At 41.4% G+C, this 57,671-nt stretch carries 53 protein-coding genes, 8 tRNA genes, 1 rRNA gene and 1 other RNA gene (2 of these 63 only partly in view); 15 read left to right on the top strand and 48 right to left on the bottom strand.

What is annotated here, in order from left to right:
• On the bottom strand, positions 1-196 hold the 5' end (the start) of the coding sequence (locus BrL25_RS18165) for a deoxyribonuclease IV (RefSeq protein WP_018673092.1). Its footprint begins 650 nt before the window's first position; 196 of the gene's 846 nt are visible here — the first part of the coding sequence; the start codon lies at positions 194-196; its stop codon lies beyond the left edge, outside the window.
• A 51-nt stretch (positions 197-247) separates the two neighbouring features.
• Positions 248-2,443 (bottom strand): PAS domain-containing sensor histidine kinase, encoded by a 2,196-nt coding sequence (locus BrL25_RS18160; RefSeq protein WP_018673091.1) that lies wholly within the window; start codon positions 2,441-2,443, stop codon positions 248-250.
• Positions 2,444-2,657: 214 nt separating this feature from the next.
• Here BrL25_RS18160 and asnB point away from each other — a divergent pair, with 214 nt between their 5' ends.
• On the top strand, positions 2,658-4,502 hold the full coding sequence (gene asnB / locus BrL25_RS18155; protein WP_018673090.1) for an asparagine synthase (glutamine-hydrolyzing): 1,845 nt from the start codon (positions 2,658-2,660) through the stop codon (positions 4,500-4,502).
• Between the two features lie 121 nt (positions 4,503-4,623).
• Here the strand turns inward: asnB and rnpB are convergent.
• An RNA gene (rnpB, locus tag BrL25_RS18150) (RNase P RNA component class B) lies at positions 4,624-5,013 on the bottom strand.
• A gap of 120 nt (positions 5,014-5,133) precedes the next feature.
• Here rnpB and BrL25_RS18145 point away from each other — a divergent pair.
• Together BrL25_RS18145 and BrL25_RS18140 are read left to right on the top strand one after the other, a co-directional pair.
• Complete coding sequence (locus BrL25_RS18145) at positions 5,134-5,709, top strand: GNAT family N-acetyltransferase (RefSeq protein ID WP_018673089.1); 576 nt, start codon at positions 5,134-5,136, stop codon at positions 5,707-5,709.
• Between the two features lie 138 nt (positions 5,710-5,847).
• Positions 5,848-6,378: a gamma carbonic anhydrase gene (locus BrL25_RS18140; protein WP_018673088.1), complete on the top strand. Its 531-nt coding sequence runs from the start codon at positions 5,848-5,850 to the stop codon at positions 6,376-6,378.
• 50 nt (positions 6,379-6,428) lie between these two features.
• On the opposite strand, the gene BrL25_RS18135 is transcribed toward BrL25_RS18140, so the two are convergent.
• Both BrL25_RS18135 and BrL25_RS18130 read right to left on the bottom strand, forming a co-directional pair.
• Positions 6,429-7,583, bottom strand: coding sequence for an S-layer homology domain-containing protein (locus tag BrL25_RS18135; protein ID WP_018673087.1), 1,155 nt, complete (start codon positions 7,581-7,583; stop codon positions 6,429-6,431).
• Positions 7,584-7,728: 145 nt separating this feature from the next.
• Positions 7,729-8,394, bottom strand: a complete 666-nt coding sequence (locus BrL25_RS18130; protein WP_018673086.1) for a DUF1385 domain-containing protein — start codon at positions 8,392-8,394, stop codon at positions 7,729-7,731.
• A gap of 111 nt (positions 8,395-8,505) precedes the next feature.
• Here BrL25_RS18130 and yfkAB point away from each other — a divergent pair, with 111 nt between their 5' ends.
• Positions 8,506-9,621: a radical SAM/CxCxxxxC motif protein YfkAB gene (yfkAB, locus tag BrL25_RS18125; RefSeq protein ID WP_018673085.1), complete on the top strand. Its 1,116-nt coding sequence runs from the start codon at positions 8,506-8,508 to the stop codon at positions 9,619-9,621.
• A gap of 139 nt (positions 9,622-9,760) precedes the next feature.
• Here yfkAB and BrL25_RS18120 read toward each other — a convergent pair whose 3' ends face one another.
• The 4 genes from BrL25_RS18120 to BrL25_RS18105 form a co-directional block, all read right to left on the bottom strand.
• The gene (locus BrL25_RS18120; RefSeq protein ID WP_018673084.1) at positions 9,761-9,958 is read right to left on the bottom strand and encodes a hypothetical protein; all 198 of its coding nucleotides are present in this window, start codon (positions 9,956-9,958) and stop codon (positions 9,761-9,763) included.
• 115 nt (positions 9,959-10,073) lie between these two features.
• Complete coding sequence (locus BrL25_RS18115) at positions 10,074-10,871, bottom strand: carbon-nitrogen family hydrolase (protein ID WP_018673083.1); 798 nt, start codon at positions 10,869-10,871, stop codon at positions 10,074-10,076.
• 114 nt (positions 10,872-10,985) lie between these two features.
• Entirely contained in the window at positions 10,986-11,270 is a 285-nt protein-coding gene (locus BrL25_RS18110; RefSeq protein WP_018673082.1) for a LysM peptidoglycan-binding domain-containing protein, read from the bottom strand.
• 369 nt (positions 11,271-11,639) lie between these two features.
• The gene (locus BrL25_RS18105) at positions 11,640-13,166 is read right to left on the bottom strand and encodes a fumarate hydratase (protein WP_018673081.1); all 1,527 of its coding nucleotides are present in this window, start codon (positions 13,164-13,166) and stop codon (positions 11,640-11,642) included.
• A 209-nt stretch (positions 13,167-13,375) separates the two neighbouring features.
• On the opposite strand from BrL25_RS18105, the gene BrL25_RS18100 reads away from it, so the two are divergent.
• Positions 13,376-14,065 carry a tetratricopeptide repeat protein gene (locus BrL25_RS18100; protein WP_018673080.1) on the top strand — a complete coding sequence of 230 codons (690 nt, stop codon included), beginning with the start codon at positions 13,376-13,378 and terminating at the stop codon, positions 14,063-14,065.
• A 347-nt stretch (positions 14,066-14,412) separates the two neighbouring features.
• On the opposite strand, the gene BrL25_RS18095 is transcribed toward BrL25_RS18100, so the two are convergent.
• Both BrL25_RS18095 and BrL25_RS18090 read right to left on the bottom strand, forming a co-directional pair.
• A complete protein-coding gene (locus BrL25_RS18095) occupies positions 14,413-15,129 on the bottom strand; it encodes an MBL fold metallo-hydrolase (RefSeq protein ID WP_018673079.1) in 717 nt (238 codons plus the stop codon).
• A 723-nt stretch (positions 15,130-15,852) separates the two neighbouring features.
• Positions 15,853-16,197 carry a carboxymuconolactone decarboxylase family protein gene (locus BrL25_RS18090; protein WP_018673078.1) on the bottom strand — a complete coding sequence of 115 codons (345 nt, stop codon included), beginning with the start codon at positions 16,195-16,197 and terminating at the stop codon, positions 15,853-15,855.
• Between the two features lie 130 nt (positions 16,198-16,327).
• On the opposite strand from BrL25_RS18090, the gene uvsE reads away from it, so the two are divergent.
• Positions 16,328-17,254, top strand: a complete 927-nt coding sequence (gene uvsE, locus BrL25_RS18085; protein WP_018673077.1) for a UV DNA damage repair endonuclease UvsE — start codon at positions 16,328-16,330, stop codon at positions 17,252-17,254.
• Here the strand turns inward: uvsE and BrL25_RS25350 are convergent.
• A complete protein-coding gene (locus tag BrL25_RS25350; RefSeq protein ID WP_018673076.1) occupies positions 17,245-17,532 on the bottom strand; it encodes a hypothetical protein in 288 nt (95 codons plus the stop codon). The two genes, uvsE and BrL25_RS25350, sit on opposite strands and share 10 nt — an antisense overlap.
• Positions 17,533-18,215: 683 nt before the next feature.
• Here BrL25_RS25350 and hutH point away from each other — a divergent pair.
• Complete coding sequence (hutH, locus tag BrL25_RS18075) at positions 18,216-19,721, top strand: histidine ammonia-lyase (RefSeq protein ID WP_018673075.1); 1,506 nt, start codon at positions 18,216-18,218, stop codon at positions 19,719-19,721.
• Between the two features lie 181 nt (positions 19,722-19,902).
• Here hutH and BrL25_RS25260 read toward each other — a convergent pair whose 3' ends face one another.
• The 9 genes from BrL25_RS25260 to BrL25_RS18035 form a co-directional block, all read right to left on the bottom strand.
• Positions 19,903-20,067: a hypothetical protein gene (locus tag BrL25_RS25260; protein WP_018673074.1), complete on the bottom strand. Its 165-nt coding sequence runs from the start codon at positions 20,065-20,067 to the stop codon at positions 19,903-19,905.
• Between the two features lie 83 nt (positions 20,068-20,150).
• Positions 20,151-20,351 carry a hypothetical protein gene (locus tag BrL25_RS18070; protein WP_018673073.1) on the bottom strand — a complete coding sequence of 67 codons (201 nt, stop codon included), beginning with the start codon at positions 20,349-20,351 and terminating at the stop codon, positions 20,151-20,153.
• Positions 20,329-21,546: a hypothetical protein gene (locus BrL25_RS18065; protein ID WP_018673072.1), complete on the bottom strand. Its 1,218-nt coding sequence runs from the start codon at positions 21,544-21,546 to the stop codon at positions 20,329-20,331. The genes BrL25_RS18070 and BrL25_RS18065 overlap by 23 nt, the downstream gene beginning before the upstream one ends.
• Before the next feature lie 219 nt (positions 21,547-21,765).
• Positions 21,766-22,287 carry an acyl-CoA thioesterase gene (locus tag BrL25_RS18060; protein ID WP_018673071.1) on the bottom strand — a complete coding sequence of 174 codons (522 nt, stop codon included), beginning with the start codon at positions 22,285-22,287 and terminating at the stop codon, positions 21,766-21,768.
• Between the two features lie 16 nt (positions 22,288-22,303).
• The gene (locus tag BrL25_RS18055; protein WP_018673070.1) at positions 22,304-23,059 is read right to left on the bottom strand and encodes a DUF3109 family protein; all 756 of its coding nucleotides are present in this window, start codon (positions 23,057-23,059) and stop codon (positions 22,304-22,306) included.
• A complete protein-coding gene (locus BrL25_RS18050) occupies positions 23,056-23,376 on the bottom strand; it encodes a hypothetical protein (protein WP_018673069.1) in 321 nt (106 codons plus the stop codon). The genes BrL25_RS18055 and BrL25_RS18050 overlap by 4 nt, the downstream gene beginning before the upstream one ends.
• Before the next feature lie 108 nt (positions 23,377-23,484).
• Positions 23,485-24,222, bottom strand: coding sequence for a class I SAM-dependent methyltransferase (locus BrL25_RS18045; RefSeq protein WP_018673068.1), 738 nt, complete (start codon positions 24,220-24,222; stop codon positions 23,485-23,487).
• A gap of 238 nt (positions 24,223-24,460) precedes the next feature.
• Positions 24,461-25,147 (bottom strand): deoxynucleoside kinase, encoded by a 687-nt coding sequence (locus tag BrL25_RS18040; protein WP_018673067.1) that lies wholly within the window; start codon positions 25,145-25,147, stop codon positions 24,461-24,463.
• Between the two features lie 10 nt (positions 25,148-25,157).
• On the bottom strand, positions 25,158-25,796 hold the full coding sequence (locus BrL25_RS18035) for a deoxynucleoside kinase (protein ID WP_018673066.1): 639 nt from the start codon (positions 25,794-25,796) through the stop codon (positions 25,158-25,160).
• Positions 25,797-25,974: 178 nt separating this feature from the next.
• Here BrL25_RS18035 and cysK point away from each other — a divergent pair, with 178 nt between their 5' ends.
• Complete coding sequence (gene cysK, locus BrL25_RS18030) at positions 25,975-26,901, top strand: cysteine synthase A (RefSeq protein WP_018673065.1); 927 nt, start codon at positions 25,975-25,977, stop codon at positions 26,899-26,901.
• A gap of 118 nt (positions 26,902-27,019) precedes the next feature.
• On the opposite strand, the gene splB is transcribed toward cysK, so the two are convergent.
• The 5 genes from splB to acsA all read right to left on the bottom strand — a co-directional run bounded on the left by splB (position 27,020) and on the right by acsA (position 32,123).
• The gene (gene splB / locus BrL25_RS18025) at positions 27,020-28,087 is read right to left on the bottom strand and encodes a spore photoproduct lyase (protein ID WP_051088609.1); all 1,068 of its coding nucleotides are present in this window, start codon (positions 28,085-28,087) and stop codon (positions 27,020-27,022) included.
• A 109-nt stretch (positions 28,088-28,196) separates the two neighbouring features.
• Positions 28,197-28,409, bottom strand: coding sequence for an SPOR domain-containing protein (locus BrL25_RS18020; RefSeq protein ID WP_003338143.1), 213 nt, complete (start codon positions 28,407-28,409; stop codon positions 28,197-28,199).
• A gap of 200 nt (positions 28,410-28,609) precedes the next feature.
• Positions 28,610-29,407 (bottom strand): bifunctional hydroxymethylpyrimidine kinase/phosphomethylpyrimidine kinase, encoded by a 798-nt coding sequence (thiD, locus tag BrL25_RS18015; RefSeq protein ID WP_018673063.1) that lies wholly within the window; start codon positions 29,405-29,407, stop codon positions 28,610-28,612.
• 86 nt (positions 29,408-29,493) lie between these two features.
• The gene (locus tag BrL25_RS18010) at positions 29,494-30,249 is read right to left on the bottom strand and encodes a hypothetical protein (protein WP_018673062.1); all 756 of its coding nucleotides are present in this window, start codon (positions 30,247-30,249) and stop codon (positions 29,494-29,496) included.
• A 158-nt stretch (positions 30,250-30,407) separates the two neighbouring features.
• Entirely contained in the window at positions 30,408-32,123 is a 1,716-nt protein-coding gene (gene acsA, locus BrL25_RS18005) for an acetate--CoA ligase (RefSeq protein ID WP_018673061.1), read from the bottom strand.
• Between the two features lie 487 nt (positions 32,124-32,610).
• Between acsA and BrL25_RS18000 the strand changes: the two genes are divergently transcribed.
• On the top strand, positions 32,611-33,738 hold the full coding sequence (locus BrL25_RS18000; protein WP_018673060.1) for an ABC transporter ATP-binding protein: 1,128 nt from the start codon (positions 32,611-32,613) through the stop codon (positions 33,736-33,738).
• 51 nt (positions 33,739-33,789) lie between these two features.
• On the opposite strand, the gene BrL25_RS17995 is transcribed toward BrL25_RS18000, so the two are convergent.
• Positions 33,790-34,005, bottom strand: a complete 216-nt coding sequence (locus tag BrL25_RS17995; RefSeq protein WP_018673059.1) for a YozQ family protein — start codon at positions 34,003-34,005, stop codon at positions 33,790-33,792.
• Between the two features lie 152 nt (positions 34,006-34,157).
• On the opposite strand from BrL25_RS17995, the gene BrL25_RS17990 reads away from it, so the two are divergent.
• Positions 34,158-35,648, top strand: coding sequence for a S8 family peptidase (locus tag BrL25_RS17990; protein ID WP_018673058.1), 1,491 nt, complete (start codon positions 34,158-34,160; stop codon positions 35,646-35,648).
• Positions 35,649-35,674: 26 nt separating this feature from the next.
• Positions 35,675-36,277 (top strand): NAD(P)H-dependent oxidoreductase, encoded by a 603-nt coding sequence (locus BrL25_RS17985; RefSeq protein WP_236848052.1) that lies wholly within the window; start codon positions 35,675-35,677, stop codon positions 36,275-36,277.
• Positions 36,278-36,602: 325 nt separating this feature from the next.
• Here the strand turns inward: BrL25_RS17985 and BrL25_RS17980 are convergent, their stop codons facing one another.
• The 5 genes from BrL25_RS17980 to BrL25_RS17960 form a co-directional block, all read right to left on the bottom strand.
• Entirely contained in the window at positions 36,603-37,106 is a 504-nt protein-coding gene (locus BrL25_RS17980; RefSeq protein ID WP_018673056.1) for a DUF3907 family protein, read from the bottom strand.
• Between the two features lie 102 nt (positions 37,107-37,208).
• Positions 37,209-38,372 (bottom strand): ABC transporter permease, encoded by a 1,164-nt coding sequence (locus tag BrL25_RS17975; protein WP_018673055.1) that lies wholly within the window; start codon positions 38,370-38,372, stop codon positions 37,209-37,211.
• The gene (locus BrL25_RS17970; RefSeq protein WP_018673054.1) at positions 38,365-39,561 is read right to left on the bottom strand and encodes an HlyD family secretion protein; all 1,197 of its coding nucleotides are present in this window, start codon (positions 39,559-39,561) and stop codon (positions 38,365-38,367) included. The genes BrL25_RS17975 and BrL25_RS17970 overlap by 8 nt, the downstream gene beginning before the upstream one ends.
• A gap of 25 nt (positions 39,562-39,586) precedes the next feature.
• Entirely contained in the window at positions 39,587-40,162 is a 576-nt protein-coding gene (locus tag BrL25_RS17965) for a TetR/AcrR family transcriptional regulator (RefSeq protein ID WP_018673053.1), read from the bottom strand.
• Between the two features lie 296 nt (positions 40,163-40,458).
• A tRNA-Ser gene (locus BrL25_RS17960) sits at positions 40,459-40,547 on the bottom strand.
• 241 nt (positions 40,548-40,788) lie between these two features.
• Here BrL25_RS17960 and BrL25_RS17955 point away from each other — a divergent pair.
• A complete protein-coding gene (locus BrL25_RS17955; RefSeq protein WP_018673052.1) occupies positions 40,789-41,238 on the top strand; it encodes a hypothetical protein in 450 nt (149 codons plus the stop codon).
• Between the two features lie 265 nt (positions 41,239-41,503).
• Here the strand turns inward: BrL25_RS17955 and BrL25_RS17950 are convergent.
• From BrL25_RS17950 to BrL25_RS17930, 5 genes are all read right to left on the bottom strand, one after another.
• Positions 41,504-41,592, bottom strand: a tRNA-Ser gene (locus BrL25_RS17950).
• A gap of 96 nt (positions 41,593-41,688) precedes the next feature.
• Positions 41,689-42,981, bottom strand: a complete 1,293-nt coding sequence (locus BrL25_RS17945; RefSeq protein WP_018673051.1) for a peptidase — start codon at positions 42,979-42,981, stop codon at positions 41,689-41,691.
• A gap of 14 nt (positions 42,982-42,995) precedes the next feature.
• Positions 42,996-43,682 carry a 3-oxoacid CoA-transferase subunit B gene (locus BrL25_RS17940; RefSeq protein WP_018673050.1) on the bottom strand — a complete coding sequence of 229 codons (687 nt, stop codon included), beginning with the start codon at positions 43,680-43,682 and terminating at the stop codon, positions 42,996-42,998.
• Entirely contained in the window at positions 43,664-44,362 is a 699-nt protein-coding gene (locus BrL25_RS17935; RefSeq protein WP_018673049.1) for a 3-oxoacid CoA-transferase subunit A, read from the bottom strand. The genes BrL25_RS17940 and BrL25_RS17935 overlap by 19 nt, the downstream gene beginning before the upstream one ends.
• A 15-nt stretch (positions 44,363-44,377) precedes the next feature.
• Positions 44,378-45,742: an aspartate aminotransferase family protein gene (locus BrL25_RS17930; RefSeq protein WP_018673048.1), complete on the bottom strand. Its 1,365-nt coding sequence runs from the start codon at positions 45,740-45,742 to the stop codon at positions 44,378-44,380.
• 187 nt (positions 45,743-45,929) lie between these two features.
• Between BrL25_RS17930 and BrL25_RS17925 the strand changes: the two genes are divergently transcribed.
• Complete coding sequence (locus BrL25_RS17925) at positions 45,930-47,567, top strand: PucR family transcriptional regulator (protein ID WP_018673047.1); 1,638 nt, start codon at positions 45,930-45,932, stop codon at positions 47,565-47,567.
• A gap of 17 nt (positions 47,568-47,584) precedes the next feature.
• Here the strand turns inward: BrL25_RS17925 and ablB are convergent, their stop codons facing one another.
• A complete protein-coding gene (gene ablB, locus BrL25_RS17920) occupies positions 47,585-48,430 on the bottom strand; it encodes a putative beta-lysine N-acetyltransferase (RefSeq protein ID WP_018673046.1) in 846 nt (281 codons plus the stop codon).
• 169 nt (positions 48,431-48,599) lie between these two features.
• On the opposite strand from ablB, the gene BrL25_RS17915 reads away from it, so the two are divergent.
• Positions 48,600-49,328 carry a glycerophosphodiester phosphodiesterase gene (locus tag BrL25_RS17915; protein ID WP_018673045.1) on the top strand — a complete coding sequence of 243 codons (729 nt, stop codon included), beginning with the start codon at positions 48,600-48,602 and terminating at the stop codon, positions 49,326-49,328.
• Positions 49,329-49,398: 70 nt separating this feature from the next.
• Entirely contained in the window at positions 49,399-50,037 is a 639-nt protein-coding gene (locus BrL25_RS17910; protein WP_018673044.1) for a CBS domain-containing protein, read from the top strand.
• A 90-nt stretch (positions 50,038-50,127) separates the two neighbouring features.
• Here the strand turns inward: BrL25_RS17910 and mnmL are convergent, their stop codons facing one another.
• From mnmL to BrL25_RS17860, 10 genes are all read right to left on the bottom strand, one after another.
• Entirely contained in the window at positions 50,128-51,117 is a 990-nt protein-coding gene (gene mnmL, locus BrL25_RS17905) for a tRNA modification radical SAM protein MnmL/YtqA (protein WP_018673043.1), read from the bottom strand.
• Positions 51,118-51,345: 228 nt separating this feature from the next.
• Entirely contained in the window at positions 51,346-52,590 is a 1,245-nt protein-coding gene (locus BrL25_RS17900; protein ID WP_018673042.1) for a glycosyltransferase family 2 protein, read from the bottom strand.
• A gap of 346 nt (positions 52,591-52,936) precedes the next feature.
• Positions 52,937-54,099 (bottom strand): IS3 family transposase gene (locus tag BrL25_RS17895; protein ID WP_099327220.1). Its coding sequence is split into 2 segments (ribosomal slippage): positions 52,937-53,820 and positions 53,820-54,099, totalling 1,164 coding nucleotides; the frame shifts between segments, so codons are not numbered across the junction.
• A 468-nt stretch (positions 54,100-54,567) separates the two neighbouring features.
• Positions 54,568-54,644, bottom strand: a tRNA-Arg gene (locus tag BrL25_RS17890).
• Between the two features lie 6 nt (positions 54,645-54,650).
• Positions 54,651-54,725: transfer RNA gene (locus tag BrL25_RS17885), tRNA-Cys, on the bottom strand.
• Positions 54,726-54,742: 17 nt separating this feature from the next.
• A tRNA-His gene (locus BrL25_RS17880) sits at positions 54,743-54,815 on the bottom strand.
• Between the two features lie 19 nt (positions 54,816-54,834).
• Positions 54,835-54,908: transfer RNA gene (locus tag BrL25_RS17875), tRNA-Trp, on the bottom strand.
• A gap of 1 nt (position 54,909) precedes the next feature.
• A tRNA-Met gene (locus BrL25_RS17870) sits at positions 54,910-54,986 on the bottom strand.
• Between the two features lie 21 nt (positions 54,987-55,007).
• Positions 55,008-55,098: transfer RNA gene (locus BrL25_RS17865), tRNA-Ser, on the bottom strand.
• Between the two features lie 135 nt (positions 55,099-55,233).
• Positions 55,234-57,671, bottom strand: a 23S ribosomal RNA gene (locus BrL25_RS17860); it runs 491 nt beyond the window's last position.

The following is a 57,671-nucleotide window of genomic DNA, read 5'->3' as shown; positions in this document are numbered from 1 at the left end:
TATGAGCAATGGAAATCATTCCGTTTTCTTCACAAAAATCACGACATTTATGCGCATCCTGTATCGAAAACGATTTGACCTGTAAACTGCGCGGGTTTTTAGGAAAATACTGATAGCAAGACCCTCCCAAGCGTTTCGCTATCCGCGAGGCCTCTGTATACCCCTGGCGTACACTTACATGACAACCGATGTGCAATTTGTCACCTCCTATGACTGTTTCTCGTTGCTACTTTGTTATTTTTATTTATTATTGTTTCAGACTAGAGAGAGGTACATTCACATGCACAGTTGTTCCTTGATTTATCACACTATCAATGAGTATGGAACCCTGATGATCTCGGATGATTTTTTTACTAACCATGAGGCCCAGCCCTGTTCCTTTATCTTTTGTAGTATAAAAAGGCTCTCCAAGTTTACTAACACGATCTTCCGGTATACCGCATCCTTCATCACGAAAACAAATATCAACCATCAGCCCTTCTTGTTTTACAGTTATATGGATCATTCCACCATTAGGCATTGCTTCCATGGCATTCTTCATGATATTGATAAAGACTTGTTTCATCTGATTTTCTTCACAAGTAATCAATATGGGCTGCTCTTCAACATCGAGTTGAAAAAGCACATTATGCATCAATGCTTGGCTCTCTAATAACGTCATCACATTACGGACGAGATCTACTACATTTTTTTGCTTCACATGTTGAACCTGTGGCTTCGCTAGTACTAATAATTCACTTACAATAAAATTGATTCGATCTAATTCAGATATCATGACCTCAAAATAAAAATTATGCTCATTTGTTTGATCTTGTAACAATTGAATAAAGCCTCGCAATGCGGTTAGCGGATTACGAATTTCATGGGCAACCCCTGCTGCCATCTCCCCAATGAGCGATAGCTTATCCGAATTACGTAATAAGACCTCCGCTTGTTTACGATCGGTAATATTTCGAGCTACAAAAACAAAGTGCTCTAAATTTTGTTTTCCATTGAATACTGGAGTTCCATTAGCCTCCAAATACATCCACTCACCTGAAGCACACTGATAGCGAAGCTCCACTTGCGTAACGGTACCTTCAGCGATTAATCTCTTACGCCCCTGCTTCAAAAACTCTCTGTCATCTGTATGTACCCACTTACGATAATCCATTCCCAATAAGCTTTCTGGCGTATAGCCTAAAATTGTCTGAAACGAAGGAGACACATAAATATAGCGTCCACTCCGATCCAAAATGGCAATAAGATCAGTCATATTTTCAGAAATCAGTCGATATTTAGCCTCACTGTCACCTAGTGCTTGCGCAATTCTCCTTTGTTCCGTCACATCTCTCGTAATCAAAGCTACTGCCAAAATCTTTCCTTCATGATTTCTAATCGGAATATAAGATGATAGGGTGTGAACAATATGTCCATTCCGATGAGTGAATTGATTTTCCTCCTCCAAAACCATCTTTCCGTCCATAGCCTTTTGTGTGTTACCAATAATCCCTTTCAAAATGACTGGCTTTAGTAGATTTTCTTGATGCATAATCAATTCTTCATAACTGTACCCATACATTTGTTCACAAGCAGGATTTACCATTAAAATATTCCACTCTAAATCAATAAGCACGATGCAATCAGAAGCACTGTTAACAAAAGATTCCAACAGTTCTTTGGCATCTCGTAATTCAGTCTCAACCTGAACACGCTCGGTAATATTACGCATCACCGCTACTACACCTATAACACAAGCATCTTTATTACAAACAGGTTTATAAGTCATGCAAATCTCAAGAAGATTGCCCTTCTTGTGACGTCGTTTCGTATAAAATAATACGGGCTTCCCCGTTTTCATGACATAATCGAAATGTTGCTGTTGTTCTTGTAATGCAACATCGTCAGGAAGTAGGATTCTGGGGTTGTCATAAAGTTCCTGAGGAGAATATCCAGTCATGATCTGAAATGAATTGCTCATACGTAATACTTTAAAATCCGGAGAAATAAAAAATATGGCATCGCGTGTGTACTTGATGAAGGTATCAAGGCTCTGTTCCACTTCCTCAAGCTTCCTCTGTCTTTGCTTCTGCTCTGTCACATCTCGTACAAGGGCCCCTACAGCGGCTTTTCCTTTATACCAATTAATTGGAAAAAGTGTAAATGAAATGTCCATCATCCATCCTTTTTTATGAGGAATTTGAACAATGTAGGGCTCATGACTGGTACTCAATGGTTGTATGACACTTGGCTCTATTTTTACTAACCCTTGCCTGAATCGGAGTAGATAAGCATCAATATCTACTTCAAATTCGTCAGTAAAACAATTGCCTGCTAGGTGATACCAGGACTGGTTGGCATACAATATATTCCCTTCTGCAGAAAAGATTAAGACTCCATCTGGACAATTTTGAACAAAAGAGACAAATCCGTCTGTTTCTGACCACGAGATGACCTCTCGCACAAACCGCACCTCCAAAATAAGGATAAAATGTATGTATATTTCATATTCGCATCAAAGCTCAGGCATTGTAAAGGAAAAAGAACTTTTTTATCGTTTGTTTTAAAAAAGGGACAGGGTACCATGTTAGCCTATATTGCATACGATGAGCCTAGATGACCCGTTTTGCTTAGTATCGTTTGAATAGAAAAGTACAGAAGAGAAAGGGTGAGAAATGATGTGTGGAATTGCAGGCTGGGCTAGTTTTATGCGGAATGTAAAAGATGAACAAGAGATCATAGAAGCAATGACTGAGACACTTCAATACAGAGGTCCAGATAGTACGGGGTATTACTTCCATGATCGGGTTGTGTTTGGACATCGTCGTCTTATTGTTGTAGATCCTGAGGGCGGAACTCAGCCAATGACCAAACGCTATGGAGACCTAAGCTATACACTGGTATATAACGGTGAATTGTACAATACGGAAGATTTACGCAAAGAATTGCTAAACCGTGGTCACCGATTCTCTTCCCACTCAGATACGGAAGTACTACTCACGGCATACGTAGAATGGGGAGAAAAATGCCTTGAGCGACTAAACGGAATTTTTGCATTTGCTATTTGGAATGAAAAAGAGCAGCTCTTATTCGTTGCGCGTGATCGAATGGGCGTGAAACCGTTCTTTTATCTTGAAAAAGATGGGCAGTTCCTATTCGGTTCAGAAATGAAAGCAATTCTTGCACACCCGGAGGTTGAGCCTATTGTTGATCGGGAAGGTTTAGCGGAAGTACTGCTTATTTCACCCGCTCGCACACCTGGACACGGTGTATTCCAGGGAATGCATGAATTACGTCCCGGCTATTTCGGGGTATACTCTCGGAGTGGTTTTACTACAGAATCATACTGGAGCTTGAAAAGTCATGAACATCCCGACAATTTTGAGACAACCGTCGATACGATACGGGATTTAGTCGTAAATGCAATCGAACGTCAACTCGTTGCTGACGTTCCTGTCTCGATGTTGCTATCAGGAGGGCTTGACTCCAGTGCCATTACCGCTATTGCGGCAAGATATTATCATCATCAAGGAAAAGGAATGGTTCATACCTACTCCATTGATTACAAAGATAATGACCACTTTTTCACTGCTCATGCCTATCAGCCTGATTCAGATTCTCAATGGATTAAACGGGTGAGTGATTATATAGGAACCCAGCACCACTATATCGAATTTGACACCCCCGAGTTGGTGCAAGCCCTCCAAACTGCTGTATATGCCCGTGACTTACCAGGCATGGCAGATATTGACGCTTCGCTGTATCTCTTTTGTGCGGAAATGAAAAAGGAAACTACAGTCGTGCTTTCTGGTGAATGTGCTGACGAAATATTTGGAGGCTATCCTTGGTTTCATCAAGAAGAAGCCCTGTTTGCAGATACTTTTCCGTGGGCGAGAAGAAGTGATCAACGGTACAAATGGCTTTCAGATGAAATGAAGGCTTGGTTACAACCTGATTCATATGTAAAAGGGCGTTATCGGAATTCACTAGCTGAAGTTCCTCGCTTGGATGGGGAAGATCGGCTAGAAGAGAAACGACGGGAGATGTTTTATTTAAACCATACTTGGTTTATGAATACTTTACTTGATCGAAAGGATCGCATGAGTATGATGGCTAGTTTAGAAGCACGTGTTCCATTTTGCGATCACAGACTTGTAGAATACATGTGGAATGTACCTTGGGAGATGAAAATGCACGATGGCAGGGAAAAAGGCATTTTACGCAAAGCACTAGAAGGGTTTTTGCCCGCTGATGTGTTATATCGTAAAAAAAGTCCTTATCCTAAAACTCATAATCCTGCATACGCCCAAGCAACTAGACAATGGCTTATCGATGTATTAGATGATAGCAGTTCTTCTCTTCATACGCTATTGGATGTTCCTTATTTACGTACTCTCCTGCAAACAGATGCTTCGGCAATTGAAATGCCTTTTTTTGGTCAATTAATGAGTACTCCCCAAATGTTTGCCTTTTTGGCGCAAGTAGACTTCTGGATGAAAAAATATAAAGTACGTATCATGTAAGAAAACAAAAAAACCGGCGCTCCGATGCACCGGTTTTTTCTTGTTGTAAACTATCATATTTGTTTGTTGCCTTATTGTTGCATTTACATTTATACTGAAAAAATATTGAATAAGCAAGGAATGCTATAAGCCAGGTTCTGTATCTCTCGTGCTGCAAACGGACCTTCCCCTCGCACGAAGAGTTGTAGTCATCTATCTATGGCAAAATTCCTTTTGCCATCCGTCCTTTTCGTTCAATTCCGTCCAGACGGTTCCCCTACCTAATTTGGGTTTCTCGCTCGCAGGGTTTACCGCGTTCCATCTTCTCTGTCGCCAGAGAAGCTACGTTTCTGTGGCACTTTCAGCGTACTTGGGTCTCAGGGAGAACCCTTTCTGCGCCGTCAGTGAGGCAACCCTCACTGCCCTAGTTTGCACTAGGTACGAACACTCCGGGCATCTCAGCCCGGGCGAGCCTGGACTTTCCTCTATCGTCTCCCAGACAAGCTGGTGACAACAGCGACTACCCACAATCCTTGCCTTTACTAAGGATTAATCTATCATATATAGGGGTACAATTCAACCTTGACATTCTGGAAAGGTTACTAAAAGATGTAAAATATCACTTTTTTCTTACTCTTTAGGAGGATTGGAAATGAATTTATTTAACCTGCGAATAAAAGGTAAACTTATTTTTTTACAATTACTAACACCTGCACATGCAGAATCTTTTCTAGCTTATTTACTTACGAATCAACAATTTCATGCTCCATATTCACCTTTGCGTGATGAGAATTATTTCACACTCGAAAATGCCATAAATCAAACTACTCAATGGGAGGAGGTTAAAGGGGATCAACGATATTCTTTCGGAATCTTTGAACAAACTAGCGAACGACTTGTTGGTAAAGTAACACTATCACAAGTATTTCGTGGCCCTTTTCAAAATGCTTTTATCGGTTATGATATAGATCATTCTTGTCAAAGCCAAGGTTATATGACCGAAGCTCTCCATCTCATTATTTCATTTTCGTTCGACAGACTACTTTTGCATCGTATACAAGCCAATATCATGCCACATAATAGAGCATCCCAACGCGTTTTAGAAAAGGTAGGTTTCGTCAAAGAAGGATTCGGTGCCAATTATCTCAAAATCAACGGTAACTGGGAAGATCATCTATTCTATGCTCTAACAAAAGAAAAGTTTGACGAGCAATATAATAACGAATAAGACAAAGCGATCCAAGCTTAGAATCGCCTAAGTAAAGCTTGTTAGATGGTTGTGTGTTAGAATTGTGGAAAGAGTATTGCAACTCTACATAGTACCCACGAATGAAATACTCATCATCGAACAGGAGGCTTATTTTCCATGCTATTACTTCCTTTTGAAGGCAAAGAGCCACAGATTCATCCTAGCGTGTTTATTGCTAAAGGTGCTGTCGTCACAGGAGACGTTAAGATCGGTGAGGAGACATCGATCTGGTACAATTCGGTCATACGAGGCGATGTCTCTCCTACTATCATTGGTAAGCGAGTCAGTGTTCAAGATAATAGTACGCTTCACCAAAGTCCACTTTGTGCCCTCATAATTGAGGACGATGTAACGATTGGCCATAACGCCGTATTACATAGTTGTACCGTACGTCAAGGCGCTCTGATTGGTATGGGTTCTATCGTGCTAGATGGAGCTGAAATCGGTGAAGAGGCTATGGTTGCTGCCGGTGCTTTGGTGCCACCTGGTATGAAAGTACCACCTCGTACACTAGTCGTAGGCTCTCCTGCGAAGGTAAAGCGCGAATTAAACGAAGACGATTTTAAGGATTTACGCCGTGTTCGTCAATCTTATGTGGAAAAAGGTAAAATGTATCGAAAGCTGGAGGAGAATCCACTTTCAAGGTAAACCGAATAAAAAACGATCGTACCCTCACTTCAAAGGGTCACGATCGTTTCTTATTTTTGGATATGAGTAATTTTAGTAATAACCCAGCCATACGGATTACTACTCTGCTCGCTTTTAATCATCTCATACTCCACTTTATAGTTACCCGTCATACTTGAAAAATAAGCTCCCTGCGCCTTTATTGTGTTGTCATTACTGTCAATGACTTGATAGCTACCCATGATATCATGCAAAGGTAGCGGTCGTAGCTTTTCTATCGTATGTAATGCATCTTTACTGAAGTAGGAAGTCATCAATTGCTCGTTCTTACTTAGATAAGCATAGGTGGCCGCTGTTAGCATCAGATTGCTAATGCGTGTTTTCTCTTGAACAGGGCCGCTCCATTGTTTTTGTTTTTGCTGTTCATTTGCAATCAGTAAACGCTGTAAAATGACAGCGAATTGGGCCCTCGTCATGGTCTGGGTTGGTTGAAAAAGACCTGAATGATCTTCCAGCAATTTATACCCTTTAATTCCGGTAGCATACAACGATTGCGTATCCTGATAGGCATTCGAAACCGTCGCCTGATAATAGCCGTTCAAACCTTCCTGAAGTTTAGCCGGCTCAATATGTAAATCATATCGAATATTCGGCAGAATCGTATGAAATAGCAGCATACTAGCTTCTTCTCGATTTAACGGTGCTTGTAAATGTTCGGAAGATAGCCACCAATCACTTTCCAAGATTCTCCCGATTTTCAACGGTTTTTTAACAGCGCTAAGGTGAAGTAAATATAACGCATTATCCCCTGGATTAAAACGCGTATATGCCTTCTGATCCGCATACAACATAGCATTCATAGTGCCTACCGCTTGCTTGATTTCTTGAACAAGCGGGTATCGTTTATCTACTTTAGCTGCTTCAGAAGGAGAGGCTACGACTCCATAGGAATACTGAGTCACCCGATTCAATAAAGCAATTGCCTCTCCTCGAGAAATCGGAGCATTGGGACGAAATGGGATATATTTTCCTTTTACGATGCCACGCTCTGCAAGAAATTGAATGTAAGATCTCGCCCAATGTTCATCTATATCAGTGAAGGTACTCGCTTGTACAATACTAGAGGTATTTGGATTCGCCGCTTGTGTCTGAAGAGGCATACAAAAAGCCGCAATCAATACAAACATTGTTGTTATACCTGCTACGATGCCTTTACTAAACTTCATATGTCTGTTCCCACTCTCTTTCTTTTATCTCGATCTTTCATATTCCTTTCACAAGTAATGTGTATGAAAGAAATAGTACCAGACAAAAAAATGGGAATCCATCGAACTTTATTCATAGGACAGATACCAACTAAAGACCTATAACCTAATCCCTCTCCTCCTCCATACTCCGAAAGTAAATAAACAAAGCATAAGACCGAATGGCCGTATCCATATGTAGTCGCTCCGGTTCCTTTGTTGTAACATAATACTGCAAGCAACCAGATACACGATACAATGGTTCCATTAGCCTTGGTGTATATTTGGACAATAGATTACATACTCCTATTCCAGCAAATCCTATCAGAACAGCTATCCACAGTGAAAAAAAACAAATTGTTGGGAGAAAAAAGACAAAGAAAAAAGTAACCATATTCGTAGAACAGCCTCGATTGATAATAGAAGCCTGCTGTATATTCTCCCAATTCTCAGGCTTAATTTCCCCATAATAACTAAATACTTTATGCTCAGCTCCGTGAAACTGTTTTAATCGTTTTGGAAAAATAAAGTGGAAGCCCGCTCCATAAACCACCAACCACAATGGATCAACTTCTCCAAAAACCGGGAAATAAACATACAAAATCAACAACAAATGTAGGATATGATAGTACCAAGGCAGAGAGCTAACAATACGCCACCACATTTTACATAGCGTTCCTATCCCCATTTTCTCGGCCCATGTATGGATGACACCGTTCTTTACCTCAGCACATGCAATGACATTTTTGTTGTGATAAAAGACTCCATTGCCAAATGAAATGCCTGCAATCATGGTGTTGGTATTCTCACCCTCTCCATTTATGGTTATAATGGTGTTTGTTCATATAGCCTCATTATAAAACTACTGAGGCAACGTTATGTTTCTATTAAGGAGGTTTCACCATTGAAACGCTTTGTTCCAACTACACCCATTACACCTCAAAAGGACCCATGGGAGCCTTTATATAATGCTACACCACCTGCCTACAAATTGACCAGTATTGAGTTTACTGTGACCAATCTATGCAACCTGCGCTGTGAACATTGCGCTGTTGGTGAAACATTACGGATAAAAGATGATCCACACTTGCCAATAGAACTTATCCTACAGCGTCTAGATGAAGCCAAGGATTTGTTAACCCTTAGCATTACGGGTGGAGAACCAATGTACAGTCAGCGAACAGTAAATAACGTAATTGCGCCTATTTTGCAGTATGCTACTGAACGGGGTTTACGCACACAGATCAACTCCAATTTATCTCTGCCATTTTCCCGTTACGAAGCTGTTTTGCCATACATTGATGTGATGCATATGTCGTGGAACTATAGTCAGCCTGAAGATTTTCATGAAGTGGTATACGTAAATAGTCCGCAAAAGGTTTCACTCACCCAAGCAGAGAAACTGTACCAATTAACAATGGACAATGCAAAAAAATTAGCAAATGCAGGCGTAATCGTCTCTGCCGAAAGCATGCTGAATACTCGGACGTGGCAAAAGCTCCCGAAGATTCACCAATTAATTAAAGAAATGGGTTGTGTTCGCCACGAGGTACATCCTATGTACCAAAGCGATTTTGCTAAAAATCTACCTGTGCTGACCTTGCCTCAGCTACGTGAATCTATTCACACCCTTTTAGACGTACGCGATGAAGAGATGTGGATGCTGTTCGGTACCCTGCCGTTTTTTGCATGCAGTCAAGACCCTGATGATCAAGAGCTTATTCTGCGTCTGCGTCAATCTAAGAATGTTACTGTACGCAACGACCCTGATGGGCGCTGTCGTTTAAATATCAACATATTTACCGGAGATGTAACTGTAACTGACTTTGGGGATGTAGGCATTCTAGGAAATATTCATACAGATACCCTAGAGAGTATGTTTGCTCGTTGGCAAAGTCATTCGCTAAATCAATCCATTAATTGTTTTTGTCCAAATGCCGAATGTGCTGGTCCAAATCTTCTCGTATATCATAGCTATTACTTGGACACTGATTTCAAAAAGCGGAAGGCACTTATATAAACTCGTCTTGAATAGCACATGTAAACTTTAAAAAGTATCTTCCTTCGAACAGTAAATAAAATCATCCTGCAAAAATCGTCCTGCTACACGTTGAAAGGTTGCCTAAAAAAGGGCAACCTTTCAACTTTAATTCTCCATATTATTCCATATCGTGCGGAATGTTTTCCCTTCTTTTTTTAGGCTTAAAAGGGTTAACCGATTTTCCTAGTTCACCCATTCGGTCGAATGAAGTAAATACGGTGTCAACCGTCTCCACTAACTCTCGGATTTGAACAACTTTTGTACGAATCCCTGAGAAATGGTGCATCATCCCTTTGCTATTAAATAGACCAGCCATTGTTCTCCACCTCCTCACATTCCTTACTAATAGGCTATGTAAAAAAGGGATAAACGCTGTAGGCAGAAGCATAGATGCGGCCCATTTTCTCTATGCTACAATCAACTTTATCTTCTTAGCTGTAAATATTAGGACGACGATCGGCAAACACAGGAATCTTAGAACGAACCTGATCGACAATATCCAAATCGATCTCAGCAGTTAGAATCATTTCTTCTTCACCAGCTTCAGCAATCACTTCTCCCCATGGATCAATTACCATGGAATGGCCGAAGAAGCTACTCGCAGAATCAGTTCCTACCCGATTGCAAGCAACTACATACATTTGATTTTCGATCGCTCGCGCAATTAATAGAGCGCGCCAATGAGCCAATCGAGGGTTTGGCCACTGAGCACATACGAACAAGACCTTAGCTCCCTTTACTGCATGCAGACGAATCCATTCTGGAAAACGAATATCATAGCAAATAACCGCTCCCACCTGCTGATCGTCCATTTGGTACAAGCCCAATTGATCACCCGATTGAAGGAACTGGTGTTCATTCATTAGCTTAAATAAATGGGCTTTGGAATATGAGCCGATTAAGTTCCCCTGCTTATCAAATACATAGGAAGTATTGTAAACACCATTCTCCTTACGTTCGGCAATAGAACCACCGTATACATGGCTATGTAGTGAGCGAGCTAGATCCTTTAAAAAAACCTGGGCATTCTCACCTTGTTCATCTGCAATATCATCTAAGCGTTCCAAATCATAAGCAGTATCCCACAATTCGGGCAACAGTATAACATCAATCGGTTCGCCTGATTCGTGTAAATTTTCGGTCATTTTCTTTATCTTTTGTCTGTTTGCCTTTGGATTTCCCAGCACCACATCCATTTGGATTAGAGCAATTCTCCACTTGTTACTCATCCCGTATTCCTCCTATGGCCCGCATATTTATCACCATTATAGTAGTGGAATTTTGTCAAAAAAGAAAGAGGAGCGGATGCAGCTCCCCCCTTCCATGCATAGCATACTAGTAAATTAAGTACGACGACGTTGTTCTAAAGCTCTAACGCGACGATTTAAATCTCTGTATCTTTCATTTAGCCTCCTCACTTCACGCTCTAATCGTGCGATTCTACGTTCTTCGTCTGCATCGTTGGGTGATGGATTAGGTAGCCCCTGATCAGGAATGAACAGAGATTGACCGACGTACAGCTCATATGGTGGATATAACCGATTCACACGAATAATTACGTCGATAGGCACCCCAAAGCGTTGAGCAATAGAATATAGTGTATCGCCACGTTGAACAATATAATTCATTCGTATCAGCCCCCTATAGAAAGTGATCTTCTATGTTAGTAACCTATGCCCGTTTTGGTTGAGAGGAGATAAACGAACACCTATTTTCCAAAAGGTAGGCATCGATCTATAACCTGACAAGTATTGGCAGGTAAAAGCCCTCCCTTACTTCATCATTTGTATCGCAACCCTCATTCTCTTCTGTACCTCTCTCAGAACGGGCATCCTCTCCTTTTCTTCTGAAGCCACTAATGGCTGACCTACCGTACTTGTCCTCATAGATCGATGCACAAAAAGGCCTTGCATCCGCTACGATTAGCGCTGCAAGGCCTTTTTCTTTTCCATGCTTTTAGATTCTACGTATGTTTGTTTTACTTGCTCTTTTTCTTCTTATTTAAAAACGGGATCTGCAAACATAGCGAGCTTCTCAGCAGAATCCCTATCTACCTCAGCATGCAAGCTGTTTCCGTGTGAATCCATTGTGACTATTGCTGCAAAGCCTTTCACACGTAAATGCCACATTGCTTCTGGGATACCAAATTCCATGAAATCTACACCTTCTACCTGCTCAATACAATCCGCGTAGTACTGTGCAGCTCCACCAATAGCATTTAAGTAAACCCCTCCATGCTCTTGCAAGGCTTTCAAGGTTTTTGGACCCATGCCACCTTTTCCCATAACTGCTCGGATCCCAAATTTTTTCATGATGTCACCTTGATACGGCTCCTCACGAATACTAGTAGTAGGACCTGCAGCTTTTACATGATAGTTACCTTCTTCATCTTTTAGCATAACAGGACCACAGTGATAGATAATGCCACCGTTTAGGTCGATTGGGCAATCGTGATCCATCAAGTATTTATGCAAGGCATCGCGTCCGGTGTGCATCATACCATTAATAATGACCACATCACCCACTTTAAGACTGCGAATCTGTTCTTCCGTTATAGGTGCCTCTAATACAACCTCACGGCGTTCAGCTTGTTCCTCGCTTGAGGACATGTCCATATCCACATGATTTTCTTCTGTATATAAATAACGAATGATTTCTCCTGTTTCTGGGTTAATATGCACCCCTTGACGTCGGAATGCCCAGCAATTATAAGCTACTGAGACGAAAAAGCTAGCTGGCAAGCGATTTTCTACACCAATTTTACAGCCAAGCAAGGTGGTATTACCCCCGAATCCCATGGTTCCAATTCCCAGTTCATTCGCTGTTTGCATAATATAATCTTCCAATTCAGCTAACTCGGGGATTGGATTAGAATCATCTGCGCTACGGAACAATTGATGCTTAGCCAGTGAGTAGCCACTCGTACGGTCTCCGCCAATGCCTACTCCGATAAAACCAGCGCTACAGCCTTGACCCTGCGCCTGATAGACAGCATGCAAGATACACTTACGGATTCCATCCAAGTCACGACCAGCTTTTCCTAGATGGGGAAGCTCACAGGGGAGAGAGTATTGTACGTTTTTATTTTCACAGCCGCCACCTTTAAGAATTAGCTTCACTTCGGCATAATCTTCTTCCCATTGTTCAAAATGAAGAACAGGTGTACCTGGTCCAATATTATCTCCAGAGTTGGCACCCGTTAACGAGTCTACAGAGTTAGTACGTAATTTACCAGTTCTCGTCGCTTCTGCAATCGCTTCCAGAATTGCTTTCTTCATCACGATCTGGTTAACCCCTACCGGTGTCTTAATTTCAAATGTAGGCATTCCTGTATCCTGACAGATTGGTGAAACATTTTCTTCAGCCATCTTAATGTTTTGAGCAATGGTAGTGAGCGATAAAGCAGCACGCGTGCCAGCATCCTCTCTTTTTTTCGCAGCGTTAATGGCATGCCGAACGTCTGGCGGCAGATTAGTGGAGGTCTCCACGATCAACTGCAACATGCTATCTTTGAACTTATCCATGATGGAAGTCGCCTCTCTTTTCAAAAAAGAATAAATACTCTACACAACGATCATAATTATAGCATAGCAAAAAAATAGGTGCGACCCTTCCGATTGTGCGTTTTTTCTCAGCCAACTGAGATACAACCTCTCCCTATACCAGTCATCCTCGCTGTGATATCATGAAGATACTTTTTGAACGGAAAAAATGGAAGAGGAGTAGGGCCCACATGCATTATTTTCAAATGACTTTGCCTGCTACACTGACCGGATTGGCAGTAGTTTTACTCATTGGCTTACTCCGCTTGCAGTGGCCTTTTCGCTACCATTACAGAACGCTGTTATGCAAGCGGAACCCTGAGCGTATGCAAATAATCCTGGAGTCTTCTTACCTAAAAAACAAAACGCGCTCAGTAGCACTACTCGACAAATCGAGTCAACAGTTACTACAAGGAAAGTACGATGCTGCTGAATCATATGTTACGCAAGCCATTATACTGTGCAAAGAATCTCCCACACTGTTTCATCGTGCTCTCTTACAACATCTCTTTTACAATTTGGCCGTTGCCTGCTATTATCGGGGACGATATCGTGATGCACTGCAAATTGGCATACATCTATATAAAAGGGACCCACATATGCATAGTGCTCTGGGCATCATTATTTGCTGTCAAGTTCGAATGGGAGACCTTCCGGCTGCTAAGCACGCATTATCGTTGTTACAGCGAAGACGAATTCGCCCTGTCCTGCTTTATTTTTGTTTAGCAGAAATGGAAGCGGCAGAAGGCCATTATACTCTTGCAGTAGAACATATTGAAAAAATCAGGCATTATGCATATTCTCAAACGCTGTTTCTCCGTAAAGAAGAACTTGATTTGCGTCTAAATGAATGGGCAAAAGCGGCTTCTCATGCTGGATGATACGGTGCTGTATTTAACTTGTGGGCTGTAGTCATTTTTCCTTCAGCTCACAAGTTTTTTGTGTAAAATTCCGCCCAAAAATTGATCCAATCTTTTGCAACCTCATTTTTTCATATATTCATCGTCTGATTCCTATCGTAATACTGGTATGTTAACATTCTTCGTTCTCATTATTCCAAAAATACAAGGAAATAAGTTCTCTGTGCAGATTTCATTTAGGCAAATAGAAAAACCCTTGATGTACAAGGGTTTCGGAGCTTCATGAAAATCTAATGGAATGAAATACGCGTCTTTTAGGCCTCCTACCTTGGTGAGGCTTTTTTTATCTAACTAGTCACTCGGAGTAGCTAGGCCAAGCGTTGCTCCGTGTATTGAGACAATATCCCCACAATTTCTTGGAGAAATTGCTGAATATTACCTTGTAGAATGGGACCATGTCCTGTTGCCAATATCTCAATGGGCCATTGTAGTAATAATTTGGTTGCTTCTAAAAATCCAATAACTTGATCTACATCTGGACAACGTTGTAACCATGCTCCGAAATAAAAAATAAGTTCTTTTCGACAATTCTCCTGATAACCGATCACCTGCTCAATATCCATACCAAAAAAATGAAGATGATCGCCAATAAAACAAATATTTGTTTCGGAATCAAAAAAAGCTACTGAGCCCTCTGTATAAGTTGGTAAGTTCACAAATGAAAACAGCCCAATCTGACCTTTTTCTCCCGTAAAGGAATGACCGAATAACGTTTGTGAAAAATCATCTAGTTCAAAAAAATCATGCAGGTGAATCCAGTTTTGGCTTGTAGCAAACAACTCCACATTACCAATATGATCAGGCAAACGATGGGTACATAGTACATCTTCCACTTTATCTGAAGTGGCACCAATATCCACAAGTGCTTGCTGAAAATACGAACGATGCTTTTTAAGATTTGTATCAATTAAATAAAACCGTCCATTTCGTTCCACTACATAATTATTGATGTAACTTTTCCATGAGTCTTCATAAGTGATAATCGTCCAAACACCGGGAGCAATTTGGCAGGTGACATTGGTCAAATTCCCATCTCTCCTCTCCGTGAACCGTTATGTAACATCCATCGTAAATACGATATCCTCCGTTATTTCCCTCTTATATTCCTATTATACAACATTTTTCACGAAAAGATTGCGAAAAAGCATGATTACCCTCGTTTTTCTTCCAAATTCCGGTCATCTGTAAAAATGTTGTCAGAAATAGGTACGTTTCATTTTAATATATATAAAAAATAGTTTACCAAAAAAATATTGTAAATATTCAGAATATACTTTATACTGAGCATGTCTTACAAAAACGAACGATAAAGGAGGTGCTTACTTATGAAAATCCAAGCTAAAAAAATGGAGAAAGTTGCTCCTACTCTTGTTGGCTCTTCCGTTTAATTTGGAACTAGGTCGTCTTTTCAGGAAAGTTACAAACTAATAAATTTACAACACAAAGGGGGTACCATTATGAAAATTCAAGCTAAAAAAATGGAGAAAGTTGCTCCTACTCTTGCTAACACTTGCGTTTAATTTGGAACTAGGTTGTCTTTTCAGGAAAATTACAAACTAATAAACTTACAACACAAAGGAGGTACTCACTATGAAAATCCAAGCTAAAAAAATGGAGAAGGTTGCTCCTACTCTTGCTAACACTTGCGTTTAATTTAGTTCGAAATGAGGCACTACATATTAACCCAAGCTAGTAGTAAAAAAGATGGTTGGGCCATTTCTGGCTACCATCTTTTTTACCGTATGAACTTATTGGATTTGATTTTTCTCTTCCATAACCTCGGTAACTAAAATAACACCATGCGAGAAAGTTGTCCCGCCTCCGTAAGCACCTGCGACCCCCACCGTTTCTGCAATTTCTTGCTGGCTAGCTCCTTCTGCCAAAGCAGCCTCCATATGATAAACAATACAGTGCTCATTACCTGTATATAAAGAAATTCCAAGGGCCATTAAATGCTTCTGTTTGCTATCAATTACACCTGGAGCAAAGCATGCGCTGGTAAATTGATTGTAGGCTTGTAATACATTGGGCATCATTCGTCCAAACGACTGTAAGCCATCGCGATATTGTTCCGCTAATAAATGTTCTGCCATGTTACTTCCTCCTCTAGTATCCAATTCCCCCTTATGTTTCCACCTTCTTCTTACATTCATGTATTCTTTTTTTCGTGCCATCGGGTAATACTACTTTCATCGAACCATTTGGAGAAAGGAATGAGCATGATTGATCCGCCTAGGCTATGCCTGCATCAGTATGGCAACCAAGAACAATCCAAATAAAAAGACAACTTTAGGACAACTAGCAAAGCTTTCTCCTCCTGATCAGTTAAAAAAATTACGGAAAGTCATGCAAACCAATTTTTTTAACCTATTAGATCTGCTGCAATACAATGTGGAGCATGGAATATTTTTGTACCGATTACCTTCTGAATTTGTGCCTTTTGCCACCCATCCTGTTGCCGAGCATTGGGATTGGGCAAAGGAATTTACTTGGGATTTTAATAAGGTAGGAGAATATATCCGTAAACACGGCATACGAATGACAGCCCATCCAGGTCATTACAGTATTTTAAATACTCCGTCAAACAAAGTTCTGGAAAGTACCAGAAAGGATTTTTATTATCATGCCTCTGTCTTTGATTTAATGGGCTTGGATGAAAATTCAGTGTTAGTTACTCATGTAGGAGGCGTTTATGGCGATAAAGAATCCTCACTCACTCGATTTGAGGAGAATTTTTCAAAGCTACCAGAGATAATAAAAAAGCGCTTGGTAGTAGAAAACGATGACACTTCTTTTACTATGCAAGAAGTCTTACACTTATGTGAGCGTATTAAGATCCCTATGGTTCTTGATATCCATCATCATCGCTGCCTCCATAATGGAGAGAATTTGGCTGAATACTTACCTCGTATCATCAATACTTGGGGAACTCGGATAGTTAAAATGCACTTTTCTACACCTAAATCAGAAAAAGAGTATCGCAGTCACGCAGATGATATCTTGTACGAAGACTTTATGTCATATCTCCCTCTATTAAAGGATTACAATGTTGATATCATGTTGGAATGTAAAAACAAGGATGAAGCCCTGTTGAAATTGCGTAATGAGATGCTGGCAAATGGCCAAACTCACGAATCGATTTATATGTAAGCCGTTAAACAAAAAATAAGCCCACAATCACCGGGATAGTGGGTTTTAACTGATATGAAAGAATTCAAGCTTCCAAGCGGACTATTTTCTCCAACGACCACATTTACCGCTGCACGTACCGCTGCATGTACCTCCACATTCACCTCCACACTTACATCCACCTTCTTTTCCATAATGGGAGGAACTAGGAGCTGCAGATGAGCAGCTGGATGAGGAGTGTGAATGGGAAGTGGAGTGCGCGCTACATGAATCAACTGAATGATAGTCGTCGTAATCATAACATTTTTGGTAGTAGTAATTCATTTTTTCCTTGTGATGCCTATACATTTGATAATATTTGTGATAATGCCTTGGAGACCTTCTATATCGCAAGCATTTATCCTCATAACCCATCATCTTTTCATAATGGAAATGGTACTTAAAGATATAAATCTCTATTTTTGGTTGTACTACAGGAGGAGTTGGTTTTCGTTTAGGCATCTTTGGCCTTGGGTGCATGGGCCTTGGGTGCATAGGCCTTGGGTGCATGGGCCTTGCAGGCATTCTGGGATATTCCTTTTTTGGTGCTGGTCTTGGCATCATACCCTTAGGTGGATACTTTTCTCTGGCAGGTATATATCTGCTACTACTTTCCATTCGACTGACCCCATCCTTTCATTAATCCATAACTTACATGACATATAGCATGGTATGATAGATAACCAGTATATGCACCCCTGACCATGGCCCAATTTGGGTGAAGACCCGTGCCCAAAATTAATTTTTACAAACACTTGTATTGACCTTTACCTAACCTTTTGCCATAATAACGATATTAAAAAAAGCGAGGAATAGCGAATGATGGTAACATGCCTACATGAACGTGACATGTCAACTATATATCAGGGTAACAAGGGGTTAGGAATTCGTTCCTAGCCCCTTTTATTTTCGCTCTCTACTCTGCTAAAGGAGGAAATTAATAATGTCCATTCAACACGCACTAGCATTAGACGGTACTTCCCTGTCTATCGAACAAGTTGTCATGGTAGCTCGTAAGCATCATACGATTTCTCTTTCTTCTGAGGCTGTTTCCAAAATACTCCGCTCTCGTGAAATGGTTGAAGAAATGGTACGAGAAGAAAAAGTGGTATATGGAATAACGACAGGGTTTGGTAAATTTTCAGATGTGATGATCTCTCAAGACGATGTTAGCCATCTTCAAGAAAATTTAATTATGAGCCATGCTTGCGGCATGGGGGAACCATATCCTACAGAAGTGGTTCGTGCCATGATGACTCTCAGAATCAATGCTTTATCTCAAGGCTTTTCAGGCATTCGTTTGGAGACCCTCCAATTGTTGATAGAGATGTGCAATCGTGGCGTTCATCCCATTATTCCCCAACAGGGTTCTCTAGGAGCTAGTGGCGATTTGGCTCCTCTAGCTCACATGGTATTGGTTATGCTAGGTAAGGGGGAAGCTGAATACCAAGGAAGTCGGATGCCAGGGAAGGATGCTTTGCAAAAAGCTAATCTAACCCCTGTTCGTTTGGTAGCAAAAGAGGGTTTGGCACTAATTAATGGTACACAAGCAATGACCGCTCTCCTATGCCTTGCCCTGTATGATGCTCGTTCTCTTATGGAAAATGCTGAGGTAATTGCTTCGTTAACAGTAGAAGCGCTTCATGGAATTCCCAAAGCGTACGATGCCAGATTACATGCTGTTCGACCTCATCCAGGTCAGCAAGAGTCTGCTCGTCGGATGTTACAACACCTAGCAAATAGCGAACGTACAACCCAACAAGGTGAAATTCGAGTACAGGATGCCTACAGCCTTCGTTGTATCCCACAGGTACATGGAGCTACTCGTGATACACTGGAATATGTTTGGCAAACCGTAACACGTGAGTGCAACAGCGTAACAGATAATCCAGTCCTGTTTTCTGAAACGGGAGATGTCATTTCAGGCGGTAATTTCCATGGTCAACCGATGGCGCTAGTTGCCGACTTTTTAGCCATTGCTATGTCTGAGTTAGCCAATATTTCCGAACGACGTACAGAGCGACTTGTTAACCCTCAACTCAGTGACCTCCCTGCATTCCTGACACCGAATGGCGGTTTGCATTCTGGATTTATGATCGCTCAATACGTAGCTGCTTCTATTGTTTCTGAAAACAAGGTACTATGTCATCCGGCTTCTGTTGACTCTATCCCATCCTCTGCGAATCAGGAAGACCATGTAAGCATGGGAACGACCTCAGCTCGTAAGCTTCGTACCGTTTTAGCCAATGTACGTAAAGTACTAGCTATTGAATATATATGTGCAGGTCAAGCAATTGAATTCTCTACCGGAAAACTGGGAGAAGGAACTTCAAAAGCATACCAGCGTCTGCGTTTTGCAATACCAAAGCTCGTGGAAGATAGAGAGCTACATGTAGATTTAGCTTTAGCAGAACAACTTTTAGAAGAGGATATCTTATCTACAAACTAAGAATGAAAGCAACACACTCCAAAAAGGCACAGATTTCATGAAAGTCCTCTGTGCCTTCTTGAGTTTATCGTTACATACAAGAACAGATATTTTAATAGACTTTATGAAAATAACTAGAAAAAGAGCAAAAGATAGACTTCTACTCTTTTCAGTACTATTATTTTCGTACAATTTTACTCTTTTATTTCATAATGAAGCGAATCCGCTCTTTATATTGATTCCAGTGAGTAAGGATTTGATTTGCTTTATCTGTGCGCTTCTTAATGATTTGTTTCATCGAATCATTTGGTATCTTTTTGGGGTAGCATTTCAGATCAAAAACATTTTGTTTAGGACCAGCCTTCATCCTTCCCCCTCCTTTTTATCAGTATATGGAGAAAAAACAAAATGTAAACTCCACAAGGAGAAAATAAAAAAAAGCCCTAATTCTTAGGACTTTTTATCTGCATGCTTTGATCCACTAAGTGTCGCAGCAATTTGTATATTATTCTCTTCTACAACACGGGAAGCCATAAGATTAAAGCCCTGAATGATATCTTTAGCAGCCTTTTGTCGTTTTTTATTTATTTCATTTTGTGTTAAGGATACGATTCTTTTTAGGTCAGTATCATCTTGATAAGAGGTTGTCATCTGAGCTCTCCTCCTTCTTAGGAAATCCAGTACTTTGCAGTAAAAGACATAGAACATGAATCAACCTAAACAGTAATTTATTATCAATTATATCACGAATAGTCAAGTCTACCGCTTTTTTGTTTCGATCTCGATGGAAATGAAGATTATAAACCCACATCTCATTATTACCCATTTTCATCAGATAAGAAGCGATATAATAGTTTTTACGAGGTTCGTTGAAAAGAGGGTCAATAGATTTGGTTTTAACGACCTGCACAGCAGCCCAGGTTGCGTGTTCCTTGGAATCCATACTGATTAAACCTAAACTATGACCACTTGTGCCTTCATCAGCAATTTTCTTTAGGAATGCCCCTTCCATCTTATAAATCGTAAAGTCTGCAATTAATTTCAAGTCAGAAACCGAAAACCGGCCATTCCGATATCTGTATAAAATGGTAATTAGCCGGTCAAGTAAATCGGCCATGTATTCAGAGGATAAGTTGGCCTCACTTAGTTCATCGTATAGCTGATTGAGAGATTGATCTGCTTTCGTAATAATTGAGTTTATAACCTCTTTTTGCCGTAATAATTCTGCTTCTAAACCATTGTTTTGTTTTAAAAGATAGGCTTCTTTTTCCTCATATCTGGCTTGATGAGTCGATGTAAAGCTATCAAATTCAATTTTTAGCTTTTCAAACGTCTTATTTAATTCTTCTTCACCATTTAGAGAATTATTTACAATGTATAACAACCCTTTGAAGGAGAAATCCGAAAACAAAAAGCTCCCAGTAAAAAGATCATACTCTCTTCTTTTTAAAAATCGGTACGCTCCCACATGAAAATGAATACTATCTAATTGCGTCATCAGCCAAAGATTCCTGCCTGTTGAGATGACTAGAATGAACCCTGATATTGTGAAACCTAATAGAGATGAAACACCTAGATAGGGAACTGCAAGAGGGATGCCAATAATACTGGCACTAGGTATCACTGAGCCTAGTGATTTAACAATCCCTTGTGAATCTAAATTCTTCACGGAATCAATTATTCTTTTAAAATCTGGAACAAGCTTTAATAAGAGTGGCATAATCCAACCTTGGTTCTGAGTATCCTCGTAGCTTTTACGAAACTTTTTCATAACTGGGTCAAAATTTTCTGACAGCCTGATGAGTGAATTATGGTAATTGGTACCTATTGTTTGTTTGATACCCATTTTTCCCAGCCTAAATGGCTGATTTCACCTCCTATGGGTGGAATATTTGTTACGCACTGTCCCATAGGTGCTATTTCTTTACGTCAGCTATTTTACTTATTCTGCTTTTATTTACTTTTCCCTAGTAATTTCTGGTATTTATTTTTCTTTTTTAGCCCAACACAAAAAAAGCCCTATCCCTAGCAGCGATTGCTCTTAGGATTAGGCTTCTCTTTTTTGCTATATATCCTTGGTAATATCTAATGAATCATAGAACTGCTGAGTTGCATTACGTCGTTCCCTACGCATTTTAATACGTTGTGGTGCTGTTTGATATAAATAAATTTCTTCTTCCGTTTCTGGAATGATTGGTGGTACAGGAGTAGGTTTTCCATTTTCATCTAAAGCGACAAATGTGACAAACGAAGTAGCTGTTAATTGGCGTTCCCCAGTTTGCAAATTCTCACTGATGATTTTGACAAAAACTTCAACAGATGTACGCCCCGTAGAGGTAACGAACGCATCCACACACACCGAGAAGCCCAGCTTTGCAGGTACGATAAAGTCAACCGAATCAATCGAAGCTGTCACAACTGGCTTGCGAGAATGGCGCATTGCTGCAATAGCGCTCACTTCGTCAACATAAGACATAATCGTCCCGCCAAAAATGGTTCCATGATGATTCGTATCTGAAGGTAAGATAAGCGATGCTTTCACCGTGCGTGATTCTTTGACCGTCTTTCCTTTTAACTCCATGTCCATAGCAGTTTCTCCCTCTCTAGCTGTACTGATATATGGCTTCTATAACCGCCTGATACGCATCCTCACCAAAAGAGCGTTCGATAAGCTCTCGGCCCCAGATATAAGCAGGCTGATATCCATCTAATGAAAAAAGCTGTTCGTCAATATGCGTTGCTTGTTTACGTTTTTCCTGGTTAGCACAGTAGAATATTTCCAAATATTCATGACCCCAACGTGAAAAGGATGCGGTCTCTTCCGTTAAAGCAGTTATTAGAATGTTTTCATTATCCATCATCACGAAATCAATCGGGTATAACTGACAACTAAACGGTTTTATGGAATAAACATCCTTTTGCTCGCGCAGACCATGAGCATGAAGCAAGCAACAACGCTGTCCATCTACTTGACCATAGAATAGACAGGAACCTTTTTCCATACGCACAACTCCTGGTTCAGCCGATTCAAAGCAACCGTGCTCCATGACCCGTTGTTGTGATCGACCGTTCAGATAGGCGGCAGCAACAGAGCGACTCTCTGCTTCAATTAGAGAAAGCTGCCAGGCTTGCACGGCATACGGTTGTCCATTCTCACAACACGTTTCACGATGAACAATATGACAATTGAAGCAATCTAGATGACAAGGCCTTTGCAGGGCATCTACATCAATGTAGAAATGCCCCTTTTGCACAAGGCGATTTTTTTTCTTCTTTACATATTTATGAAAATGGTACGATTCTTTTTGGGACATCCGCTCCGTCGTACCGTAATATCCGTAGGTTACATCATTTCTCATTTTGCTAGAACAAGCTCCGCCTCTGTACCGAAAATGCGTACTAGTTGTTCTTCACTTACTCCAAGGTCTTGCTCATTTGCTGGGATTTCCATTAGAATCTCAATTTCGTCCTCTTCTTCTAAGAAACGAAGTGTAAGATCTTTTTCCTCAAACTCATTATCTTTTAGGCTCACCTCAAGCAAAGTTCCACGAAAAGTAGTTACTACCTCGTCTTCTTGCTCATCGCCTTCCCAGTCTGTATAAGTGACTTGTACTTTCTGATTCACATATGCTTTATCTAGTATTTCCATAAGGGCAGCATGGTTATGAATATCCATAGTTACCTCCTTTTATTCTGAAAGAGTAGCACTTTATCTGTTAGCTTACCCGCTACCGTACTCTTTTGAAAAGCTTTTTTTATTTGTAAACGTTTCCTTTTTTCGACTTTACTTTTTTATTGCATGAAAAATCATACGTGGAGAGCTTTCCTTGTCGTATGGTTGGAAGGCGTAGTCACCAAAGACTTGAATCTGGATAAATCCAGCATCCTCTAGCATGCTCATCATCTGTTCTAGTTCAAATAATCGAACCTGCTCCTGATAGATACGTGGCTCTCTTTCTTCAGCATCGTGGATCGAAATCTCTTTTTTTACAAAACCATCTTCAAGACGACGACGTTCTGTAATCAATAAGCCATTTGCTTCTCGTTCAGATTTTGGAACCAGATGTTCTTTTACATAACTAGGGTTAAGGTAATCAATAACGACTTCTCCACCCGAACGTAAAGCTTTCGCCATATTTTTAACAACCTGAGCACTTTCTTGGTCATCAGAAAAATATCCAAAGCTCGTAAACAAATTAACAACAATATCAAATTCCGATTCAAACGGAATGTCTCTCATATCATATTGATAGTACGTAACCTGCTGTGGATCATTAAGTAGCTCGGCCTGCTCTAACAGCACGGAAGATAAATCGATTCCCACTACCTCATAGCCACGTTTTACAAGAGCTCGTGAATGTCGACCGCTCCCACAGCATAAGTCTAGAACTCTTCCCTCACGTTTAATAGGTAAACGTTCCAATAAATTATGTATTTCTTGATCCGCAGAAGCCTCATCTCGATGCTGGTATACCAGCAGATAGTCCTCTCGGAAGCTTTTTTCAAACCAAGCGTCTCCCATGCTCTCTACTCCTTTGATTCTCATTTCGTCTGTTACATCTGTAACTACTTCGGTTATTATATCATACCCCGATCTGAACCTTTTACATTTGCCTGTTTGAAGAAAACTTAGCTTTACGATCTCTGACCAGGCAAGCTCTTCACCCTAGATAATTAAAATCCAAAGCCTTAGCTATTCCACATCGTTGTAGCAAAACGACGGCTTTGCTTGTTCTTTTCAGCAAAGCCGTCGGGCACTACTAGCGTCTATAGTGACGAGCTGTATTAATTTTATCAGACAAACGTGCCAGTACAACTTCTACAGAGTTGATATCGTCCATCACATCGTATTCATTGATATTAACACGCAAAACCGGGCAAGATGTAAAATTATTAATCCAATCGTCATACCTAGCATACAAATCCTCCCAATAGCTGAGGGGTGTTTGTTGTTCCATTGGACGGCCGCGTTCTTGAATGCGATGAATGATATCCTCGTAGTTTCCCTCTAGCGAAATCAGCACGTCTGGGTGTGGAAAATAAGGCGTCATTACCATTGCTTCGAATAGATGTGTATAGGTCTGATAATCCTCATCCGTCATATTGCCCTGATCATGTAGCATCTTGGCAAAGATGCCTGTATCTTCATAAATAGACCGGTCTTGCACAAATCCTCCACCGTAGTCAAAGATACGTTTTTGTTCCTTGAAGCGTTCTGCTAGGAAAAAGATTTGTAAATGAAAACCCCACCGCGATAAATCATCATAGAAAAGGTCTAAATAAGGATTGTTGTCTACTTTTTCGTAGGAAACACGGAATCCAAGCAAATCAGCTAGCGCTTTCGTAAACGTTGATTTGCCCACACCCACCATTCCAGCAATCGTAATGACCGCATCGCTTGGAATTTGATACTTTTCACGCAATTGATTCGTTTGAAAAACCGACATGATTAACTCCTTATCGCTGTTTAGTAAGATTGTTAGGCAAAAATTCTGCGACACGCTTTATGACATAATCCAAATCTTCTGGTTGGTGTACATAATCAAGTTGGTCACATTCAATTGTCAGTACAGGGATTTTTGGATGCAACAATTGAAATTGGTGCATAAATTCCTCATAATCTGAGATCAAATTCTCCATATAAGTCCGTTCAATCATATGCTCCATCTCACGACCACGTAGTGCAATCCGTTGCATCGCCGTTTCGACAGAAGCTTTTAAATAAATGACTAAATTAGCTTGAGGAATATCACTGGTCAAGATACCATAAATTTGCTGGTACTTCGGTAAATTATCTTCACTCAATGTCCGTTTGGCAAATATTGTATTCTTAAAAATATTGTAATCAGCCACAACGGAATACCCATTTTGTAGCCGTTTGGTTATATCTTGTAATTGTTTATATCGATTACAAAGAAAGAACATTTCAGTCTGAAAGCTCCACTCCGAAATATTTTCATAGAACTTGTCCAAGAATGGATTCTCATACACAATCTCTTCCAAAAGCTCCAAGCCCCACTGCTTGCTAATCGCCTTTGACAAAGAGGTTTTGCCAACCCCAATCGGGCCTTCCACCGTAATAAAAATGGATTTCATACGTATCTGTACCCCTCCCAGTAAAACCAAAACGAATTTCATTTTACCATGTAAAACAATCATTTGTCGAAAGGAAAAAACATATTGCCTAGGTAACAAGTCATTATACATACAATTCCGATATGTTATTATGTAATTAAGAATTACCGAGAAAAAAAATCACAGGGAGGAATAGTACATGCGTGTTGCTCAAACCATGGCTGATTTAATCGGTCAAACTCCGATTGTCCAGCTACATCGATTGGTAAGCCCAGACATGGCACAGGTCTTTGTCAAATTAGAAAAATATAATCCGAGTGGCAGTGTCAAAGACCGAGCTGCGTACCATATGCTTGTACAAGCAGAAAAAGCAGGCAACCTTCTAGCCGGTTCTACCGTCATCGAACCAACCAGCGGCAATACAGGCATTGGTTTAGCAATGGCATGTGCCGCTAAAGGATACCCTTGCCTTATTGTTATGCCAGATACGATGACCCGCGAGCGTATTCAACTGTTACGTGCTTACGGAGCAGAGGTCGTTCTCACCCCTGGCGATGAAAAAATGCCGGGTGCCATCCGTAAAGCCCAAGAGTTAGCCGCTAGCATTCCAGACAGCTTTATCCCAATGCAGTTCGAGAATACTTCCAATCCAGATATTCATCGTCATACCACTGCTTTAGAAATTATTCAACAGATGGGGGACTCGCTTGATGGATTTGTGGCAACGGCAGGCACAGGTGGGACCATTACAGGATGTGGTGAAGTATTACGTCAGCATTATCCAGCTCTGCACATATCCGTAGTAGAACCTTCTGGATCACCTGTCTTAGCAGGCGGAAAACCAGGTCCCCATCAAATTGTAGGTACAAGTCCAGGTTTTATACCCTCAATTCTCAATCAACAAATTTACGATGAAATCATTCATATAACTGATGAGCAAGCAATTGAAACCACACGTAATCTTGCTCGACTAGAGGCGATCTTAGTTGGTCCTTCTTCAGGTGCAGCAGTTTATGCAGCTTTGCAGGTAGCCAAACAATTGGGTCCTGGAAAAAACGTGCTTGCCATTTGTGCAGACAGTGGAGAACGTTACTTGTCTAGTAATCTATTTTCATTCCTACCCTGAATTTTGTTACATAGATGATGCTACTGTGTATATATGCAAAAAGATCATGCGAGGACATATACCCGCACGATCTTTTTGTTATACGCGTCCAAAAGAAGCCGTCTACTCCTAGCATAGCTTACGTAAAATATTCAATCTTAGCATCTGGAAAGAGCCGAGCGATCTCTTTTTGCATGTGTGTCTTTAATGCATTGGCTTGGATATCAGGGTAGATATACTTGCCCTTCCCATACTTCCCCCATTTATATTTCCGTTCTTCTTCGTTCATGATTAATTTTGTTTTCGGGTATCTCTTTAGAATTAGTCCTTTGGCTATTTTAGTAAATCGGTGCTGTATCAATTCAAAGGTGATATCCTTTTTGGCATTATCATCAAGTCGTGAGCTGAGACGTTCCAACAAATCTGTATATCCTGCTTCCCAGCCCTCAAACCAATACAGTGGTGCAATAATAAATCCCAGTGGATATCCTGCCATAGCTACCTTCCCCGCTGCCTCAATACGCTGTTCAAAAGATGATGTTCCCGGTTCAAAATTACGAATGACATAATCTGCATTCATACTAAAACGAAAACGGGTATGCTTGTTATGCTTTGCATCCAGTAAAGAGTCGACTTGATGAAACTTGGTTACAAAGCGTAACCGGCCCAATGGTTGCCTTCCCATAAATTCAATCGCTTTTTTTAGATTTCCCGTTATATGTTCAATATTAATCGGATCTGATGTACAAGCCGCTTCAAATCGAGTGATTTCAGGTATACGCTCCTGTATATATGCTTCTGCCTTTGCTAAAATTTCGTCTGTATTAACATAGACACGAACATATGGTTTTGTACCTATATTTGTGTTTAGATAGCAATAGTGACAGTGAGCAGCACATCCCGTTGCAAGGGGAAGCGCATATTCAGCAGACGGCTTAGACTGTTCGAATTTAAGTGTTTTTTTGACGCCAACCACTAAAGTACGTTTAGCATTGCGGTACTGTTGCAGGTCCGTTTCTCCCGGAATCCCACGTACTTGATTGTGACTTGTTGTCATTTTTATAGGGATATCTGATTTCTGGTATTTCTCATACAGTTGTTTACCTAGTGGAAAGGTAAGCGCATCTGGTTCAAAATAAACTAAATCGGGTTCAAAATATCGAGTTGGACCTGTTGTTCCATTCTCCCCTGTCTGATTTCCAAAGATCTGCTTGGCAGTTGATGGTCTTTCCAATACTTGAGTAGTAATGTTATCACTCCCCTTACTACTAGCATTTCCGTGTTCAACACATCAGTAGCAAGGTGAATATTGGTTATTATAATTGCATTTCTTTCTTCATAGTATGAAGTACCTGCAATGCCCTGTCTTTTTCTCCAATAGGAACCTGGAGATTATAAATGAAGGTTGCTCCGCTCTTTTTGGACGTAATTCTACTTCGGATATGAGCCAGTTTTAATCTCTGCCGATAATCCTCAGCTGCTCTCGGCAAACCATACGACTGGTGTATACTTACCCATTTAACCCACATGAAGCATCACTCCTTCCTTAATTTACGAAAACGCTTACATCTATAGATAATACTATCCAGAAAAAGGTAAAAAACAGAATAATTATTCTACTATCATATGCGATTTGTCTAACAAAGCACACCTCTCCCGTCAAGATTTATTTCAATTTTTTTGTAAAATCGTGATAATAAACGAGAGAGGGCTTCCATCATGAGGTAACTTAGAGTGGGAGTTGAACCCAATGGTTTGTTGGCCCATGACCAGAGCCAAGATTCGGTGCCGTCTGAATAGCTGTTACGATAAACTGCTGTGCGGTATGAAAAGCAGTTACAGCATCAGCACCTTTAGCTAATTCAGCTGTAAGACATGCTGAGAATGTACAGCCTGTTCCATGTGTATGTCGAGTGGGAATTCGTTCATGTTCAATTTCATGAAAATGCTGACCATCAAATAATATATCGGTCAGTCGATGATCAAGCATATGCCCACCTTTCATGATTACATGAACTACTCCATAATCGTGGAGATGTTTTGCTGCTTCCTTCATATCAGACAAGGTTTCAATGGTTCTCTCTACTAAAACTTCAGCTTCCGGTAAATTGGGAGTAATAACGTAAGCTTGGGGAAGAAGATGCGTCAAAAGCGCTTGCACCGCTTCATCCTGAAGTAATTTGGCACCGCCTTTAGCAACCATAACAGGATCAATAACCAATTTTGTTTCATGATGCTTGCGGAGTTGTTCGGCTACCGCTTCGATAATTGGAGCATTAGCCAGCATGCCTGTCTTAATAGCTTCAGCAGGCAGGTCATCCAATACTACTCTGATTTGATCTGCAACGAACTCTGGTGTCATTACGTGAACACCGTGAACACCCTGTGTGTTTTGAGCGGTAATAGCAGTAAGAGCACTGGTACCATAAACTCCTCTTTGATGAAAGGTTTTAAGATCCGCCTGTATTCCAGCTCCTCCTCCACTATCGGAACCTGCAATTGTCATGGCTATATATGGTTTCTTCACTTCGACTCCCCCGCTCTATGTACCAATCTTCTGTCTATTCCTTTTTCAGTATAACAGAAGAAAGTCATATTCCCCAAATGTCAGCTTTAGCCACCTACTGATTTCCGTCGCTGTTTTCTCTGTATTTGGTAAACAATCCAAGTCGGATGTTTGCGAGCCGTCTTATAGAGGGACAACTGACGTACAAATAATAAAAATAATAATGCTGTAACAAATAAAAGAAATACCATGCTAATCTGTCTTGTTGTTGTGTAAGGTAAAACAAATAATAAAGCCAATGGACATAAAATAATGAGTGATGCATTTGTAAACCGTTTCTCTCTCTTCTTTACTTGCTCTGCTGTTACAATCTTCTTATCCAAACAATCTCGTTGCTGAGAAGTTAGGATAGGGCGCCACTTGCCAGCGGTACTAATTTCAAGACCGGCTCCTACATAAATCACACCAAGTAAGGCGTACATCCACCACGCTGTTACATTAAAAAAGGTATGTATAAGTTTTCCTGAAATAAATAACAAATCAACAGAGGTTAGAAGACCATAATACGCATGGAACAGCAGGCTTAAAACTTGTCTTCGATGTTCATAAGGCTGAATAGAAATCCAAATTCCCATGACAATCGTAATAAAATGCAAGGCAAGTAAAGCATAGGTAATTCCCTCAGGATGCGCAGGCTCTATTTGAAGAGCAAACCATATGACTAAGATATGAATCAATAGAATGGCTATGTACATCGCTCTTGAATGAACAAATGGTATAGCAATGAAGTGATGACTCTCAGATTTCATTTGTTGGTTTTCTGTTTCAAGGGGCAGGTTCTGCTTGATGAGGTTTACTTTCACAGGAATTTACCTACTCTCTTTATATGATAAGTATTTATAATAAAAGTAGGCGAATTTAGCTCTATTTTGCAAGCAATTTTTTAATCAAACAGAATTTTCATTTATATCTGAAAATAAACAAGCAGCCGAATTCATTCGACCGCTTGTTTATTATGCCTTTAGTCTTCCATAGTAGATAAATCTCCGGTCGGTAAACCTAACTCCCACGCTTTTAGCACACGACGCATGATTTTACCAGAACGAGTTTTTGGCAACTTATCGCGGAACTCAATCTCACGTGGTGCTGCATGTGCTGCCAACCCTTCTTTGACAAATCGCTTGATGTCATCCATCAGCGTATCGCTTGGCTCATATCCATCACGAAGAGCAATAAAGGCTTTAATTACTTCTCCACGTACTGGGTCTGGTTTCCCGATGACCCCGGCTTCAGCAACAGCAGGATGTTCAACCAATTTACTCTCTACTTCAAATGGTCCAACACGTTCACCAGAAGTATTAATGACATCGTCAATACGCCCCTGGAACCAGAAATAACCTTCCTCATCCTTATAAGCAGAATCACCTGAAATATACCATCCAGGTATATGAAAATACTCTTCATACTTGGCTGGATTCTTCCAGATTGTTCGCATCATAGATGGCCAGCCCGCTTTAATAGCTAAATTCCCCATGCGATTTGGTGGCAATTCATTTCCTTGATTATCCAAAATGGTCGCATAGACACCCGGTATTGGTTTGCCCATGGAACCAGGCTTAATCGGCATGCTCCGATAATTTGATATTAATTGTCCACCTGTTTCTGTCATCCACCAGTTATCATGAATACGTTTTTCAAATACCTTCATACCCCAATACACAACTTCTGGATTAAGAGGCTCTCCTACACTCAATATATGACGTAAAGAAGAAAGATCATATTTTTGAACTGATTCTTCGCCTGCTCCCATCAGCATGCGGAAAGCTGTTGGGGCACTGTACCAAACGGTAATCTTGTTTTTCTCAAGCGTTCTGTACCAGTCATCTGGTGTGAATCGGCCACCACGCACAACATTGGTTACACCATTCAGCCAAGGAGAGAAGATACCATACGAGGTTCCCGTCACCCAGCCTGGATCGGCGGTACACCAATAAACATCATCATCTTTTAAATCCAGCACCCATTTTCCTGTTTGGAAATGCTGAATCATAGCATTGTGCACATGTAATACGCCCTTTGGTTTTCCAGTAGAACCTGACGTATAGTGTAAAATCATACCATCTTCTCGATTCAACCAAACCATGTCGAATTCGTCGGAAGCTTGTTCCATTTGTTTCTCATAGCTTACTTGTCCCTCTGTTACCTCATCTTTCGCTCCCACTAAAATAACATGCTTGAGGTGAGGAAGCTCCTTAACCGGAACTCGCGGTAGTAAGTTCGGAGTTGTTACGATAGCTACTGCTTCGCTATCTGCTAGTCGATCACGAACAGCAGCCTCCATAAAAGCTTCAAATAAAGGCCCTACAATAGCCCCATTCTTTAAAACCCCCAACAAGCTAACATACAACTCTGGAGTACGTGGCATGAAAATAAATACGCGATCTCCTTTATTTACTCCCAAATCATGAAGTACGTTAGCAAAACGATTAGAAAGCCTACTTAAGTCACCATAGGTATAGCTTTCTTCTCGTATAGAATCACTATAGACAAGCGCTACTTTATCTTTCTTTTCTGAATTAGCATGACGATCAATCGCTTCATAGGCCATATTAACCTTCCCAGTCTCGTACCAACTGAATTGTTTCTCAACCTCTTCCCATTGGAAGGTTTCATAAGTGTGATCGTAATCTGTTAAGTTACTATTTTCTTGTGTTGCTGGAATGCTTTCAACCTTCATATCCTTCACTCTCCGATTCTCTAGGTTCATGTACTGAGAGGTCTTCCGACATACATATTTCTCCACTTAATAACCAATTCCTCTTAACCTTTTGATTATTCTAACATTTTAGATAAATCAACGCTACCCATCAATATGGCACCATCAGCATAGTGGGAGGGAAGCTGGCTCCCTCATTACCTTGAGAGTATCAGGTTACACGATCCATACATTTAGGTGAGTGAAAAATCCCCTACTTTGTTTTTGTATTAAAACACGCTAATATAACGGTTAGATATTTAAAAACGTGGAGTAAGTAGACTCAACTCATACTTATACTCATATTCATCCCCGAGTACATACTCTTTTAAGATGTGACTCATCCTACTAGCTACCTTTTGCTGAGGTTGTTCCCCTCTAGCTTAAGGTCACCTTAGAATTTGTTTTGTTCAATCGTACCACCTCTAACATACAGCTTAGAAAAAGCGCTTTAAAGGAGATTTCAGACATGACTCTCGTGCGTCTTCAGCATGTTTATAAACGTTATGCTGGTAGTGTAATTGCTGTTTCTGATTTTGATTTGGACATTCAAGATAGAGAATTTTTAGTAATTACAGGTCCCTCTGGTTGCGGTAAGACAACTACTTTGCGTATGATCGCAGGACTAGAAGATATTAGCCAAGGAAACCTTTATCTTGGAGAACAAATAGTAAATGATGTTAGCCCTAAGGATCGCAATATTTCTATGATCTGCCAAAGTTATGTGCTTTATCCACATATGAACGTTTATGAAAATATGGCTTTTGGACTTACATTACGCAAATATTCAAAAGAGGAGATTGACAAGCGAATTAGAGATATAGCCCAAATTCTCAATATTACCCATCTGTTACATCGTAAACCAAGAGCCTTATCAAGTGGTCAACGTCAACGTATTTCCCTAGGTCGGGCCATTGTACGACAGCCACAAGTTTTTCTAATGGATGAACCCTTCTCCAGTCTTGATGCAAAATTACGCGTGCAAATGAGATCTGAAATTGCGACCTTACATAAACGTAGAGAATCCACTATCATTTATGCAACTGATGATCAGAATGAAGCAATGACTATGGGGGAACGGGTTGTCGTTATGAAAGAAGGTTGCATTCAGCAAGTGGCATCTCCTGCTGAGATCTATCATTATCCAGCAAACCAATTTGTTGCTAGCTATATTGGTTCTCCTACCATGAATTTCATCCCTGGAAAATTAGAGGAAATCGTTGATCAAATTTATTTTGTTAGTAATGGATTTGAGGTGGTCCTTCCGCAAGATAAAGCCAACATTGTCAGAAACAAAAGCTATGTCGGAAGGAAAGTTATTTTTGGCATCCGTCCTGAAGATTTTCACTGTTATGATTATTTGTCGCAAACGTCCACTCTAGCTCTGGATAATAGGCTAAGCGTTGTAATTAAAGTAGTCGAAAATATGGGCCCTGACCAGTACATTTATTTTAGTAATACCCAAACGAATCAAATGGTAGCTAAATTGGATGCTCGCGACTATATCAAGGTTGGTAGTAGCATCTGTATAGGCATGGATCTACATAAAATTCATCTATTTGATAATGAAACGAAATTGGCTATTTTTACAAAATAATATGATTGGCATCTCCTACAATTAGATAAATAGTAGGAGATGCCTTTATTTTTACTCTGTACGGACGCTTGCCTCGCTATCCTCTTCTCGTATGTTTGTCTCGTCAACAGTCCCTAGCGCATAGGAATCACTTACCTGCTCATGGGTCACTGCTAACCCTTTACTCTGCATGTCATTGCTTTGGTAATCATTGATATCATATGATTTCGTGACGTACTGATTACTTGAAGTCTTTTTATTGATAGCCTCATTTTTTGGGTTAGCCAACTTACATACCTCCATTGGTCATTTATCATTCGTTCCTCTTTTAGTTTGCTTTGTACCTTTTATTTTTAACCATTTGCCCCACTAAGATTTTCCGTCATAAAGAACCGGGAAACGTAAAGGCTAAGGATAATCAAATGTGGGGAGGAGTTTGAGTGAAAACCATCTTTACACTATTATTTGTTGGCCTTTTAGCAGGTGTTTTGTTTACGGGAGGTCACTGGCTCACTCCAGGAAAACAAATGCCGCAAGCAGTGAAATCCCCTACCTCACGGACTTTAGAAAACAAAAAAGAACCACCTACCGTGACCCAAGATGAAGTGCGGGTTCCCAAAATTAACTATGTAGAACAAGTTCGAGACATGCGCCGAGATATGGAGCGTCGACAGCATATCAAGACCATTCATCACAACAAAAAGGATAAGAGCCATTATGTGGAGCGAGAGGTAGTAGTTCACTTCACTCCCCGCCCTTCCAATCAAGCTTTACAGAAGATGCTACGTAAGGTAGATGGCTATGTAAAAAAGGACTTTAAAAAAGCAATGATCATTAAATCTCGCACACTATCTACTGAACAGCTTATGAGGTATTTTGCAGAACATCCAGACTCAGTGTATGCCGAGCCAAATTATTTACTGTTGCCAAATAAACAGCCTAATGACACCTACTACAAACGCTATCAATGGAACCTAAGCCAGCTTGGGATGGAACAAAGCTGGGAAATTACTGAAGGCTCCAGTCAGGTCATTGTAGCCGTAGTCGACACAGGGGTTGATTTAACCCATCCTGAGTTTAAAGGGAAATTGGTGAATGGATACAACCTAATAAATGTCGGTAAGCGTCCACAAGATGATAACGGTCATGGTACACATGTAGCAGGAATTATCGCCGCTCGTACCAATAATCAGGATGGGATAGCTGGTATTTCGTGGAAAAGTAAAATTATGCCTGTTAAAGCAATTGGAGCAGACGGTAGTGGCAGTGCCATCGACATCGCACAAGGAATTGAGTGGGCTGTTGACCATGGGGCCTCTATCATTAATTTAAGTGTAGGTAACTACGTGTCCTCCGCAGCCCTGAAGGCAGCATGTACGTATGCTTATCAAAATGATGTAGTTCTTGTAGCAGCCACTGGGAACGATGCAAGTGAGCAGCCTAGTTACCCTGCTGCTTTTCCAGAAGTAATTGGCGTATCAGCTGTCGATCAGGATGAGAATCTAGCTGATTTCTCTAATTATGGGAAAACGGTTAGTTTAGTTGCACCAGGAGTAGATATACCTAGTACTTATATACACAAAGACTATGCCGCACTGTCAGGTACATCTATGGCTTGTCCACATGTTGCAGCTGTAGCCAGTTTACTCCGTTCTGTCAATCCAACTCTTAGCAACAAGCAGGTCAGACAAATCTTAGAGAAAACAGCAACAGACTTGGGTACACCAGGTAAGGATTCGTTATTTGGATACGGATATATCAATGTAAAAAAAGCACTACAGCAAAGTCAAATGGGACAGGAAGCTGTACCTTTATCACCTCCCCCATCTACACCTTCCACTGGTAACCAAGCTCCAGTCACTGGTTTCCAGCGTTTTATAGAGCATCTGATCGGTCGTTATCTTCAGTCGTTTCGTACTCACCAGCAATAAAGTATAGTCCCAAATGAAAGGATGCGGTGTCATTGAAAGCCGTCATATTGTTTGCTCATCCCGGATCTCAGAGCTTTAATCACGCTATTTTACAGCAAGTAACAGAGAGCTTGTACCAGCATGGTATCACTCCAACCTTACGTAATTTGTATGAGCAAAAATTTTCACCTATTTTTTCGCCTGCTGATATGAATGGATTAGAAACAGAGCAAGTCCCAGAGGCCATTGAAGAGGAACAAACCATACTCACGGAATCTGATCTTTTGATTATGATCTATCCAGTTTGGTGGTGGTCACAACCAGCTATTCTGAAAGGCTACATTGATCGTATCTTTTCTGATGGGTTTGCCTTTAAATATGAAAAATCTGGCCCTGTTGGTCTATTAACTGGTAAACAAGCCCTCGTTTTTACAACAACACGAGAATCACAGCAAGAAATGCAGGCGAGTGGATTGGATGAGGTTGTTAAGAAACAAGTCGTGGATGGTATTTTGCGATTCGCTGGATTTGATCCGGTTATCTATCACAATTTTGCAGAAGTACCATATGTGGAAGAAACGATTCGAAAATCATATCTACAGCAGGTAGATCAAGCTATTACTTCTCTGAAACTTCCTGTACTAATGTAAAAACTATGTAAAAATAGGCTTTCCTTAAAATGGAATTTAGATTTTGTTTCAATACTTCATTTCCATTAAAATTATTGGAAAGCCTATCCTTTATAAAAGAAAATCAGTTCATTTATGTAAAATTTTGTATACAGACACAAAAAGTCAAAAAAATTGACACTTTTCGTACATATCACCCCTTTTAATTTTCAGATTTATTTGTATAATAGAAAAAGAAAGCATACAACATATTATTAGAGAAAAAGAGACCCTTCAAATTCGAAAGGTCCCCACCTAAATATAATGCCGTTATAAAAATAAGTTACTTCGTAAACCCATTCTCCTGTTAATTGCTCGGTTGCATCCGCTTTTTCGTAATGTAATCTGTTTCATAGTACTGCAATTCATCACGTAGAGGCTCAAAGATTCTCGACAAACCTAATGTTAGGGTCTCTAGATCAGGAGTAACCTCTTTGCGGAAAATAATGCAGTCTTGCCCTGTGTACGAGTACCTGCCATCCTCATCGTAAACCTCGCCTTTGGGATAGTAAAAATTAATTACACAGGTGTGGTACACCTGGTAGAGTGCTTCTTCAGCAAACTCCTCGTTAAAGCGAGCGCGTCGAAGACAGATTCCCAATTTCTCATAGGCATTCTCTGCATAAACCAACAAACGACGTAAATCAGAAAGATAGCTACCATAGTAAGCTTCATACTCTTGAGCATCCCCGGATCTTTCAACCAAATCTGCTAAAGTAGTTTGATTTAGGAATCTCTCCACTTCTATGCTAACCTTCTTCAACCGCATAAAGGTATCTTCGCATAACTGTTTTACATGAGCGTCTGACATAGAGAATCCTCCTTAGGGCAACAGATATAAAGATTTACGTTTATTGTAAAAAAACTACCCCGGAGTTACAAGAAGTTTTTATTTTATAACAACAGTTTCTGATTAAGATTGATAGTTTGTTCTCGTATTTTTCTTCTGAAACATATACGTAACGAATGCCACAAATAGCGCAACGACAATCATAAAGAGCAGTATGATGTTGTCGGTACTAACAAATTCCCATCCATGTCCCTTACTGATAATTTCTCGTACCGAATGTAAGAAATAAGTGAGCGGCAAGGATTTGGCTATGATTGCAATCACTGTTGGCATGGAAGTGATTGGCCAAGTCCATCCAGATAGCATAAATGATGGTACTGCAATTAACATGGCTGTTTGAGTAGCTTGTAGCATATTGGAAGAGAAAAACGAAATAGCAAATCCAATTGCCACTACTGCTAGATTGAAAATAAATCCACATAGGAAAAGTAAGCTTATGCTTCCGTAGTATGGAACAGCAAAAAATTTAAAGATCAATACATATGTTAGTAAAAAGTTAAACATGGCAAGGATCATATGAGTTGTTATTTTACTGAGCGCAATTTTTATAAACCCATTTCCCTTCAAGGTATCCATCCAAGTTCCTTCTTCTTTTTGACGAGTTACGCTTAAAGAAACGCTCAAGAATGCCACCTGTTGCAATACAGTTCCTGCTAATCCAAAGATCATAAATGCTAGATAGTTAAAGGTTGGATTATGTAGTATACGATAACGGTAGTCAATCCCTGTTGCAAAGTTTGTTGCCGCACTACCCCATTCACCTTTTGCCTCTAACTTTTTTAACGTCACTCCACCAGAGATGGTTTTCACTAGAGAGCTCGCAGCACGAACAGATGTATTTGAGATCATCATGTTACTTCCATCAATCAGATTTAAAATCTCTGTTGGTTTACCCAATTTGGCGTTGACGGTCAAGCCTTTTGGAATGATAAACCCAACTTGCGCCTCTTCATAAGTCATCAGATGTTGTAGCTGTTCTTCTGTTGTAACTACATTTGTTACAGAAAACGTTTGATCATTGTCAATCGCTCTGATCAATTCTCGTGTTAATTCGGTTTGGTCCAAGTCTGCTACCACTGTGGGTATCTCCATCACACGCTTTTCCTGATACAGGTATCCGAACATCAGCATGTAGACACATGGCACAAGAAATACAATATTTCGAATCGTTTTGTTAGTATAGACGGATCTCCATTCGTCAGCTACTAATTGCCAAAAGCTATTCACGAGCGCCAGCCCCTTTTAGGTGCCATTCGACAGTAAAGCCAGGGCGTACATCTTTATCCTCCACTTGCAATTTCACTTGGAACGCTCGCAAATCACGGGAGTTTAGTTCCTGAGTTGCTTTCTTCGTCGCAAAATCTGCCGCTGGTGCTACCATTTGTACAGTTGCATTAACTTCTTTATTCAAACTTGGAACAAACAGCGTAGTTTTCTCTCCCACTTTCACGCTGCCAAGTTGATTTTCATCTACATACATTTTTACGAATTTATCGTTTTCTACTTGAATTGTCATGATGGAAGAGCCTTGTGCCACAAGTTCCCCTTTTTGTGAGGAAATAGATTTTACCACACCGCTAACAGGTGCAATCATCTGTGTATTACGCAAATATGCTTCAGCTTCATCCAATGCACCTTTTGCTTGTTTTACGCCTGCTTCCGCTGATTTGACATCAGATTCTCGTAATCCTACCTGACCAAGGCCTGCAATCGCATTTTGGTATGCTGCATTCGCTTGGTTTACTTGAGCAGTAAGTGCTTCAATCTGTTCTGGACGAGCACCTTTCTGTGCCATGTTTAATTGTTCTTGTGTTGAAGTATATTCAGCAGAGTATTTCTCAAACTCAGCCTGAGACTCTTCTAATTTAATTTTTGGAATAGCCCCTTCTTTTAATAAATCCTGCATCCGTTTCATGTTCGTCTGAGCCAAATCACGCGCTGTTTTTGTTGCTTGAAGTTTCCCTTTTAATTGCGCGATCTCTTCTGGGCGAGCTCCATTTTTGTTAGCTTGCAAATTTGCTTGAGCTGCTTGTAGAGCTGCCTGGGCCTGCTTCACCGTTGCATCACTTGACCCACTGGTGATGGAAACCCCTTTTTTGGCCTGTTCCAATTTTGCTTGAGCTAACTGGTACGCTGCTGCTGCCTGATCGCGTTTTGCTGTAATTTCATCGCTTCCAAGCACAGCTAGGAGTTGACCCTCCTCTACGATGTCGCCCTCTTTTATTTCAATCTTGTCAATTGTTCCTGGGACCTTGAAGGCTAGATCTACTTCAGTACCTTCTACAACAGCTGTTACTTGCTTCGCAGAGCCTCCCGCATAACTATTCTGTTCAGAAAACAGTAAGTATCCACCTAAAAGTACGATAGCTGCTACAAGCCCCACCAAACCAACCATCATCTTTTTATTCTCTCTCATAACCTTCTCCACTCCAATTCGCAATTTAAGCGAGTCCCAGAGCCCCTTTAAATAGGATGAGTAATGTATCTCTGGTCTCTAGCGTATAAACTGGCTCATTACGGAACATCTTGCGAAGAACGACAAATCCAATACTCCCAAACAGAGCGGATACGACTGTCTGCGTTTCCATATCGCTTTTTATAAACCCTTGTTCCTGCATGTTAGCCAGGTATTTCTCCATTAAAGAAAAATAATTGCCTAATAATGTTCGAACCATATTATCTCGTGTTATATCTCCTGAGGAGAAGCTTAACAGCAACAGACAAAACTCGCTGTTATTCGAAAAGAAGCGCAAATGCTCATCTAGTACGTGCAAAAGACGTTCCTGAGGCGTCATGGTGGTATCTTCCGTCGCCCCTTTGACGGACTCCATTAGCATTTCCACTCCCTTTTGATTTACATAATAGAATAACTCCTCCTTCGTCTTAAAGTGGTAATACAACGTCCCCTTTGCTACCTGGGCAAATTCTGCAATTGTATCCATCGTTGTATCCGTATACCCATATTGGGCAAAAGCTTGCAGGGCACTCTCATAAATTAAATCCTTCTTTTTGCTCATTAACATGTACCCCCATATAAACTGACCAGTCAGTACAGAGATTAGTGTACTCTGCTTTTTGTTGACCGTCAAGGTATTTTTGGAAAAAAGTGATTGCCCATTCACACTTCATTCGTGTGATGTCTTCGTCATGATATCTACTTACAATTATTGATACCCGTAATCTCAATGCTTCAAACGATTGCTATCTAAGATGATTATCATATCCTAGTCAGATCGTTACATTGTATAGCTAATTGTTTTTATGAAAGTAAAAAAGCCGATGAACAAGTCATCGGCTTCCCATTTAAGTAATATGGCGGAGGGAGAGGGATTCGAACCCCCGTGACGTTGCCGCCTAACGGTTTTCAAGACCGCCCCGTTATGACCACTTCGGTATCCCTCCATATAACTGCTGATAGACATTATGTAAAAAACAATTCCGAATCACGAAATATATCAGCAAAGATTATTATACTAAACCCAAATTAAAAAGACAAGCATTTTTTTAATATTTTATTCTAAAATTGTTGTGGAGTTTGTATCCGTTCACTAGATTGTGTATGATAGACTAAATAAGTAATTGGTAAGTTCCTACAATAGCCCTTATGGTTCTTACCGTTTCATGAAGGAGTGACTTTGTAACAATGGACCAACTCATTACATTTGCCAAAGACTATTGGATGATTCTTATTCTGGTCTTATTGGCAGTGTTTGTGCTTAATTTTTTTCTAAAAGCTTTGTACAAAATTGTTTTATTTAGTCTAGTCGTCGGAGCTATTCTGGTCTTTGGTTTCAATTATACGCCAACCGAAGTGATGAACATGGGACGCCAAGTGGTAAACGGTGTCGATGAAGTGTTCACATCTACTGTAAGACCTTTAATCGATTCTGAAATTAAAGATGCCACTTACAATTTCCGCGACGATGGAAGTTATGAAATCAAAACTACGAATATCCGTATCGAAGGCAAAAAAGGCGATCCAAAAGCCACTGTCTACTATAAGAATTTTAATTTCTCCATTAATATTAACGACCTAGGTGAATTGGCTCAACAGCATATTCAGAAGGCTTCTGATGGCAAATCAACACCGTAATAGCCAATACATTCGTTTTATCTAAAAATGCTTCGTAAAAAATCCCGGTTCACGCCTATTCTCAGGCTACGAACCGGGATTTTTCGTACACGGTATTTTATATTCATTGGAAACTTTTTTTGCTGACAGGATGTTTATGTCTCTCTTCTGTGGTACATCGTTTTTCATGAGGGGTATACCTACCCTAATGGTAAGCAAACACTATACACATATACAAAAAAACCGACGAAGCTCTCAGCTCATCGGTTTACTATTTCTTTATGTATGGCGGAGGGAGAGGGATTCGAACCCCCGTGACGTTGCCGCCTAACGGTTTTCAAGACCGCCCCGTTATGACCACTTCGGTATCCCTCCGCGTTGCTACATAAAGAATATAGCATATAAAAAAATAAATAGCAACACCTTTTTTAAAAAAATTATGAGGTTAATAGTTTTTCTTTCGTTTATTTATCAATCATCTATCTCACACCACTCTATGAGAGTCAGGGCGAATAGCTCAGCACAAGCAAAAATATCATCAAGCACGATATACTCATCTGGATAATGTGCGACTTGGGTTACCCCTGGTCCTATAATGATTGAAGGAGTTTCAGCCAGCTTTGTTAATAGACCACCATCAGTTCCCCAGGGCGATGCTTCTATGACCGCAGTCTCTCCTAAAACCGATGGATATAACTCTTGCAGCAGTTTAAGCAATGGATGGTCCATCTCTACCTCACCTGGTACCCATCTCGCTCCATACCATTCTAACTCAACAGGATGATCTGCAAACCATTCATCTTCCTCCGTAAGCTTCTGTAACGCAGTTTGCATTTCCTGTTGGGCTTCCTCCATCTCTTCCCCAGGTGCTACACCCATACGTCCTTCTAGTGTAACCAAATCAGAAACGGACGACGGCCATTTTCCTCCTTGTATTACACCTAAATTAATAGGTATCGGTATGGGTAATTTAGCGTATAAAGGATCTGACATTCGTTGATTTCTTTCTTGCTCTAAGCGCTGAATCTGTCTAATTACTGTCATGCTTTTTTCAATGGCACTAACTCCTTCATAACGTGTACCTCCATGTGCCGATCTGCCACGTATGAATAAACGGAACCACATTGAACCTTGTTGTTTCGGAAAAATTTTCAGGTTTGTTGGCTCTGGTATCAAAGCAGCGTCAGCTTTATACCCACGTAAAATAGTGGATAAAGTCCCAGCCCCACCACTTTCTTCTTCTACAACACTTTGAAAGATAACATCTCCTTTTAGACGTACACCAAGCTTTTGCAAGGTTTGTATAGCTAATAGAGACGAGAGATTGCCACCTTTCATGTCTGTTACCCCACGACCATACAATTTTCCATCAACAATTTCTCCGCTAAACGGTCCTTGTGTCCATTGATTTAGCTCCCCTTCTGGCACAACATCAACGTGCCCATTGAGAATAAGAGAACGCCCTCCTCCAGTTCCCTTCCATACCCCTACTACGTTAGGACTCCCTGTAAATTCTGCACGCGGTGAAACAAAATAGGCATGTTTCTCCAGCTTTTCAAGCTCATCACCTGTCATCTCCCAAATATCTACTTCAAGTCCCAGCATTGCCAAGTGATTTGCTATTTTCTGCTGAATACCCGCTTCCTGCCCTTGAACGCTGGCCTCACGCACCCATTCTTGCAACAAGCCTATAGCATCCTCTCGATCCTTTTGTAGCTGCTCACGAATTCGTTCTTGCCATGTCAGTGTTTGGCTTACGCTCATGGTAGTCTACCCCCTTAGAAAAAAGTGGTTACTTCTCCGCTAAATAATAGCTCTGCTTCGGTAGCACCAATGACATCTGCTACTGTGTAGGGATGCATCACTTCCAATAGATGCAATCCATCTGTTTTTACTTCCATCACTGCCATATCAGTGATTATCATATCTGCACTTCCCTGAGCAGTCAGAGGCAATTTACACTCACGTACAATTTTAGAACGACCATTTTTGTCCAGATGGGTGGTGAGAACTAAAACCTTCTTAGCCTTTTGTGCTAATTCCATCGCTCCTCCCATTCCTGGAACTCGTTTACCAGGAACAATCCAGTTAGCAATATCACCACGCTGACTTACCTCTAGTACTCCAAGAATCGTCATATCTAGCAAACCTCTGCGAATGATAGCAAAAGCAGTAGCGCTATCAAAAAAGGAAGCTCCGGGCATCAAAGTAACAGGAAAGCCCCCTGCGTTGCACAAATTAGGGTTTTCTTCTCCAAGCTGAGGACTGGGACCTGTGCCTACAATGCCATTCTCAGCATGAAACAAAACGTTTTTTTCTTCTGGTATAAAATCCGCCACAAGCGTAGGAATACCGATCCCTAAGTTAATTAGCATACCGCTTTTTACTTCCAAAGCGGCACGCCTAGCAATTCGTTCTCGATAACTCTCAGTCGTACCTTCTTTTACTACTTCTCCCATGCCCATCGCCAATTCACCCCTTCACTTTGCACGATATAATTTACGAACACTCCTGGTGTCACGATTTCTTCAGGGTCCAGCTGTCCAATCTCAACAATCTCTTCCGCTTCCACGATAGTGATATCACCGGCCATTGCCACCAACGGGTTAAAATTACGTGCACTTGTATCAAAAACAAGATTGCCAAATCGATCTGCCTTTTTTGCAGAGACGATAGCTACTTGGGCAGTTAACGGTGTCTCAATCAAATACGTTTTCCCATCCACTAACACCTTCTCCTTGCCTTTTTCAGCGATCGTATCGATTCCAATATCAGATAAAATTCCTCCTAGACCTACTCCTCCTGCTCGAACTCTCTCTGCTAAAATACCTTGTGGGCAAAATTCCACTTCCAGTTCTCCCGCTGTCATTTGGGCACCTGCATTCGGATTGGAACCAATATGAGAAGCAATGACCTTACTTACTCGCCGCTGTGTAATTAATCTTCCGACTCCAATGTCAGGAAAAGCTGTATCGTTACTAATCAGTGTTAATCCTCTAATTTGTTTCTCTAATAGTCCTTGTATCAGCGTAGGAGGGTTGCCCACCCCACCGAAGCCACCAACCATCAATGTCATCCCATCATGAAAATGCTCTAATGCTTCCTCTAATGAAACCTGTTTATTCCAGGTTGATTGTGAAATCATATGTGCTCCTCCTCTCTACCAGATGCCCTCTTTCGTGAACTCCGCTTCCGCTTCTTGTAAGGTCTGACGCAGTAAATGGATCAATTCATCAATTTCATTTTGCTCAATAATGAGCGGGGGAGAGATAATTACAGCATCACCTGCTACTCCATCTAAACCACCAATAGCCGGGTAAATCATTAATCCTTTAGCAAATGCTCTCTGGATAATTCGATTTGTCACCTGATGTGAGAGCGCAAATGGCTCTTTTGTCTGCTTGTTCTTCACAAATTCTAGTCCACACATTAGTCCTTTTCCACGAGCTTCTCCAACAATGTCAAACTCCTGCTCTACTTGTTTTAAGTGTTGTAATAAATACTTTCCGTTCTCCTCTGCTTTTTTCACTAGCTGATGCTGTTCCATGTAACGTAAAACAGACACGCATATAGCTGCTGATTGAGGGTTAGCACTGTACGTATGACCTGCCATGATAGAACCAGAGCCTTCTGCAATAGTCTGCATGATGGAATCACTCACCATCGTAGCTGCCATCGGTGTATATCCCGAACTCATTCCTTTTCCCAGCGTCATCACATCAGGAGTTACCTGCCAATGATCAATTCCAAAGTTTCTACCAGTACGCCCTACGCCTGTCATTACTTCGTCTGCTATAAATAATATTTGATGCTTGCTACAAATTTCACGAATGCGAGCAAAATAGCCATCCGGTGGTACTACAGCACCTCCAGAAGCGCCAATGATTGGCTCTGCTATAAATGCCGCAACATTTTCCGCCCCCGTTCTGATAATTGCCTCCTCTAACTCGTCAGCTGCCTTGCGTGCGTATGTTTCGCTATCGAGTCCCTGCTGATTTCGATACGGATAAGGAGCCGATATGCTCGGGTAGTCTGCCAATAATGGTACGAAACGCTTCCGTCTTAACACATGTCCTGACATTGACAAAGCTCCCATCGTAATTCCGTGATAGCTCATCCATCGTGACAGGATCCGATTTTTGGTCATGCGTCCCTGTTCTTGCCAATACTGAATCGCAATTTTTTGAGCAGTCTCTGTCGCTTCTGATCCACTGCTGACGAAAAAGCTCCAATTCACATTACCAGGCGCCCATGTAGCAAGAATATCAGCTAATTCCTCCACTGCTTCACTACTGAAATGCGAGCGATAAGCAAATGATACCTTCTCAGCTTGCTGTCTCATGGCATCGAGAATTTCATCTATTGCGTGCCCAATGCTGACAGTTACAGCCCCTGAACAAGCATCCATATAACGCTTTCCGCTCTCTTCATATAAGTAAATTCCTTTTCCATGAGAAATTCGTGGATACTGTTTACCCCATTCAGGTTTAATTACATAGCTTTTTCGTTCTGTTTTGCTATCCATGCTCTTGTGCTCCCTTCCTTTTGCAACCGCCACTTTATACTCATCGTATCGAATACCAAACCTTCTGACATTCGACTTACTGGCAAAAAAACACTAGATAAAAAGCAGAATTTTTTGTACATTTTGTATAATGATCGTTTGTTCGGAAAGTGAAACATGTAAAAGCAACAGAGAGGATGAGGAGCATATGTCAATAACGATCCGTGAAGCCATGCAGTTACCTGATATGGTGCAAACTAGGTTGGTAGCAGGGGAATCTGGACTAAATCATCCGATTCATTGGGTAACAATTGTAGAAATTGTAGAGGATTTGGAACGTTTACAAGCAGGGGAATTTCTAATTACCACTGGTTTTGGTCTGGAGATGAACACCGATAAACATGATCAGTTTATACCTTCACTGGCAGCCCGAGGATTGAGTGGAGTTGCCATTCATACAGGATTTTATTTACGTGAAATTCCAGCGCTTTTTATTGAACAAGCCAATCAGTTTGGACTCCCTTTAATTGAGATTCCCACAGAGCTTAATTTCTCTACCATCACAAAAGCCATTCTTCAACCCATCGTGAATCGTCAATTTGAACTAATTCGCTATTCAGAGCAAATTCACCAACGACTGTTAAATGTAGCCTTGCTAGGTGAGGGACTTTCTGCCATTGCAGACGAATTAGCCGATGTCACCCAAGGAGAAGTGGTAATAACAGATGTACTAGGTTATGAAGTAATCCGTACATGTTCACGCACATGTAGACCCACTACTGCTGGCATGCCGTCAGTGGAGTATTCCAATCAGGTATTCTCTAATCAAAACTGTGAACCCACCTCCCCTGCCCCTGTCGAATTAACCCATTCCATCGAAGCCGCTCGTTTTACCTTTGGCACCATCACCTTACGCAAACGTCAAACAAACCAGCAAGAATGGGACATTATCGCTTTACAGCATGCCTCAACATTAGCAGCCTTAGCTTGTAGTAAAGATCGGGAGGTAGCACAAGCAGAATGGCGTCTAAAAGGCGATTTTTTGGATGAGTTACTAAGTGGGACCTTTAAGCTCAATGCAGAATCTGAGGCACGTAGCCGTTTGTTAGGTTATCCCCTTCATATTCATGCACGTCATCTTGTTGTTGCATTATCCATACCGGTTACGACTTATACAGAAGAGTACGATTTTACCATGCTACAAAAGCTACCCACCTTATTAAAGCGGGTAGCAGAGGTCTATCAGCCTACCTATCTCAGTAAGGTACGTGCAACCGATATCTTATTACTAATGCCTGAGGATAGGGCTAGTGAAATTTTTGTACAAAAAGTGGCTGCGAAGTGGCTTGATTTGTACCCTCAGCATCCTTTGGCGATCGGGATCAGTACTCCCCGTGCTTCCTTCAATACCTTGTCAATTGCCGTACAAGAAGCGATCTACGCTATGAAATGTCGGGGAGCACTCCTCCCAGCATCCGAAATTCAGTCTGTATCGCATTTTGACCGGTTATCTGGATATCAGTTCCTATTTCCCTATCACGCGCAATCTGAGGCCTTACAGCAGCTCTGGGAGCCATTATTAGTAACATTACTACAATACGATCAAAAACATGGGCAACAATTGCTAGAGACCATCCAAACCTATTTTGAAGAGTGTCTGAATGGGCAAAAAACGGCACAACGTCTATTCATTCACCGACACACGCTTAAATATCGTCTACAGCAGATAGAGGAAAAAACAGCGGGATCACTTCATGACGCCTCTCACCGCTGGCAACTACAGCTAGCCATCATGGCCTATCATTTGCAACAAATTTTATACCCTGACCTGCCCGACATTCCATAGAGTATGCTACGAATCTATTAGTCCCAAACAGCCCGTAACGGCTTTACCCATATATTCATATCCTCAAATCCGGTTGAAATAACACAATTATTAATTAGTCTGCCAGTATACCGATAACCCATTTTAGCGGCTGTCACATTCATCGCAGCGGAATGGGCACGTGTAATTGTATAAAGATAGTAAATACCCATCTCCTGCATATGTTGTTCCAAAGCCACAAATAAGTGCTGAAGCAAGCCTTTCCCTAACCAATCTGGATGAGTGGCACAATCCGTCATTTCTGCTGATCCCCAATTCGGAGTCACTTCAGCAGAAGCAGCGCAAACAATCCTCCCCCCTGCTTCTACAACAGCGTAGTGGGTATCTGCTTGCATTGTATTACGTACATATTCAGGATCATGCATGGGGGTTGGATAGGTCTCAAAGACAACTTGATACAGATTAGCCAGCTCTTCTGCATCTTGCAGTTTAGCCCAACGAACACTACAATCGTCCGGCAGCGCCTTTAAGACACTACTGTCTGCTTGTTTGGCTAAACTAATTTGCATAATTTCGTCTGCAAGCGGCTCATTTTTAGGAGTACCGCGTTCTGATGTTACAAAATATCGAAGCATGTGTGCATTCTGACCTTGTATACACCCTTCCAAAATCCCTTCACGTATAAACCCATGTGTACTCCAAGCGGATAGATCCTCATGTCTAGCATAGACAATTAGCTTGGTCATACCTAGTTTGTCAGCCTGTTGTTTACACGTCTTTGCAATCGCGTCAATTTGAGTAGAGTCATACCCCATTACCTTGATACGCTGGTTATGTATATCCACAATTATTTGTGAATGATTTTCAATAGATTCCATCGCCATTGTTTTACACCTCATTGATTTATTTCTTTTATTATAAAAGCCCTTGCATTGCTAGTCATTCGACAAGTTGTCCAAAGTACCTCTTTGATACAATTCGCTTCTTTCATATCTAAACCACAACCTTTGCGCATAGGTATCAAGAAGACAGGAAAAAAGGAGGATTCCACCCATGCATACCCTCATTTATGCTCACAGGGGTGCCTCTGGCATGTATCCCGAAAATACATTTCCAGCCTTTCATGCAGCCTATCTACAAGGCTCGGATGGTATGGAAATCGACGTTCAACTGACCGCTGACAAGCAGCTTATTGTCATGCACGATACCAATGTAGAGCACACCACAGATGGGGTAGGAGAAGTGCGACATCTCACCTATCAACAGATCCATCGCCTAAATGCTGCTGCCAAAAGCGGAAAGAATTATCCCCCGACAAAGGTTCCAGAGCTATCAGATGTCTTATTGTTTGTCAAAACAACTGGACTCCGACTTATCATTGAACTTAAGAACTTTATCGTCCCCCAGCCTCATTTGGAAGAGCATGTGATTCGTCTTATCCATGATCTTCGTTTACATAAACAGGTGGTGCTTTCCTCTTTTAATTATCACAGCCTCTTGCGTGTAAAGGAGCTGGATCCACACGTTCGCACCGGGATGCTTTATTTCGGTCAGCTACATAATCCTTGGGAGATTGCCAAACAATTTCGTGCGGACGAACTACACGCCCCCGAAGAGCAGGTAAATAAAGCGCTTCTGCAAGCTACTCGTCAGCATCATTTATCGCTACTTGCTTGGACAGTAAACACTCCAGAACGGATGAGAGACCTCTTTTCGTTACAAATTGATGGCATAATTACAAATTATCCTAATTTAGCACGAAAATATTTGCGTAAGAAGTAAAAGGATTGTTTACAAGCCCTACGGGATATTTCTATACTAAAGAAGAATCAGGATATAAGGGGGTTATTGCATGTTCATTACCGACTGTCTATCACCACTACATTCTCTCACAGTGGTAAAGCCAACCGACACCATTGCCCATGCTCTGGAGGAAATGAAAAAAGGAAAATTGCTTAGCATGCCTGTCATTAATGAAGACGGTACTTATTTTGGGACGCTAAGTAAACGCAGTTTGTTTGAAAGATTTGAACAAGATCATGCGGATAAAACTTTTACAGAATTCACTCAACTTCCTCTTGCAGATGGTGTTGATCAAAACTTAAAGCCACTTACAGCCGAACATCTTTATGAAGACGCCCTCCCCATCATTGTGCGTTATCCATTTGTACCGATTGTAGATGAGAATAATCATTTCCTTGGTATCATTAAACGAAAAGATATGGAGCTTGTATTAGAATCCGTTTTTGGAATGGGTGTGAAAGGAACCAGAATGACCTTGACCCGCTTTGAAGGAAAAGGTGTTTTACGAGAAATTTCCAGTATTTTAACCGAACACAAATCAAATGTGATCTCCTGTGTGGCCTTTGATTCTAAACACTCTGGTGTCCGACGTATTCTAGTCAAGTTTAAAACGGAAGATAATATTATTGATATTATTCAAGAATTAGAGAATCACGGCTTTGCCGTTACCTCCGTTCATGAAAGCTAACCTTTTTCCCACGATAAGCCACTGAGCAAAAAGTTATTATAAAAAAGGAACGCTAGTATGCCTGCGTTCCTTTTTTACATTCCTATTCGATTATTTTCCAAGATCTAGAGGTGGTACCCAATTGGGATCAAAGAACTTACCTTGCCACGTATTGCGACGCTTCATTTCAGCCTCAATCCCATTAAGTACTTCCCATTTCTTACGACTCCACATCGGCCCAATCAAAATGTCTGGCGGACCATCACCAGTAATACGATGCACAATCATTTCTGGTGGTAGAATTTCCAAGGTGTCGACCACTAATTTCGTATACTCTTCTTGTGTCAAGAATTCCAATAGCCCTGCATTGTACTGCTTCACCATAGGAGTTTTCTTTAACAGATGTAACAAATGTATTTTAATTCCTTGTACATCCAAGTGAGCAACCGCCTGCGCAGTCTCCATCATATCTTCGGCAGTCTCTCCTGGTAATCCGTAAATAATGTGAGAGCAGACACGAATGTTATGTTTACGCAGCTTCTCTAATCCATCAAGATAGCATTGATAATCATGCGCACGATTAATAAGTAGCTGTGTACGTTCATGTACAGTTTGTAAACCCAATTCTACCCACAGATAGGTGCGTTCGTTTAATTCTGCCAAATACTCAACTACATCATCTTCTAAACAGTCAGGTCTGGTCGCTATAGCGAGACCCACAACATCATCTTGTCGTAAAATTGTTTCGTACATATCGCGCAACTCTTCTACAGGCGCATAAGTATTACTAAATGCCTGAAAAAAACCCAAATACTTCGCTGTCGGCCATTTTTCATGCATACGATCTTTGACATCATGAAATTGCTTCTCTAACGTCATACGGCGATCTCCTGCAAAATCACCAGAACCGCGCGCACTGCAAAACGTACAGCCACCTACTGCAACATTGCCATCTCGATTTGGGCAAGAAAAGCCTCCATCTAGCGGTACCTTAAATACCTTGTGTTGAAACATACTACGTAAATGATAATTCCATGTATGATAACGCTTGTCACCCCATAGTAGAGGCTGACAGCTATTTTGTATATCCTCCGTTGACATCGTTATACTCCCTTCTGTCCCGTGCATTTCTACAGTATACCAGTTTCTGTGCTGCTTTTTAATAGTGAAAAATATTACACCACACATTTTGGTATAACTCAAGCTTTCGCCAATAATTGCTTTTATACTAACATCAATAACATTTCGAAGTTTTTAATAGTAAAAAAAGAACCGCAGTTCTTTCCCGCGGTTCCTCATCAATATATTTCCCACTTTATTACGTTTGCATTACTGTTGCATTTCTTCAATCTGAATAGCACGTGTATGTGCAGTATGGCTCCATTCTTGGTTGTTCTTTGTAAAGAACGCGTAGATGAAGATAGGTAACCACGTCAGGAAGAAAATTGGCAACAGGATGAGTCCCAAATAAGCTTTTAGTGGGACTTTCTCTAAATACAATGCGAGTACAGGCAACAAATAGAAAATACCTGTTGTCGCGTAAATCAACCAATCAGGCAAGAAGCCCGTTGTAGGTAGGAACGTGTTAAAGCTCAACAATCTGGCCATAAACAATACCGACATAAATGTAACAATCAACACATACATGGGTTGAAAGAGGTAGAAAGCTGCGTCAAGCATTCCTAGTCTTCTTGCTTTTAAACCGTTTTTCATAACTGAACCAATGTAACGTCCAGCTACATCATAATGTCCTTGCATCCAACGAAGTCGCTGCTTCATTGAAGATTTTAGGTCGATTGGTTTTTCGTCAAAAACCTTTGTTTCATGAGCCCAGCAAGGATAGATGCCACGTTCAATACATCTCGTTGCAAATTCCAAGTCCTCAGTTAAGCTGGTCGCTCCCCAACCCATATCTTTTAACAGCTTACTCTCAATACAAAGCCCTGTACCACCTAATGTGTTTGGCAAACCTAGGTTATGGCGAGCCAATTGCCACATACGGTTGGTGAACCAGTACGTACAAGCGTACGAAAGAGTAATCCAAGAGTCAAACGGGTTTTTGGAGTCAAGGTAACCTTGGATAACTTGTTGTCCTTTGCATAGACGATCGTTCATGATAGTTAGGAAGTTTTTCTCTACCAAGTTATCTGCATCAAACATTACGACAGCATCGTACTGCTTTTCTCGTGACCATAAATTTTCTAACATCCACTCAATACCGTAGCCTTTGCCACGCTTTGAAGTGTCAAATCGTTCGCAAGCATAGGCGCCATGCTTCCGAACAATCTCCGCGGTGTTATCTGTACAATTGTCACAGATAACAAAAATGTCATACATCTCACGCGGATAGTCCATTTTTTTCAAATTCTCGATCAATGGTGCAACAACCGCTGATTCATTGTGTGCAGCTATCAATACAGCAAATGTTTTCTCTGGTTTGTGGGTCACAGGCTTTTTCTTATGAAGCAAAATGCCTCCGCCTACTGAAATTGCTGTTTGATAGATGCTGACTAACCCCATTGTGGTGGTAAAACCGATGAAAAGCCCCTCAATTATATCTTTTAAGTCAACCATCTTTTCTTCTCCTCGACCTGGTATGCTTATATGCATACAGGTAGTGTTATATCTCCTTCAAACCCTATTTGCGAGTTTACACGATTCACAACTAGCCTGCAATCGTTCAAAAGTGGGAAAAATCAATGTTTAGTTCTCTCTATATCTATTTGTTGCTTAATATGACGCAAAAGCTCAGTGATTCGATTCATCTTGCAAGCAGTTTTTAAGAAACACTTGTCCCTATCACGATTCCCTCTTCATCCTACTCTTATTCTGCAACCTCCAAATTTACTACAGAAAAAAAAGCCTGCTATAAAAAGGTGTACCTGGACTGACCCAGGTTAATGAGACATTGAAAAAACACCTATGCTACCTGTTTTCCATACTCGTATGGGGACAGGTAGTTTAATTTTTCCTGAATTCGTTCCTGATTGTAAAAACAGATGTAATTTTCTACTTTTTGTAATACCATTAGATTTGTTAGGAACTCTCTCTTCGGAGAGGCGAATTCTTCCGACTTTAGCGAGGAGTGGAAGGATTCAATGACAGCATTATCATGGCAATTTCCCTTACGGGACATGCTCGTGGTAATGCTGTTTTCTTTTGCTTTATTTTGAAAAGCGTATGAGGTATAAACTGAACCTTGGTCACTATGGAGAAGGACACCTCGCGCGTCTCTAGTTTTCGTGGCTTGTTCAAGCGTCTCTAGAACGAGAGAAACATCTTGTCTGTCACTTATTCGGTAAGCAATGATCTCGTTGTTATATAGATCCATTATCGAAGATAAGTACAACATGCTTTGACCGTAAGGTAAATACGTAATATCCGTTACCCACTTTTCATTTGGCTTTAAAGCTATAAATTCCCGGTTCAGCTTGTTTGAAACAATCATTTTACTCTCGCCACTACTAAACGTCTTGCGCTTTACTTTTACACGACATTGTAAATTTTTCCTTTGCATAACCCTCTGCACTGTTTTACGATTCACTTTTTTATTATAAATACGACCTAGTAAAGCAGTTATCTTGCGATGACCAAAACGATAGTGATACTTCAAGCAGAGTTGTTCAATTAGGTATTCAAGTTCTGTACTTGTGTTTTGAAACTTCGCTTTCCAGCGATAATACGTTGCTCGTGGTACAGCAAACAATTTTAGTATCTCCGTAATAGTAAACCGATCTTTAAAGCTCTCTACAACGTCAATTAGGCTCGATTTTTTCACCTCCTTTGAAATTCCTGATACTTTTTTAGGACTTCTATCTGCAACTCTAATTGACGAATTCTCAGGTCTTTGGTAGCTATCTCGTCTAGCTGATCTTGTCCGTATTTTCCATACATATATTGTTTGCCTACCTGTTGAGCAAACCGATACGTTTCTCCATTACGAAACCACTTCATCCATGTCTTTATCTGAGATTTATCCTTGATACCAAGTTCATCCATAATCTGTTTATTCGTATAACCCTCTTGCTTCATCTTTACGACTTGCCACTTCACCTCTTCTGGATAAGAAACTCTTGTACCCATGAAAGAAGCACCTCCCATCAAATCATATTGTTTAATACGATTCAGGAGGTGCTTTTTCCTTGTCTCAATTTACTGGGTCACTTCAACCCTTTTCAAATAGGCTTGAATCCAGAAGATGCAAAAATCTGGCCTCTATAATTAAAGGTCAGCCGATATTCCTAGTAAAATTTCTATTGAGATGTTTTTATTCCAGGGACAAAAGAACTATTTGACATTAAATTAATAATCTATCTATATTATTCCCTGTCTCCTATAAAAATCCTATTTCATCAACAAATATTTTTTACAAAAAATGACAAGGATTGGTTTTTACGGGATATTTTAAATGAAATTCTCACTTCTTACTTTTCTTTACAACTGTAAAAACAAATAAAAACTCAGCGATACGAACCCTTTTGGTCGAGCAGAGTCTTATGTGATTTCCTTTTTTGAAGGTTGGCATTCAATTTTCATAAAAATACATAAAAATGGCGTCCCAGGAGAGACTCGAACTCCCGACCGACCGCTTAGAAGGCGGTTGCTCTATCCTGCTGAGCTACTGGGACGCATTTTGGAGGGAGTACCCGGATTTGAACCGGGGAATAAAGGTTTTGCAGACCTGTGCCTTACCACTTGGCTATACTCCCTTATGAAATTAAAAAGGGGCGATCGATGGGAATCGAACCCACGAGTGTCGGAGCCACAATCCGATGCGTTAACCACTTCGCCACGACCGCCATTATGTAAGTAAAAATTTGGCAGGGGCAGTAGGAATCGAACCCACACCAAAAGTTTTGGAGACTTTTGTTCTACCACTAAACTATGCCCCTATGGTAGCGGCGGAGGGGATCGAACCCCCGACCTTTCGGGTATGAACCGAACGCTCTAGCCAGCTGAGCTACACCGCCAAAAAACTACATAAAACAATATGGCGGAGAGTGAGGGATTCGAACCCTCGCTACGCTTACGCATACTAACGGTTTAGCAAACCGTCCCCTTCGGCCTCTTGGGTAACTCTCCGTATAATAACTCCTCAGAATAAATCTGTACGATACCAGTCAATCTGTTACTTTATTTAAACACTAAGGAATAATTATACTAATAACATGTCTTTATTCCCTGAAAACTAGATAATGAAGTTAGCATAAAGGCAATGTGGATAAGTCCTCGACCGATTAGTATTCGTCAGCTCCATGCATTACTGCACTTCCACACCGAACCTATCAACCTCATCGTCTATGAGGGGTCTTACTAGCTTGCGCTATGGGAAGTCTCATCTTGAAGGGGGCTTCACGCTTAGATGCTTTCAGCGCTTATCCCGTCCGCACATAGCTACCCAGCTGTGCCACTGGCGTGACAACTGGTGCACCAGAGGTGCGTCCATCCCGGTCCTCTCGTACTAAGGACAGCTCTCCTCAAACTTCCTACGCCCGCGACAGATAGGGACCGAACTGTCTCACGACGTTCTGAACCCAGCTCGCGTACCGCTTTAATGGGCGAACAGCCCAACCCTTGGGACCTACTTCAGCCCCAGGATGCGATGAGCCGACATCGAGGTGCCAAACCTCCCCGTCGATGTGGACTCTTGGGGGAGATAAGCCTGTTATCCCCAGGGTAGCTTTTATCCGTTGAGCGATGGCCCTTCCATGCGGAACCACCGGATCACTAAGCCCGACTTTCGTCCCTGCTCGACTTGTAGGTCTCGCAGTCAAGCTCCCTTGTGCCTTTACACTCTACGAATGATTTCCGACCATTCTGAGGGAACCTTTGGGCGCCTCCGTTACTCTTTAGGAGGCGACCGCCCCAGTCAAACTGCCCACCTGGCATGGTCCTTCCACCCGATAAGGGCGGCAAGTTAGAAACTCCGTACATCAAGGGTGGTATCCCAACGACAGCTCCACGAAGGCTGGCGCCCTCGCTTCACAGCTTCCCACCTATTCTGTACATGATGCACAAAGTTTCAATACCAGGCTACAGTAAAGCTCCATGGGGTCTTTCCGTCTTGTCGCGGGTAACCTGCATCTTCACAGGTATTATGATTTCACCGGGTCTCTTGCCGAGACAGCGCCCAAGTCGTTACGCCTTTCGTGCGGGTCGGAACTTACCCGACAAGGAATTTCGCTACCTTAGGACCGTTATAGTTACGGCCGCCGTTTACTGGGGCTTCGGTTCAAAGCTTCGCTTGCGCTAACCCATCCCCTTAACCTTCCAGCACCGGGCAGGCGTCAGCCCCTATACTTCGCCTTGCGGCTTCGCAGAGACCTGTGTTTTTGCTAAACAGTCGCTTGGGCCTTTTCACTGCGGCCTCCTCGGGCTATAAACCCTACCGAGGCGCCCCTTCTCCCGAAGTTACGGGGCCATTTTGCCGAGTTCCTTAGCAAGAGTTATCCCGCGCACCTTAGGATTCTCTCCTCGCCTACCTGTGTCGGTTTGCGGTACGGGCACCTTGTTCCTCGCTAGACGCTTTTCTTGGCAGTGTGAAATCAGAGACTTCGGTACTTATATTTCCCTCGCCATCACAGCTTGTGCTTACTGGTGTGCGGATTTGCCTACACACCACACTTACTGCTTAGACGGCCATCCAATAGGCCGCTCACCCTATCCTCCTGCGTCACGCCATTGCTCAAACGGAACAGAGGTGGTACTGGAATATCAACCAGTTGTCCATCGCCTACGCCTTTCGGCCTCAGCTTAGGTCCCGACTAACCCTGGGAGGACGAGCCTTCCCCAGGAAACCTTAGGCTTTCGGTGGACAAGATTCTCACTTGTCTTTTCGCTACTTACACCGGCATTCTCACTTCCAAGCGCTCCACCGCTCCTCACGATACGGCTTCACTGCTGCTTGGAACGCTCCCCTACCCAGTCCATAAGGACTGCCATAGCTTCGGCGGTATGTTTAGCCCCGTTACATTTTCCGCGCAGAGTCACTCGACCAGTGAGCTATTACGCACTCTTTAAATGGTGGCTGCTTCTAAGCCAACATCCTGGTTGTCTGGGCAACTCCACATCGTTTCCCACTTAACATACACTTGGGGGCCTTAGCTGATGGTCTGGGCTGTTTCCCTTTTGACGATGGATCTTAGCACTCACCGTCTGACTCCCGGATATAAGTACTTGGCATTCGGAGTTTGACTGAATTCGGTAACCCGATGAGGGCCCCTAGTCCAATCAGTGCTCTACCTCCAAGACTCTAAATCCGAGGCTAGCCCTAAAGCTATTTCGGGGAGAACCAGCTATCTCCGAGTTCGATTGGAATTTCACCGCTAGCCACACCTCATCCCCGCACTTTTCAACGTGCGTGGGTTCGGGCCTCCAGTAGGTGTTACCCTACCTTCACCCTGGACATGGCTAGATCACACGGTTTCGGGTCTACGACAACGTACTTTCGCCCTATTCAGACTCGCTTTCGCTGCGGCTCCGTCTCTTCGACTTAACCTCGCACGCTATCGTAACTCGCCGGTTCATTCTACAAAAGGCACGCCGTCACACATAGAAAGTGCTCCGACTATTTGTAAGCACACGGTTTCAGGTACTATTTCACTCCCCTCCCGGGGTGCTTTTCACCTTTCCCTCACGGTACTGGTTCACTATCG

It is taken from the genome of Brevibacillus laterosporus DSM 25 (assembly GCF_002706795.1).
Classification (GTDB): domain Bacteria; phylum Bacillota; class Bacilli; order Brevibacillales; family Brevibacillaceae; genus Brevibacillus_B; species Brevibacillus_B laterosporus.
Note: the sequence above shows the minus strand (reverse complement) of the source record. Positions and strands in the feature narration are given on the sequence as shown.

What these genes read in the sequence shown, in the direction of transcription:
- BrL25_RS17915 (WP_018673045.1), top strand. Translation starts at nt 48,600, where the DNA reads ATGCATACCCTCATTTATGCTCACAGGGGTGCCTCTGGCATGTATCCC.
- hutH (WP_018673075.1), top strand. Translation starts at nt 18,216, where the DNA reads ATGTCCATTCAACACGCACTAGCATTAGACGGTACTTCCCTGTCTATC.
- BrL25_RS18020 (WP_003338143.1), bottom strand. Translation starts at nt 28,409, where the DNA reads ATGTGGGTTAAATGGGTAAGTATACACCAGTCGTATGGTTTGCCGAGA.
- BrL25_RS17930 (WP_018673048.1), bottom strand. Translation starts at nt 45,742, where the DNA reads ATGGATAGCAAAACAGAACGAAAAAGCTATGTAATTAAACCTGAATGG.
- BrL25_RS18145 (WP_018673089.1), top strand. Translation starts at nt 5,134, where the DNA reads ATGAATTTATTTAACCTGCGAATAAAAGGTAAACTTATTTTTTTACAA.
- BrL25_RS18130 (WP_018673086.1), bottom strand. Translation starts at nt 8,394, where the DNA reads ATGATTGCAGGCATTTCATTTGGCAATGGAGTCTTTTATCACAACAAA.
- BrL25_RS18135 (WP_018673087.1), bottom strand. Translation starts at nt 7,583, where the DNA reads ATGAAGTTTAGTAAAGGCATCGTAGCAGGTATAACAACAATGTTTGTA.
- BrL25_RS17935 (WP_018673049.1), bottom strand. Translation starts at nt 44,362, where the DNA reads ATGATTTCACAATCAACCTGGAATAAACAGGTTTCATTAGAGGAAGCA.
- BrL25_RS17945 (WP_018673051.1), bottom strand. Translation starts at nt 42,981, where the DNA reads ATGAGCGTAAGCCAAACACTGACATGGCAAGAACGAATTCGTGAGCAG.
- BrL25_RS18050 (WP_018673069.1), bottom strand. Translation starts at nt 23,376, where the DNA reads ATGGATATTCATAACCATGCTGCCCTTATGGAAATACTAGATAAAGCA.
- cysK (WP_018673065.1), top strand. Translation starts at nt 25,975, where the DNA reads ATGCGTGTTGCTCAAACCATGGCTGATTTAATCGGTCAAACTCCGATT.
- BrL25_RS17940 (WP_018673050.1), bottom strand. Translation starts at nt 43,682, where the DNA reads ATGGGCATGGGAGAAGTAGTAAAAGAAGGTACGACTGAGAGTTATCGA.
- BrL25_RS17925 (WP_018673047.1), top strand. Translation starts at nt 45,930, where the DNA reads ATGTCAATAACGATCCGTGAAGCCATGCAGTTACCTGATATGGTGCAA.
- BrL25_RS17970 (WP_018673054.1), bottom strand. Translation starts at nt 39,561, where the DNA reads ATGAGAGAGAATAAAAAGATGATGGTTGGTTTGGTGGGGCTTGTAGCA.
- BrL25_RS18105 (WP_018673081.1), bottom strand. Translation starts at nt 13,166, where the DNA reads ATGGATAAGTTCAAAGATAGCATGTTGCAGTTGATCGTGGAGACCTCC.
- BrL25_RS18090 (WP_018673078.1), bottom strand. Translation starts at nt 16,197, where the DNA reads ATGGCAGAACATTTATTAGCGGAACAATATCGCGATGGCTTACAGTCG.
- BrL25_RS17910 (WP_018673044.1), top strand. Translation starts at nt 49,399, where the DNA reads ATGTTCATTACCGACTGTCTATCACCACTACATTCTCTCACAGTGGTA.
- BrL25_RS18120 (WP_018673084.1), bottom strand. Translation starts at nt 9,958, where the DNA reads ATGGCTGGTCTATTTAATAGCAAAGGGATGATGCACCATTTCTCAGGG.
- BrL25_RS18000 (WP_018673060.1), top strand. Translation starts at nt 32,611, where the DNA reads ATGACTCTCGTGCGTCTTCAGCATGTTTATAAACGTTATGCTGGTAGT.
- BrL25_RS18070 (WP_018673073.1), bottom strand. Translation starts at nt 20,351, where the DNA reads ATGACAACCTCTTATCAAGATGATACTGACCTAAAAAGAATCGTATCC.
- BrL25_RS18060 (WP_018673071.1), bottom strand. Translation starts at nt 22,287, where the DNA reads ATGGACATGGAGTTAAAAGGAAAGACGGTCAAAGAATCACGCACGGTG.
- BrL25_RS17955 (WP_018673052.1), top strand. Translation starts at nt 40,789, where the DNA reads ATGGACCAACTCATTACATTTGCCAAAGACTATTGGATGATTCTTATT.
- BrL25_RS17900 (WP_018673042.1), bottom strand. Translation starts at nt 52,590, where the DNA reads ATGGTTGACTTAAAAGATATAATTGAGGGGCTTTTCATCGGTTTTACC.
- BrL25_RS18055 (WP_018673070.1), bottom strand. Translation starts at nt 23,059, where the DNA reads ATGAGAAATGATGTAACCTACGGATATTACGGTACGACGGAGCGGATG.
- BrL25_RS18140 (WP_018673088.1), top strand. Translation starts at nt 5,848, where the DNA reads ATGCTATTACTTCCTTTTGAAGGCAAAGAGCCACAGATTCATCCTAGC.
- BrL25_RS18115 (WP_018673083.1), bottom strand. Translation starts at nt 10,871, where the DNA reads ATGAGTAACAAGTGGAGAATTGCTCTAATCCAAATGGATGTGGTGCTG.
- BrL25_RS18065 (WP_018673072.1), bottom strand. Translation starts at nt 21,546, where the DNA reads ATGGGTATCAAACAAACAATAGGTACCAATTACCATAATTCACTCATC.
- acsA (WP_018673061.1), bottom strand. Translation starts at nt 32,123, where the DNA reads ATGAAGGTTGAAAGCATTCCAGCAACACAAGAAAATAGTAACTTAACA.
- asnB (WP_018673090.1), top strand. Translation starts at nt 2,658, where the DNA reads ATGTGTGGAATTGCAGGCTGGGCTAGTTTTATGCGGAATGTAAAAGAT.
- BrL25_RS18100 (WP_018673080.1), top strand. Translation starts at nt 13,376, where the DNA reads ATGCATTATTTTCAAATGACTTTGCCTGCTACACTGACCGGATTGGCA.
- BrL25_RS18040 (WP_018673067.1), bottom strand. Translation starts at nt 25,147, where the DNA reads ATGTCGGTTTTTCAAACGAATCAATTGCGTGAAAAGTATCAAATTCCA.
- BrL25_RS18035 (WP_018673066.1), bottom strand. Translation starts at nt 25,796, where the DNA reads ATGAAATCCATTTTTATTACGGTGGAAGGCCCGATTGGGGTTGGCAAA.
- BrL25_RS17980 (WP_018673056.1), bottom strand. Translation starts at nt 37,106, where the DNA reads ATGTCAGACGCTCATGTAAAACAGTTATGCGAAGATACCTTTATGCGG.
- mnmL (WP_018673043.1), bottom strand. Translation starts at nt 51,117, where the DNA reads ATGTCAACGGAGGATATACAAAATAGCTGTCAGCCTCTACTATGGGGT.
- BrL25_RS18110 (WP_018673082.1), bottom strand. Translation starts at nt 11,270, where the DNA reads ATGAATTATATTGTTCAACGTGGCGATACACTATATTCTATTGCTCAA.
- ablB (WP_018673046.1), bottom strand. Translation starts at nt 48,430, where the DNA reads ATGGCGATGGAATCTATTGAAAATCATTCACAAATAATTGTGGATATA.
- BrL25_RS25260 (WP_018673074.1), bottom strand. Translation starts at nt 20,067, where the DNA reads ATGAAGGCTGGTCCTAAACAAAATGTTTTTGATCTGAAATGCTACCCC.
- BrL25_RS17965 (WP_018673053.1), bottom strand. Translation starts at nt 40,162, where the DNA reads ATGAGCAAAAAGAAGGATTTAATTTATGAGAGTGCCCTGCAAGCTTTT.
- BrL25_RS18045 (WP_018673068.1), bottom strand. Translation starts at nt 24,222, where the DNA reads ATGGGAGACGCTTGGTTTGAAAAAAGCTTCCGAGAGGACTATCTGCTG.
- BrL25_RS25350 (WP_018673076.1), bottom strand. Translation starts at nt 17,532, where the DNA reads ATGATTACGACGACTATCATTCAGTTGATTCATGTAGCGCGCACTCCA.